Raw genomic sequence first — 57,671 nt, forward strand, 5'->3', positions numbered from 1 at the left:
CGCGCGCAATGTCGCTTCGGTCACGTCGCTGTCTGCACCTACGCCCCAAACGTCGCGGCCTTTGCAGTCGCAAAGTTTGACGTAAGACACCGCTTGCGCGTCCGAGCCGCTGCCCAGTGCGTGCTGGCTGTAATCCTTAAAACTAAACGTGCGGTGCGGCAGTGCGTTAAGCAGCGCATGAGTCAGCGCGTCAATCTGCCCGTTGCCGTTGCCGACGGCTTGGCAAGTCGCGCCGTGAATCTCGGCGGTAATCTCGGCAATCGTTTGCCCTGCGTCGTCTTTGCGCCACTCGTCTTTGGTCACACGCACGGGACTGTTCACATTCACATACTCACGCAAAAATGCTTCGTGAATCTCGGCGGGCGACAACTCTTTGTGCGCTTTATCGGAAATATTTTTAATAAAATATCCCACCTCGGCACGCAACTCCGCCGGAATCTGGTAACCGTAATAATGCCCCAGCACATATGCAATGCCGCCTTTGCCCGATTGGCTGTTGATGCGGATTACATCGCTTTCGTACTCGCGGCTAACGTCGCGCGGATCTAGCGGCAGGTACGGCACATTCCATTCGGCGTTGTCGTCTTGGCGGAACTGCATACCCTTGGCAATCGCGTCCTGATGCGAACCCGAAAACGCCGCGAAAACCAATTTGCCGGCATACGGGTGACGGTCGTTGACGATTAAATTGGTGGCTTGCTCGTATTTGCGCACAATATTCGGCATATCGCTTAGGTCAAGTTGCGGGTCAACGCCGTGGGTGTAGAGATTCAGCGCCATGGTAATGATGTCAACATTGCCCGTGCGCTCACCGTTGCCAAACAACGTGCCCTCAACGCGGTCTGCGCCCGCCAACACGCCCATTTCGGCGGCGGCAACAGCTGTGCCGCGGTCGTTGTGCGGATGGAGCGACACGATTACATTTTCGCGATAACGCAGGTTTTGGCTCATGTACGCAATCTGCCGTGCGTAAACGTGCGGCATGGCGTTTTCAACAGTTGCAGGTAAGTTAATAATCACAGGGCGTTGCTTGCTTGGCAACCAAACGTCAATCACGGCGTTGCAAATATCCAGCGCAAACTGCGGCTCAGTGCCGGTAAAGCTTTCCGGCGAATACTCAAAGCTAAATTGTGTTTCGGGCATTTTTGCCGCGTATTCGTTAAACAATTTCGCGCCGTCAACGGCGATTTGCACAATTTCGTCCTTGCTTTTCTTAAAAACCTGCTCGCGTTGCGCAATTGACGTTGAATTATACAGATGTACAATCACGCGCTTAACGCCGCGAATTGCCTCAAAGGTTTTTTCGATGATATGCTGCCGTGACTGCGTAAGGACTTGGATTGTCACATCGTCGGGGATTAAATCTTGGTCAATCAGCGTACGCAGAAAGGCGTATTCGGTCTCCGATGCGGCGGGGAATCCGACCTCAATTTGCTTGAATCCGACACCGAGCAGGAATTTGTAGTATTCAATCTTTTCGTCCAAACTCATGGGCGTAATCAGCGACTGGTTGCCGTCGCGCAGGTCGACGCTGCACCAAATGGGCGCGGCATTAAGTCGGTCTTGTTTTGTCCAGTCGAGATATTCGCCGGGCGGCAAGTGGTATTGCGGCTTGTATTTCATGTGGGTATCCTCCTGGTTGTGGGATTTGGTGCGTGGGGGCACAAAAAAAGTCCTCGCCTCTATGCTCAAGAGACGAAGACATAAAAGCTCCGCGGTACCACTCTTGTTGACGTCTAAACAACGTGTAAAACACGCTATTGCAACGCCCACTCAAAATGTTTGCACTCAGGGGTGAGATACGTAACCACGCCATACGGTCTTGCAGCAACCGACCGCTCTCTGAAACGAAATGTCTTCGTCATGGCGCAACGGTTCGCTTATTCCCGTCACAGTGCAGAATTATTTAGTTGCTTGATAGTATAGCACGAGGACTTGATACTGTCAACCCCCCCATACGATACGATATAATAAAAAGCGCATTACTTAAATACCAAAGTCTGCAAAAAATTTCGCTTGCGAGCGCAGCAGGGGCTTGACAGGCATGACTTGAGTGTGTTATACTACAAACAATCTCAAAAGTAGAGAGGGCATCGTTATGGAGCGTAGCAACGCATTTAATTTTGGTTACTATTACTTTTTTACGAAGTAATGGTAATTTGTGTTGCGTGAACCAAGGCGGATAATCGCGAGCAGCCACACAGATTACACATCTGGGTGGCGATTTTTTTATTCCAGAGCTGCCGAGTAGGTGGCCGACGAAATTGGAGCGCCTGGAAATTTTTGCGTAGTTGGCATAGCCAACGGAGTCGGAAGTTGGAGGACCGAAATTTTGTCGATAAACCGCTATACACGAGGCGTGATAAATACAACAAAGGAGCATTTTATGGTAGTCGTACTTAAACCCGAGGCGTCATCGGCAAAAATTGAACATCTCAAACGCTGGTTGGAAGCCAAACAGCTTATTGTGCGCGAATTTCAAGGGCAGGAGCAATGTGTATTGGGACTTATCGGCGATACTGCGCTGGTTGACATGGACATGCTGCGCAGTCTCGACATTGTCGACTCGGTTGCCGAAATGCGTGAGCCGTTCAAGGCGGCAAGTCGTGCGATGCATCCTGGTGACTCTGTTCTTTCGACAATGGGCGGCGTAAAAATCGGTGGCGGACATTTTGCGCTGATTGCCGGGCCGTGCTCGGTTGAATCGCGCGAACAGGTCACCGAAGTTGCCGAACGTGTTAAAAAGTCGGGGGCAAACTTCTTTCGTGGCGGCGCGTTCAAGCCGCGCACATCGCCGTATGACTTTCAAGGACTGGGCGCCGAAGGCTTGGACCTGCTGATGGAAGTCAAGAAAATCACGGGACTGCCTATTGTTACGGAGTTGATGGATATTCGCAGCCTGTCGTTGTTCGGGCAGGTCGATGTCATTCAAGTCGGCGCGCGCAATACGCAAAATTATGATCTGCTGCGCGAATTGGGCACAGTTCCCAATAGCGTCATTTTGCTTAAACGTGGACTGGCCGGCACGATTAAAGAACTACTGATGAGTGCCGAGTATATCATGGCGAGCGGTAACGAGAATGTCATTCTCTGCGAACGCGGCATTCGGACATATGAAACGGGCTACGCGCGCAATACGCTGGATTTATCCGCTGTGCCGATTTTAAAAAAGCTGACGCATTTGCCGATTGTTGTTGACCCCAGCCATGCGACCGGTCGTGCCGACCTCGTGCCATCAATGGCCGCAGCGGCTGTTGCGGCGGGTGCCGACGGCATTATGATTGAAGTGCACAACGACCCACCCAACGCACTGTGTGACGGCGCGCAATCGCTGACGCCCGAGCAGTTTGACGAGGCGGCTAAGACAATTTTTAAGATTAGGGCGGCGATGTAGCGAATTTATATTTTGTGGAGGCTTGTGATGTACGTTGTATTTCTTCTTTTTGTAATTACAATTACGTTTGTTGTATCAATTTCCAGAGTAGTCAAAGATAAAAAATCGCAGGATGCTATTGTCACTGAAAAAATGCGGAATAAGAAATATTTTGCGGGAATTGTAAGGTTATGGAGTATGACAATCGCAGTTTTTATCATGAGCATTGTAGGTGGCATTAACCTTGCCGACCTAGGGTTTACAACAATGAGTTTCAGCTATAATATTTGGTTCACCTCAATTTCTCTTGGTGTATGCGCCGTAATGCTCATATATCACTTGCACTTGTTAATACGTTCGCTTACAAGCAAAACATTCAGAGACGAAATGAAAAATGATATGGCAGATAGTGGTGCAGGTTCACTTATTCCACGAACAAAAAAAGAAAGACAGATGTTTTCTTTGATGTGTTTTAGTGCCGCCATTTGCGAGGAAATTATCTTTCGGGGTTTTCTGACATTTCTTCTACTCGCAATCATTCCAGACATCCCCATATTACTTGTTGTTTTAATTCCGAGTGCGATATTCGGAATGGGACATCTTTATCAGGGCTTGAGTGGTGTTGTAATGACTGGGGCAACTGGTGCGGGTTTCATGGGTTTATTTTTGGTTACTGGTAGCTTGATTCTTCCCTTTATCCTGCATTTTATATTTAATTTTTCATACGCTTTTGTACTTCCTAAAGAGCAAACAGTATAAACATTTACCACTACACACAAGGAGGCAATTCATGACCAAACCACAAACCATCGGTATAGTCGGCTTAGGCTTAATCGGCGGGTCGCTTGCTAAGGCGTATCAGCGCGTGGACGGCGTGCGTGTGCTTGGCGCAGACAGAGATACGTCTATTATGGAGTTTGCCCGTTTGGCGCAGGCGGTTGATGAAGAATTGACAGATGAGAATATAGCGCAATGTGAATTGCTTTTGCTGGCGACGTATCCGCAAGGCGTGATTGACTGGGTGACGGCGAAGGCGGCGAAAATCGCCAAAGACGCGGTCGTGATTGACTGTACGGGCACGAAAAAGCGGATTTGCGACGCGCTTTTCCCTGTGGCAGCGGCGCATGGCTTTGTCTTTGTCGGGGGTCACCCGATGGCGGGCACGCATCAGTCGGGGTTCAAACACAGCCGCGAAGATTTATTTGACGATGCGCCGATGGTTATTGTGCCGCCTACATTTGGGGATATTCAGCTCTTTGAACGCGTCAACCGGCTGCTCAAACCGATCGGGTTTGGGCGCGTATCGATGACAACGGCAGAGGAGCATGATGAGATCATCGCTTTTACCTCGCAGATGCCGCATATTATCTCCAACGCCTATATCAAGAGCCGCACCGCCGCGCGGCACAAGGGATATTCGGCGGGTTCGTATCGCGATTTGTCGCGTGTAGCGTGGCTGAATGCCGATATGTGGAGCGAATTGTTTGTTGAAAATCGCGATGCGCTGCTGGATGAAATGGACGAGTTTATTTACAGCTTGAAGCAGTATCGTGACGCGCTGAAAGCGAGCGACAGCAAGCGTTTGTGGGCGTTGCTGGAAGAGGGTAGACGGCGTAAGAAAGAGGTAGATGGACCATGACGCGGGTAAATGTGCTAGGCTACGATGTTTTGATTGCACAGGGGTTGCTTGCCGATGTCGGTGAACAAGTCAGGGTCTTGCACCTTAAGGCGACTGCTGGCTGTGAGACAGCGCGCGTTGCGGTGATTACCGATAAGACTGTTGCCGCATTGCATTTGTCAACTGTACGACAGTCGTTGGAAGCCGTAGGCTTTGGCGTGATTGACCATGCCTTTGTGGCAGGTGAAGCGTCTAAAAATGGCGCGACATATCTCGCCTTGCTTGAATGGCTGGCAAGTGAAAAAATCACGCGCAGTGACGTCATTGTTGCGCTTGGCGGCGGCGTGGTGGGCGATTTGGCAGGGTTCGTCGCGGCGACGTACTTACGGGGAATTCCCTGTATACAAGTGCCGACGACGTTGCTGGCGATGGTTGATTCTTCGGTTGGCGGCAAGACGGCTATTGACCTTGCGGCGGGCAAAAACTTGGCGGGCGCATTTTATCAACCAAGCGCAGTGTTATGTGACCCGAACGTGCTTGAGAGCTTGCCGTTGCGGATATATAATGAGGGCATGGCGGAGATTGTTAAGCATGGGGTGATTGCGAGCGCGGCGCTGCTGGAGGTAACGCAGAATGCAGAATGCAGAATGCAGGAAATCATCGCGGCAAGTGTGACCATTAAGCGGGATATTGTGCGGCGGGATGAGTTTGACCGCGGCGAACGGCAGTTGTTGAATTTTGGACATACAGTTGGGCATGCTATTGAGCATTTGAGCAATTTTGCCATACCGCACGGATATGCAGTGGCGATTGGCATGGTGGTGGAAATGAAAGCGGCTGTGGCACAGGGGTTTTGTGCAGTGGAATGTGTGGATGTGCTGCAAGCGCTGTTAGAACGTTTCGATTTGCCGGTACGAACGGACTATACCGCCGAAGCGCTGGCAAATGCCGCATTGCATGACAAAAAACGGACAGGCGGAGACATTACCATCGTTGTGCCGCGCAAACTTGGGCATTGTGAATTGCAAAAAATTTCTGTCGAAAAATTAAAAGATTGGATGGCATTAGGGCTATGACAGTAACGATACAACCGGGCAAAATCGCGGGTGATGTGACGATTATACCGTCGAAGTCGCATCTGCATAGGTTGCTGATTGTTGCAGCGTTAGCGGACGAGAAAACCTTTGTGCGTTCGGGCGCAACGGAGGCGGAAGATGTCGTGGCAACCTGTGCTTGCTTGCAGGCGCTGGGTGCGGAGATTGAGCGGGTAGACGGTGGGTTTTCTGTTATGCCCGTCAATCGCAACCAGTTGCCACAACATGCTGTGTTGCCTGTCCATGAAAGTGGTGCGACACTTCGGTTTATGTTGCCTGTAGTGTGTGCGTTGGGCGTGGCAAGCGAGTTTCGCATGGCGGGACGGCTGCCGCAGCGGCCTATGAAACTATTAGAGGACGTGTTGTCAGCGCATGGGATAGAAATAAGCCGACCGGAGCCGAATATTTTGTGCTGCCAAGGGCAACTACAAGCTGGCCACTATATCTTACCGGGCGATGTATCTTCACAATATATTACAGGGCTGTTGCTTGCCTTGCCGTTGCTGGATGGTGACAGTAAGCTGGATATCGTGCCGCCAATTGAGTCGCAAGATTATATTGAAATGACACTGGAAGCTTTACGTCAATTTGATTGCAACCCAAAATTGACGGGTAATTGCTATGATATTCGTGGCAGGCAAGTGTTCAAAAGCCCCGCAGGCGACGGCGGCTCAAATGAAGTACAAGCCGAGGGTGATTGGTCAAATGCTGCGTTCTGGCTGTGCGCGGGGGCGATGCCGGGTGGGGATATTCGCTTGGCAGGGATGCAGGCGCACAGCCGTCAGGGTGATCGCGGTGTGGCCGACTTGTTGGCTTGCATCGGTGCGCGGCTGTCGTGGCGCGATGAAAGGATTACGGCGAAAGAACACGCACGTCGCGCCTTGACGATTGATGCAACGGATATTCCCGACCTGATTCCCGTGTTGTCGGCCGTTGCAGCGGTAAGTGATGGGGTGACGGTGGTTAAAAATGCCGCGCGATTGCGGCTGAAAGAATCTGATCGTTTGGCGTCGACGGCGGCAACGCTAAACGCCTTGGGCGGACAAGTGACGGAGTTGCCCGATGGATTGGAAATTGTTGGCGTGCCGAGTCTTACAGATGGCACGGTTGACGCATGGGGCGACCACCGCATTGCTATGATGGCAGGAATCGCTTCGGCAGCGTGTGAAGGTGCAGTTACGATCACGGGTGCAGAGGCCGTGGCAAAATCATATCCGCAGTTTTGGAGGGAGTTGGCGCGGCTGGGGAAAGAGGTTACATATGAGTAGTACATGGAAAAACAACCTATCACTATCTATTTTTGGACAGTCGCATGGCGTAGCAATCGGTATGACATTAGACGGTGTTCCGGCGGGCGAGGCCATTGATTTGCAAGCTTTGCAGGCGTTTTTAGATCGCCGTGCGCCGGGGAAATCGCCGTGGAGTACGCCGCGCAAAGAGAGCGATACGCCCGAATTTTTATCGGGGCTGCTTAACGGCAAGACGTGTGGTGCGCCAATTGCGGCGATTATCCGCAACGAAAACACGCGGTCGCAGGATTATGACAACGTGCGAAACATACCGCGCCCGGGGCACGCCGACTTTACCGCGCATGTCAAGTATCGTGGATATCAAGATGTGAGCGGTGGTGGGCATTTTTCGGGGCGGCTGACAGCAGCGTTGTGTATTGCCGGTGGCATTTGTTTGCAAATTTTGGCACGGCGGGGTATTATGATTGAAGCCAAGATTGTCGCGATGGGCGATGTCGATGCCGCGAAGCAAGATGGCGACTCGGTCGGTGGAGTCATTGAATGTACTGTCAACGGATTGCCGGTTGGGCTGGGTGAGCCGATGTTTGATGGCATGGAAAACAAGATTGCCGGTTTGATTTTTGGAATCCCTGCCGTGCGCGGCATTGAATTCGGCACAGGCTTTGCAGCGGCAGCGATGTGCGGCAGCCAGCACAACGACCTGTTTATCTTGGGTGATGACGGCGCAATCAAGACGCAGACAAACCACCACGGCGGTATTCTGGGCGGTATTACATCGGGTATGCCGTTGACATTCCGCGTGGCAATTAAGCCTACGCCGTCGATTGCCAAGGCACAGCAGAGTGTGAATGTAATGACAAACGAGCCGACAACACTTGTCGTCAAAGGGCGGCATGACCCGTGCATTGTACCGCGGGCGGTGCCTTGTGTTGAGGCGGCGGCAGCAGTGGCGGTGCTGGATGCGATGTTAATGCAGAATGCCGCGCCGTAAGCGCAGGGAAATTACGGAGGAAAAATGATGGACGAGTTATTCGACTTACAACCTCTCAAAAGCTACATGCCGCCGAGTTTACCGACATTGGATGCGGGGAAATTGCAACTGCACAAATTGCCGTCGCGTTGGCAGAAGAATGCGGCGGTGATTGTTTGTGCGGGTGTGTTGGGACTATCGGTGTTGACAGGGTGTGTGGGCAGCAGAGATGAGCAAATAGATCCACCGTATATTGGCTATGTTGATTACAGCGCACTAGAAGTGGAATGGGATGTTCAGTTTACATATGGCGGCGGGGGACCAATACCTCATTATGTTGTGCAGTTAACCGAACAAGAAGCGTTAAACATCATCCGCGCACATCTCGAAACAGCAGGGCTTAACTTTGATGCCGTGCCGCTTGAAGGCATGGATTTATTTGATGCTGACAGAGATGTTGGCATTACATATGTGAGTGCCGGGGGTGATTTTGCCGATGCGGTCAGAAATTGGTGGGCGGCACATGATGAAGATATAGTAGTTGGTGTATTTTATAACCGTCCCAGCGAATTATTTGAGGAAATATCGTCAGAACGGGTGGATGGGGAAGAAGTATTCGCGCCACCGTCGGAAGCAGAAATTGACCGTGCGCGCCCGTTTGTTTACCAAGCACTTGTACAGCAAATCCGGGATTTTGTCACCCAACTCCGCGCCGACGGCGTGCTATAATCCATAAAATGAGACAACGAGGAGGAAACGACACATGAAAAACCTAGACCAACTCAGAGGAAAAATCGATCAAATCGACGACGAATTGCTCAGTCTGTTCGCGGCGCGTATGGACACGGTGGCGGACATCGCGGCGTACAAGCGTGAGCAGGGGCTGACGGTGTTGGACAAAAAGCGTGAGAATGTCAAGCGCGGCGCGTTGCCTGAAAAAGTTGCGCCCGAATTGGTGCCGTCAGCGCAAATCCTCTATGATACGCTGTTCGACATTTCGCGGGCGCACCAGAGTGCGACGCGGGTCGAGCATTCGCCGTTGTATAAGGAGATTCAGAGCGCCATTGAAAGCACACCAAACCTCTTCCCGCAGAGTGCAACAGTGGCCTGTCAAGGTGTTGAGGGCGCATATTCGCAGATGGCGGCCGAGCGGCTGTTTAAGCGACCGGAGATTCAGTATCTCAAAACTTTTGAGAGTGTTTTTACCGCCATTGAAAATGGCTTTTGCGATTACGGCCTGCTGCCCATTGAGAACAGCACAGCCGGCTCGGTGACTAAAATTTACGACCTGATGAAGCACCGTGATTTCAAAATTGTGCGCAGTGTGCGGCTGAAAGTTGACCACAACTTGGTGGTACGGAAAGGTGTAAAGCGTGAAGACATTCGTGAAATCTTCTCGCATGAGCAAGCCATTTCACAGTGCGCGGCATTTTTGGAGCAGTTTGGGCAAGACGTTAAGATTACACGCTGCGAAAACACCGCTGCGGCCGCCGAAACGGTAGCGAACTCTGGCCGCAGTGATATTGCTGCTATCTGCTCGCACAGTTGTATCGCGCTGTATGACCTCGATTGCCTTGCCCGCGACATTCAAGATCGTAGCAACAACTACACACGATTTATTTGCATCTCCAAGAAGCTGGAAATCTACCCGGGCGCCGACCGTACCAGTATTATGATGGTGTTGTCGCATAAACCGGGCTCGCTGTACAAAGCATTGGCACGGTTCTACGCGCTGGGCATCAATCTCAACAAACTGGAATCGCGGCCCGTACCCGACCGTGATTTTGATTTTATGTTCTATTTCGATTTGGAAACATCGATTTACGCCGATGAGTTCGCCAAATTGCTCGACAGCTTGCAGGAAATTTGCGAAGAGTGCCAATATTTAGGCAGCTATATCGAGGTGCTGTAATGGTCGACCGCCATCATCTGCGCATTGGGCTGCTGGGGCAGTCGTTAAAGCATAGCTATTCGCCGCAAATTCATGCGGCACTGAGCGGTGCGTACAGCTATGAACTTTTTGAAGTCGAGCCGGGAGATTTGGAAAATTTTATGCAGTGCGCCGATTGGCATGGTATTAATGTCACCATTCCGTACAAACAAGCTGTTGTGTCGTATTGCGACGAGCTATCTAAGGCGGCCAAGTCCATCGGCAGCGTCAACACCATTGTGCGCCGCGCTGACGGCAGTTTGTATGGCGACAACACCGATGCTGCCGGTTTTGCTCTTATGCTGCAAAAAAGCGGCATGACAGTCAGCGGAAGCAAGGCTCTTGTGCTGGGAAGCGGCGGCAGTAGCTTGGCGGTCAGCCATATGCTGCGGCTTTGCGGTGCGCGTGAAGTGGTGACCATTTCACGTCGCGGTGAGAACAACTACGAAAATATTGGCCGCCATGCCAATGCCGACGTGCTTATCAATACCACGCCGCTTGGCATGTATCCTAATGTGGGCACGGCGGCCGTTGATATGCGAAAATTTCCAAATGTAAGCGGGGTGCTGGACATAGTATATAATCCTGCGCGGACAGCATTGATGCTTGATGCTGAGGTGGCGAAAATCCAACATATTTGCGGCGGGCTGCCTATGCTTATTGGGCAGGCGGCGCGGGCAGCCGAGATTTTTACGGAGCAGAGTATTGCAAATGAAACCGTCGATGCTGTGCTGCGTGACATGGAAATCAAGGCGCAGAATATCATTATCATTGGTATGCCAGGCAGTGGAAAGAGCACCATTGCGCGTACCCTGGCCCAGCAGTTAGGGCGGCCGTTGATTGACACCGATACCGAAGTGACCGAGGCCATCGGCATGACGCCGGGCGAGATGATTCAGCGCGAGGGCGAGGATGCTTTCCGCGCGCGTGAGACTGAAGTGCTGGCGCGGTTTGGGAAGCAGACAGGTCTGGTTATTGCCACCGGCGGTGGCGTGGTGACGCGGGAGGAGAATTATCGACATTTGCGTCAAAACGGTGTCATTGTTTTCCTCGAACGTCCTGTCAGTTGGCTGGCGCGTAAAGACCGTCCGCTGTCGCAGGGAGACATCTATCAACTGCACCGTCAGCGTTTGCCGATGTATCGGCGATTTGCCAACGCGACAGTTAAAAATGACGGCAAGCGCGAGGTCGTAGCCGAGGCTGTTTTGCGGGCGTGTTTTCCATGATGCACGGGGCAACGAGGTTATTCCGGCGATGCATTTCCCCTTGGGAAAAATATCAGCGAAGTGCGTCCAAAATCCGGGGGGCTGATAACTGTTTCGGTACGTAAAGATGATGAAATTCGTTGGGGCTTTGTTCGGGTAAATCGGTAAAATGTAGAAATGAAACGCAAAGATTTTTACAGGAGGCAACGTATGAAATTCCTAGTCATCAACGGCCCTAATTTAAATCTACTCGGCAAACGGCAGCCCGACATTTATGGGCAGGCCGATTATGCCGCGCTGGAAACACTAGTGCGCGAAGTATGCGCATGCGAGGGTATTGAAGTTGATATCATACAGTCCAATCACGAGGGTGTTATTGTCGATGCCATTCAAGCAGCGGTAAGTGTATATGACGGCATTGTCATCAACCCTGCAGCGTATACGCATACGAGTATAGCGATCCTTGACGCATTGACAGCGGCGGAGATCCCCGCCATTGAGGTGCATATTTCCGATATTGCAAAGCGGGAAGCGTTTAGGCAAGTGTCATATGCCGGCATGGCTTGTGTGCATACCATTGCGGGGCAGGGCATCGATGGCTACCGTGCGGCGATTATTTGGCTGAAAGGCCACCTTGAATCTGCGTAATAACATGCCGCTGCAGCAGCAAAATGACACCGAATTTTAACACTGTGCCTGGGATAAACGGCACGAGCATCATAGAAAGCACTGCCGACCAGCTTTGAATATTGGGCGTGGCAAGATAGCGAGCGTAGAACATGCCGCCGGCAAAGATGATGATGTAGGCGAGAGCGGCAGTGATGGCGGTGGCGACGAGTCGCCGTTGATGATTCTGAGGCGCGTTGTTTGTCATTTCAGACCTTCGTCCGCTTGCTGCCCCTGTAACTATCACCGCCGGGATAAAGCTAAAAATAAAACCGCCGCGTGCCGTCATTAAAATGCCCCAACCACCTGTCAGCCCCGAGAAGACAGGTACCCCAATCGCGCCGAGAATAATATACGTTGCCACAGTCGCAAGCCCATATTTAAGGCCGAGGCACAAACCGGCTAAAATGACAAACATATCGACAAAGTTGACAGGGCTGGGCGATGGCGGCACGGGGATGCTGATCGCGCCGGCCAGTGTAATCAAGGCGACGAACATAGCGGCGGCGGTGAGATTTGCGATATTTTTTCGAGTGTTCATGAATAGCCTCCTTCAAGATGATCGTTGCGAGTATATCATAAGGAAAGCAAATTGTCAGCCATAAAATAAAAATGGGTGACAATAAAGAGGTTCTTGCGGGTGATGGGCAATTATGGTATGATTAAAATTATAGGATATGTTGAAGGGGCGATGAAGAGCATTGGGATTTGTCCGCGTAGTGTGGTGACTAAGTAACAAACGGAAGGTGATAACATGACTTGCAAACGATGCAAAACCAAATCGTCGCCGGAAAATGCATTCTGTGAAGTGTGTGGCGTGCCGTTGTGTAAAAAGTCTGCTGGAGGACACTTGCTCACTGCGGGTATCGCATTGTGCTTGCTTATCGTCGGCATAGGCGGATTTTTACTGTTTGGCAACCGCGCTGCACCTGCTGAAGCTGAGATCGCACGCGCACGCTTTGTTGTGCAGCCAACCTACAGCGGTGTCGCCGATTTTGTTGAAGGGCTCGCCGCTGTGTATGTTGAAGACGATAGTTGGCACGGCGAGCTGTGGGGTATTATCGACAGGAACGGCAATGAAGTCATCGCACTGCAGTATAGGCATATATTTGGTTTTCAAGACGGCATTGCCTTGGTGGCAGTTGACGACGAGAGGGGTGTCAGTCTGTTGTGGGGCATGATTGACCGGCAAGGCAACTATATCATTCCACCGATGTATCACGATTTAGAGGGATTTAACGATGGTTTGGCCCGGATGGCGTTTTGGAGTGAGGGAGGACGACAGACCGAAGGTTTTGTCGATCGCTACGGCAATGAGCATTTTGTCGGACAATTTGACGCAGTGCAATCTTTTTCAGAAGGGCTTGCTGCCGTGCGCATAGGTAACCGCTGGGGGTTTATTGATACCGACGCCAATCAAGTCATTCCGCCGGTGTACGATATGGTGTTCCCTTTTTTTCATGGCACAGCTGCTGTGTTGCTGGGCGACGGAAGCACAATGGGCTGGGGTCTTATTGACCGCTGCGGCAATATGATTGTGTCGCCTGTTTACGAAGGTGCATCCCGTTATTTTAATGGCTTGATAGGGTTGATTTACGACGGGCGTTTGGGTTTTGCCGATGCAACCGGCCATGTCATTATCGAGTCACGGTTTGATGCGTTTGTGCCGTCGTTGGACGACAAGTCGATAGTTGTGAGGGAGCATGATGGCGATGTCTTTGGGCTGATTGATGATGAGGGAAATATCGTTATTGAGCCGCGATTTGAGGCGATACAATTGATTTCCAAGGAACTGGTTTCAGTGCAACAGGACGGCTTGTGGGGGTTATATGACAGGCAAGGCAACCAAGTTCTCGCGCCGCAGTTCTTGTCCATATATTTTATGCATGAGGGCTTGGCATTTGTAACACAGTTCAGCGGCGATAACGAAAGTGCTGTCGGTGTGATTGACAGCCAAGGCAATATCGTTATCGAACCCATACACCCATGGCGGGGTATGAGTCATTTTTCCGAAAGCGTCGCGGCAGTTGGCGACTGGGAAGACAACTGGCATATTATTATCGTTGACGGCGATACCTTCCCGCTTAATCCGCGCATTCACAATGTACGCTGGAAATCCGAGGGGCTGATGGCGGCGTCGATTATCGATGGTGGCGAAGAGCGCTGGGGATTTTTGCGTGTGACGCCATAAAGGACAAACTTGTCACGATGCGTGGGGGACGCTATAAATAATAGGAATATATATTCAATAAAGGAGAAACACACATGAACACCATCACAAAAAGCATCACGAGACCAAAACTGATTACTGCGGTGGCATGCCTCATCCTCGGGTTGATATTGCCCACGATTTTCCACTTCTACACCGACGGTTTGGGACAGGTAATCTTGCCTATGCACTTCCCCATTTTGCTTGTTGGCATGCTGTGTGGCTGGCGGCTGGGACTGGTTGTCGGCGCGGCGACGCCTATCTTATCATCATTGTTGACCAATATGCCGCCGCTGTGGCCGACGGCTTCGAGCATGGCGTTTGAATTAGCGGCCTATGCTGTTATCGGCGCGCTGCTTATTCGGCGGATGAATGTCTACGGTGCGTTGATCGGCGCGTTAGTCGGTGGGCGCATTGTGGCGGCGTTGGCGCGATTTGCGCTGTTCAGTGCGGCGGGGCAAGCCTTTACGCTGGAAGGTTTCTGGCGTGGCGTCATCCAGCCGAGCTTGCCGGGCATCGCGCTGCAACTGGCGTTTGTGCCGGTGGTTGTCATTTTGGTGCGGCGTTCAGGGCTGTTGGGTGAGGACGAATGATTGTCGAAATTGCGTTAGCGCTGTCCGGCTTGACGCTGCTGCTGGTGATATTGGTTTTGGTCAAGCTTGGCAAGCGCGAAAACGGCGCTGATTTTGAAAAAGAGTTTGCCCGCCTGCAATCGAGTTTGCAGGCCATGTTCACGGCATCCAACGACGGTCAGGCGCGCTTGCTGTCACAGTCGGCGCAGGCGCAAGATGTGCGCTTAGAGGCCTTAGAGCGCACCATGTCGACGCGGCTGCTCGAAAACGCCAACCGCACCGAGATGATTCGTGACGCTGTCGAGCAGAAATTGTCGGCTATTCAGCAAGATAATGCGAAAAAGTTGGAACAAATGCGCATGACGGTAGATGAAAAATTGCAGTCGACGTTGGAAGCGCGCATCGCGCAGTCGTTCAAACGCGTCAGCGAACAGCTTGAAGCCGTCTATAAAGGCTTAGGCGAAATGCAGTCGCTGGCAACTGGCGTCGGCGATTTGAAGAAGCTGTTAAGTGGCAGCAAGACACGCGGCATCTTGGGCGAACAACAATTGGCTGCCATTTTAGAGCAGATTATGGCGCCTGAGCAGTATGCCGAAAATGTTACAACGACAGGCACGGCCGAGCGTGTGGAGTTTGCCGTGCGGTTGCCGGGTGAAGGTGATGCTCCGGTTTGGCTGCCGATTGACGCGAAATTTCCCATTGACCCTTACAACCGCCTGCTCGAAGCCTACGAAACAGGTGGTGATACGAGTGTGCCAGCGGCGGAGCTGCGTGCCATGCTTAAAAAATCGGCTAAGGACATCAAAGACAAGTACATTGCACCGCCAATGACGACCGACTTTGCTGTGCTGTTCTTGCCGAGTGAGGGACTGTATGCTGAGGTTTTGCGCCTCAATATAGCGGCTGAACTGCAAGCGGCGCACAAAATTATCATCGCCGGCCCGACAACAATGGCAGCGTTGCTCAACAGTCTGCAAATGGGGTTCCGCACACTGGCCATTCAAAAGCGTTCAGGCGAAGTATGGACGAAATTGGGCGAAGTTAAAAGTGAGTTTGAGAACTTCAACATTATTTTAACTAAGGCACAGGACAAACTGCGCCAAACAGGCGATGAGCTGGAGAAACTCATCGGCGTGCGCAGCCGCGCCATTGAGCGCAAGCTGCGAGGCATTGAACATTTGCCGGAAGGAGATGTGCCATTGGAGTTGATGTAGTGTTGTCAGTGACTTGCGATTAAAAAGTACCCTGATTTGCTTTCTCAAGAACGGCGAAAAATGCACTGTATAGGAGGTCGCATGAAGATAACGGACAGATCAGATAGGGATATTTCAAAAAAAGAACTCAACAATATTTATGATGACTTCAAAAAAATTGAGATACAAGATGGCGTGCCGCCGAATAATCAAAGAAGATATCAGTTTATTGCAGAAGAAAATGGTGTTATCATCGGCTTTGCTTCTGGGGTTACGAACCATAAATGGTTTTATTTAAGCGATATGTGGGTACATGAGGATTATAGACGGCAGGGATTGGGCGCGAAGCTGTTGAAGCTGTTAGAAGACAGGGTCAAATCAATAGGTATGGAACACATATGGACATGGACAACAGGTTTTGTCAACCCTAAGTTTTACGAAAGCCAAGGCTATAAAGTTTTTACTGTTTTTGAAGATTTCTGTCAAGTAAAAGGCTATCATCAAATAGGTTATCGAAAAGATTTTATTGAATGATAAGACTTTTCGAATAACACATCACAACACAGGGGCGGCTGATTGTCGTCCCTGTTGGCTGTCTGCAATAACACACGATAAAAAATTTACAAAAAATCAAGAGTTTCCCTTGACAAATATCGATATACCCGCTACAATAAACTTTAATGTGCCATAATAGGCACTTAATATAAAGGAGAGCTACAGATGAGTATTTTACAAGTCGTGCTGGGCGCGTTGGGATTGTTTGCCTGTTTTGTAATCGGCGTGATTACCGGGATTGTATATCGTAAAAACGTTGCCGAAAAAGAAATTGCCAGTGCCGAAGAAGAATCGAAACGCATAGTCAACGACGCTATCAAGGATGCCGAGTCAAAAAAACGCGAGACATTACTGGAAGCAAAAGAGGAAATTTTACGCGACAGAAACGAATTGGACCGCGAAATCAAAGAGCGTCGCAAGGATATTGTGGCACAAGAGCGTAATCTGCAAAGTAAAGAGAGCAAGCTGGAAAAAAAGCAAGACACACTGGAAGCCAAAGATGAGCAATACAATGAGAAATTGAAGGCTGTTGAGGAGCTGCGCGACGAGACAGTCAAAATGAAACAAGCGCAAATCGAAGTGCTGGAACGCATTTCCGGCATGACGGCTGATGAGGCGCGAGCGCACTTGCTGCAAAATTTGGAGGCGGAATTGGAGCGCGCGTCAGCCATCAAGGTCAAGGAATTCGAATCACGCACACGCGAGGAGAGCGACCAAAAAGCGCGTGAAATTATCGGTTCAGCCATCCAGCGTTGCGCGGCCGACCATGTGACCGAAGCAACGGTCAGCGTTGTTAATTTGCCGAGCGATGAGATGAAAGGGCGCATTATCGGGCGCGAGGGGCGCAACATTCGCACGTTGGAAACACTGACAGGCGTTGATATGATTATCGACGATACGCCGGAAGCCATTACATTGTCAAGCTTTGACCCGGTACGCCGTGAAGTTGCGCGTGTCGCTTTGGAGAAATTGATTCTTGACGGGCGCATCCACCCGACACGCATTGAGGAAATGGTCGAAAAGGCACAGCGCGACGTTGACAATGTCATCAAGCGCGAGGGCGAACGCGCCATCTTTGAGACCGGCGTACACGGCATTCGCTCGGAATTGGTCAAGCTGCTCGGGCGCATGCACTACCGTACTAGCTACGGACAAAATGTGTTACAGCACTCCATCGAAGTATCACAGTTGGCGGGGCACTTGGCAACCGAAATCGGCGCCGACGCCGTCGTCGCTCGCCGCGCCGGCTTATTGCATGATATTGGCAAAGCTGTTGACCGAGAAATGGAAGGCACACACACAGCACTGGGTGTTGAGTTGGCCAAGAAGCACCGCGAGGGCTACGAGGTCATTCATGCTATCGAGTCACACCACGGTGACGTGGAAACTAAGACCGTTATCGCAGCACTTGTGCAGGCGGCCGATGCCATCAGCGCAGCGCGTCCGGGCGCTCGGCGCGAGAACTTGGAGCACTACATCAAACGCTTGGAAAAACTGGAAGAAATCGCGACCGGATTTGGCGGCGTGGAGCGTGCCTTTGCCGTGCAAGCGGGGCGTGAGATTCGTGTGGTGGTCAAGCCCGAAGAAATCAATGATGATCAAATGACTCTGCTGGCCCATGAAATGACACAGAAAATTGAGGCCGATATGCAATATCCGGGCCAAATTAAAGTGCATGTTATCCGCGAGACGAGGCATACTGCGATTGCCAAATAGAGGTGCCCGGTAGGCGGTATCGTGAGGCGTGACAGATCGAGAACGGCCAAGTAATGGAGAGTTTTATATTTTAGGGGCGCACTGTGTGTGCCCCTACGATTGAAAAAGGGTGTGAAATATGAAGCTTTTAACCATCGGCGACGTTTGTGGCGAAATCGGACTCATTGCGCTGAGTCAAGCGCTGCCGAAACTTATACAAACACATAAGCCCGATTTGATTGTCGTCAATGGCGAGAATGCTGATGTTATCGGACTTACACCATTGCAGGCCGAACGTATTTTTATGATGGGCGCGCACGTCGTTACGCTGGGCAACCATGCGTTTGGTCGCGGGCAGATTGCAAGTGTGCTGGACAAAGATGAACGCATTCTGCGCCCGCTAAACCTCACCAAACATGCGCCGGGCGGCGGATATATTGAACTTCCCTGCCGCAGCGTAACGGTTGGTGTGATGTGTCTGATTGGGCGCTGCTACATGGAACACAATTTTGACAACCCATTTTTGGCCGCCGAGGCGCAGTTGGCGCAGTCGAATGCCGATATAGTTGTCGTGGAATTTCATGCCGAAGCCACCAGCGAAAAAATGGCGATGGCATATCACCTGGATGGCTTGGACAGCCGCGTTGTTGCGCTGTATGGCACGCATACCCATGTGCAGACGTCTGACGAGCGCGTCTTCCCCAACGGGATGGGCGCTATTACCGACATCGGCATGACGGGAGCCTACGACTCAATTTTAGGCGTTAAGCCACACCAATCTCTCAATCGATATTTAGGAAAAATGCCGGAGCGGTATACGTCGCCGCAGAGCGGTGCGACGGTTGTCGAGGGTGCGGTGTTCAGCGTTGACACAGAGAGCAAAAAATGCATCGGCATTGAGCGGGTCAGGGTATTTGGGGAGGCCATATGATAGACGTTACTTCGTTTCTTGAATACTTGACGCAAATCGGCTATACCGGCGACAAGGAAATGCAACGTCGTCACATTTGGCTGTGCCGTGAGATGAGCGTGACAGTCAACGACTTGTGCGAAGGCGGCGTTGTCACCGCGCATGAATTATCGACTGTGGTAGCGCGTACGACTAAGCGCATTGTCGATGGCGGTTTTGGCACGTATCACGGACTTCATCGTTGGATGGACGAACACGCTTGCAAGTTTTTTGCACAGTTACTGGAATATTTTGAGTTGGACCCCGCCGATGGACAAACTCATGCGTTCATCAATGAGTTGCGTCGACACAACGCCCAATATTGGCAGCAAAAGGCAAGCCGGATCGTCGCAAATCTGCGGGAGATGATGACGTTTATCCCCGATGATGCCGTTATCGACCAACGATGGTTGGATGCAGCCGATTTGTCTAACCAAGAATTTGTCAACGCATTTGCCGCATTGCAAGGCGTACTGGTGGGCGCGTATTTGGACATTGAATTTGACGCTTTTGCGTGGGGATTCCCCGGAAAGCAGACCACTGAAAAGAACTTGCAGTGTCGCGTGAGTGATGTGCTGGTGACCTTGGGCTGTGCAGCCAATCGTCATGGCAGCGAATTGGAAGTATTGAATGAATACTTCAAAGGCATGACGAAAAATCGGCGACAAATACCTGCCTTAATGACGCAGCTGCAGTCGCTGGGATTTGAGTTTGAAAATTATTCACCCAGGATGGCGCTAACGGAGCGGTTCAAAGTGCGTTTTCCCGATAATCCCCATGTTATCAACGTACTTAAGGCATACTGTGTGCGATACGAGGCGGCTATGTGCAAATGTTGCCCCAATTGCGGCGAGATGCGCAAGACAGGCGGTTGTCCTATCCAAGTCATGCAGCGTCACGCCTTATTTAGCCATCGATACTTAGAGGCATCTTTACAATATAACGATAATTTTCAAGTTGAGTTTGATGCTTTTGACGACGAGACCGGAAAAATCGCCGTGTGGCTGCATGACAATGCTGAACAATATGGCTATACGCTGTGTCCCGGCCGCACGATTTGTGGTGAGTTGCTTACATTTCGCCCGATTGAGACGCCGAACTGCGGCGGGTGTCGTCGTTGCTTAAAGTTTGGCAAGCTGCCGGACACAGGAAATGACGGCATTGGCGGGCCTGTTCGTTTTATGCACTATTGGTTGAAAAACGGTGTGGGTGTCGTCAATCCAAGCTTAGACGACGTTAAGGCCGCGCTGGCGGATATAGCAACTTATCAGGCAAAAAAATAATTTCATAAAACAAATTAAAAATGAGGAGAACCATCATGCCAAAAATCACGTTCATGGGTGCAGGCAGCACCATCTTCGCGCGCAACGTCTTGGGCGACTCCATGCTCGCACCGTCGTTGCAAAATGCCGACATCGCGTTGTTCGACATCGACCCGGTGCGGCTGAAAGACTCTGAGACAATCCTCAGTGCCATCAACGGTACGTGTAATGAAAACCGTGCCAAAATTACGTCATATACTGACCGCTTAGCAGCTCTTGACGGGGCAGATTTCGTCGTCAACGCTATTCAAGTTGGTGGCTATGAACCATCAACAGTCATTGACTTCGACATTCCCAAGAAGTACGGCTTACGTCAAACAATCGCTGACACACTGGGCATTGGCGGTATTTTCCGTACTCTGCGGACGCTGCCGGTGTTTCAAGACTTTGCCGAGGACATGGAAAAAGCCTGCCCTGACGCGTGGTTCTTGAATTACACCAACCCCATGGCTATGCTGACGGGGTTCATGCAGCGCTACACGCCGATTAAAACTGTCGGTCTCTGCCACAGTGTGCAATGGTGTGCCGAAGGATTGCTGCAATCGCTGGGTATGCCTAACGACAACGTACAGAGTAAGATTGCCGGCATCAATCACCAAGGCTGGCTATTGGAAATGAAGCGCAATGGCGAGGACCTTTACCCCGAAGCGCGTAAACGCGCCGCTGAGAAGAACGCAAGCGGCGAAAAGCATCACGACATGGTGCGCTTCGAAATGATGAAGTGGTTTGGCTATTACGTCACCGAGTCGAGTGAGCATATGTCAGAATATCTGCCGTATTTTATCAAAGAGAAGTATCCTGAACTTATCGAGCGGTTTAATATTCCCCTTGACGAGTATCCGCGTCGCTGTGTCAACCAAATTGCCGGTTGGAACGAATTGCGCGATCGCTTAGTCAACGACAAAAATCTGACACACACACGCTCAGGCGAATATGCCTCGTACATTATGGAGGCCATGGTCGAAAATAAACCGTATAAAATCGGCGGCAATGTGCTCAATACTGGTTTGATTACCAATCTGCCGTCTAATGCCTGTGTCGAAGTGCCGTGTTTGGTCGATGCATCGGGTGTTAATGGGTGCTATGTCGGCGATTTGCCGGAGCAACTGGCGGCCATCAACCGCACCAACATCAATCCGCAGCTCATGACAATCGAAGCGCACGTCAGCAAACGCAAAGATGCCATCTATCAAGCTGCGATGCTGGATCCGCACACTTCGGCTGAGCTGTCGATTGACGACATTGTGGCAATGTGTGATGATTTGATTGAAGCGCACGGCTTGCTCGGCAAGGGCGGATATTTGCCGTCGTATTCGTAAATAACTTTTATAGGGGCGACCGGCCCTCGGTCACCCCTATGCACAATTATGAAAAATTTCACCAAAAATGATAACAATTTTATTTGCCGGCATTGTAATGCAGACGTTATGCCGTTGGGATATACCTCTCGCAATCACTGTCCGCGCTGTTTACATTCACTGCACGTCGACATCAACCCCGGCGACCGTGCCAATACCTGCGGTGGCCTAATGCGTCCCGTCGGACTTGACCCACATGGCAAAAAAGGTGCGGTGCTTGTGCATCAATGCGTAAAATGCGGTGCGCGTCAACGCAACCGCACGGCGGACGATGACGATGGGGCCTTGCTGATAAAAATTAGTGCAATCCCACTATAGGGGACGCACGCCGAGCGTCCTGCAAAAAAAAGCTCTGCCTATAGCAGAGCTTTTTGCCTATAGACAAATTCTAAACAGGGAACTCTTCGCCTTCCCATGTGCCGACCAAGGTTGCGTTGCTGCCGCTGCAACCGGCAAAAATCATGAACAAAGCGGAAAGCATGAGGGCGGCTGTGCTTATGGAAAGTATCTTTTTCATAAAAATCCCCCCAATTGTGCGCGTTTTGAATAAAAAACAATTTATTATACAGCACATTTGTGTAGTTGTCAATCGAGGCAAAATCTGCTATACTGTGTAGAGCAATGAATCGTTTTTATATCCTTAGGAGGGAATCCATGCAGTTGCACGAACAAGCTATCACGCAATCGACCGCGTATAGCGGCATTATCGTTAACGTCCGCCGCGACACCGTGCGGCTGCCCAATGGTAACGCTGCCGAACGCGAAGTTGTTGTCCATCCCGGCGGCGTGGCAATTTTGCCGTTGGATGAGGACGGTAACGTGACGCTTGTTAAGCAATTCCGCTATGCCGGAAACCAGGTGCTGCTCGAAATCCCGGCCGGCAAGCTGGAAATCGGCGAAACGCCGGAAGAGTGCGGGCGGAAAGAGCTGCGCGAAGAAGTGGGTTTTACAGCGGGCCGTTTTGAGTTGCTGTCCGTGATGTACCCGACGATGGGGTATTGTACAGAGAAATTGCATCTCTATTTGGCGCGGGATTTGACCTTTGTCAGCCTGCAACCCGAAGAGGACGAATTTTTAGAAATCGTCAAAATGCCGCTAGCAAAATTGATTGACATGGTCGTCAATGGCGAAATCGTTGATGCCAAAACGGCGTTAGCGGCAATGGTTACAGAGGCTTGGTTGAAAGATGGCAGATAACAATTCAATATTTGATATAGCCGTTGTCGGCGGCGGACATGCCGGCATTGAAGCGGCCCTCGCGGCGGCGCGCATGGGTTTGCGCGCTGTTATTTTTGCCATGCACTTAGATGCTGTCGGCAATTTGCCCTGTAATCCCGCTATCGGCGGCAGTGCCAAAAGCCATCTCGTTCGTGAAATCGACGCACTGGGTGGTGAGATGGCAAAGATTGCCGACCAATGCGTCATCACGGCGCGTATGCTCAACGTTGGCAAAGGTCCTGCCGTACACGCTTTGCGTGCGCAAGTTGATAGACGGCAATACATGGCAATCGTTAAGCACACCTTAGAATCGACGCCTAACGTAACGCTGAAACAAGGCGAAATCGTTGATATTATTGTTGAACATGGACAAGTCGCCGGTGTAGTCACGGCACTTGGGCGGACATACACTGTTCAAAAAGTCATTCTCTGCACGGGAACGTATCTCAAATCACGTATCATCACGGGCGAAAATGCCAGAGAGTCCGGCCCCGACGGCCTGCACAACGCCAACGCTTTAGCCGATTGCCTGCAGCGCTTAGGTTTGCCCCTGCAACGCTTCAAGACAGGTACGCCGCCGCGTGTCAACGCCAATACCGTTGATTTTACCGCAATGGAGCGGCAACCCGATGAGCCAAATTTGCCCGCCTTCTCCTATCAAAATGAAGCGACCCGTTCGCCAAAAGCCTGCTGCTATGTCACGCATACGAATCAACAAACACACGATATTCTGCGACAAAATTTGCATCGCTCACCCATGTATTCGGGTGAAATTGAAGGTGTGGGCGCACGGTATTGCCCGTCAGTGGAGGACAAGATTGTGCGGTTTGCCGACAAGGAGCGGCATCCCGTTTTCGTTGAGCCGATGGGACTGGATACCGATGAGCTATACTTGCAAGGCCTGTCGTCATCTATGCCGGAAGATGTACAAGAGCTTGTATTGCAATCGATTCTCGGCTTGGAAAACGCTGTCATGACGCGTCCGGCGTATGCTATCGAGTACGAGTGCTTCGATCCGACTTGCTTGCTGCCGTCACTGGAATGTCGCCAAGTGCGAGGGCTCTATGCCGCGGGGCAAATCTGCGGCACATCGGGCTACGAAGAAGCAGCGGCGTTAGGGCTGGCAGCAGGCGTCAACGCCGCGCTGGCCGTGCAGGGAAAAGCGCCTGTCACGCTCGATCGCGCCGGTTCATACCTTGGTATCTTGATTGACGACTTGGTGCACAAAGGCACAAACGAACCCTATCGCATGCTGACTTCACGTGCCGAATATCGCCTGCTGTTGCGACAAGACAACGCCGACCAGCGTTTGACGCACATCGGCCACGCTGTTGGCTTGATTTCAGGCGAACGGCTGCAAGCTGTGCAGGCAAAATATGCCGCTGCTGCTGCCGAACAAAAACGCCTCGAAACAACACATGTTGCACCGTCCGAAGCGTTGAATGCTTTACTTGCCGCTATTGACGCACCGCCTAAAACGACAGGCATACGGCTCGCCGACTTGCTCAAACGTCCCGGCATCACGTATCAGATGCTTGCGGCTGTGGACACCGAGCGCCCGCAAGATATATTGCCTGTGATCGCCGAACAAGTTGAAATCGCTGTCAAATACGAGGGATACCTCAAGCGACAGCAGGCGCAAATCGAGGCATTCCGCCAGATGGAGGATGTCAAATTGCCCGAAGATCTCGACTACATGGCGTTGGGCGGCGTGCGCTGGGAGGCGCGGCAGAAGTTAGCTGCTGCCAAGCCTCTAACATTGGGGCAAGCGTCACGCTTGTCAGGTGTCAACCCCGCTGATATTACGGCATTGATGGTATATTTGGCAAGGTAAAAGACCGCCCTCGGCGGTCTTTTTTTGCTAGCGTGGCAGCATTTCTAAGGCCTGTCGATGCAGTTCATTTTGCCGCTCAGTATGGTCGGAAATGATTTGCGGGAGTAGTTCTCCGGCAAGTTCTTCTCGCGCGGCCCAATCCGATGAGATGTCGCTTTGTGCCTGCACAAGAAGATGTGCGCGCGCCCACGGACTGCAATAATATTCGCCGATAATCGCGGCATTAAAGGTGAAAATAATATCGGCGTTGAGCAACTCATGTCGTTCAGGCGGAGGGTCACGCCATTCGGCGCGAAGCTCGACGAGCCGTGCGTTGTGCTGTGTGGCCATCTCGGTAAATGTTGCGTGCGAAATGTTAAAATATTGGATCATCCGCACGAGAACGGGAAACTCGTGACGCAACGGCCTATCACGGGCGAAGTCATATGCCAAAAATCTCTCCACAGCGTCTTCGCCAAGATAGGCGTCAAACAACGTGCCATCTAAGCTGGCAAGAATACCGCCGCCATGGTTGACGCACCCCCAATGATCGCCAAAACAGGAAGCAAAGATGGTGCCGTTGGTCGGAGAACGCAGATTTTCGTGGCTTACGATTAAGCCGTTTTCAACCGTAAAACGTGAAAAAACAAAGTAGGGAATGCCGCCGTCAATCATTGGTGCCCATGACTCAACAACAGTGCGTCTGTCATCTTGTTCGACAATGGCATGAACGGCACTGTCCCAAAACACGGTGTAGTTGGCTTCGCATGATTCGATAAGAAGTGTATAGAGATAGCCGTCACGCTCAATCAATAGCGGTATGTCGTCCCACGTGAAGAATAACGCATCAAGAAAATTCGGCTCGTAGTAGCGCAGCAATTCACCGCGCACATCGGCGATGCTTCTAAACCCGCTGTTGGGGTTGATGCGAGCGTATGATATGATAAATGGTGTGCGCCACTCAGAATCAGCCGGCGGGGCGTGCCCAACGTCAACGGTAATCCACTCGCCGTCAGCGCCTCTGTATATTTGGCGGCTCAATCGCCTCGGCCAAAGCAAGTCCTGGCGCAATATTTGCGCCGCCGAAATCAACGCTCCGATTTCCAATTCTTCCACTGTGCGCTTGCGGTCTAAATCAGCAAGCGTTTGTGTCGCCAACGGTTGGGAGTCGACGGGATTATCTTCCGCCGCGGGCGGCTCAGAATCAACGGCCTCAGGCTTATCAGCCATTTCCCACGGGAAAACAACCTGTATCGGTGCGCCGCTTGACGGCGACCACTGCCATACACTGCCGTCATCGCGGAGCGCGAGAAGATGTGCGTTGCTGGCTGAAATAGCAGTGATGTTTGTAAGCTCATAAAGCGTCGGATTCTCATACGCCGGGCGGAACGCAAACGCGAGGTCGCTAAGTGTAGAATTAGAGGATAGACCGGCGAGCATAGGCCACGCCCACACCGTGCCGTCGGCGTTGAGGATAAAATAGGACGACAACGCCGCGGCGTCACCAATACCGGGAAGCTCTATAAACCTACCGTCAACGCGCACCCAAACTGTGCCGTCGCTGCGGAGAATTACGACGGAGCCATCACCGGCAATTGTCATGTCAGCGGCGTTGTCGATGCCGTGAATTCGTTCGGGACGCCCCAAATAAGATGAGGCAACCAGCGAAGGAGCAGGCATTATATGTTCCCAAATCGTGCCATCGTCACGAAGCCAAATGTTAAATGTATGCACAGGCGTCGTATTGGTTGAAATAGCGCCAAAGCCATAGGCCACAATGCCAGATAAGTTAAAGATGTCGTTATATTCCCATCGATAAAATTCGCGTCCGGCGCGGTTGACGTCCCGCACAAAGAAACGCAATCTGCCGTTGCTGTCGACGATAGATGGTGTTATAAAATCGTTGCCGACGATTGACGCATCGGGCAAATCAGGTAATTGGATAGGCTCCGGCTGACGTGCGCCCCAAATAAAGATCGCGCCATCCTGACGAATGGCCATATTATACTCCGTGCCTGTGCCGACATCGACGATATTATTCAAGCCCTGTATTTGCACAGGTGTAGTACCGTCGTTGCGCCACTCCCAAACATTACCATTGTGGTCAATTGCCAAATTGTGTGTCGAACCTGCGGAAACAGCAGCGATATAATGCCCCGGCGGCGCAGGAGTAGCTGTCTCCCACGGGAAGATAACGCGGATGGGCGGGCTTGAAGTCGTAGACCAACCCCAAACCGTACCATCCTTGCGTAATGCCAAGCAGTCGGAAATGGCGACGATGTTGTCAAGATTTGGTATTTGGAGAATGATGGGTGTGTCATCAAGGCCGTTTTGGTGCCTGTCCATTGACCACACTGTGCCGTCGTCGCGCAGTGCTGTGGTGGATAGCAATTCCGGTACAATGGCGATAATGTTATCTAGACCAAATTGTACCGGCGTACGTTGGCTTCTAAAAAGTGAAAGACTCACGCCTTGGGAGGAGTGAAAGCCCCACTCCCACGTCGTACCGTCGGATAAAATCGCGGCATGGCGGCTGCTCGAAGCAATGGAAACAACGCTGTATAGCTCCGGCACTTGCACCGGTTCATCAAAAACATCGAATTGCGTGGTGCTAACGCCATCGGCCTGCACGCCCCATGTCCAGACCTTGCCGTCGGCATCAAGCGCCATGCTGTGGTCGCCGCTTGCGGCAACCGCTGTGACGTTGTTTAAGTGCAGTACCTGCACGGGGGGCTGCCAGTTCTCTTTTGTTATATGCCGCCTTGTGCCGGTCGTGCCGCTGCCCAGCTGTCCGTAGCCGTTTTGTCCCCATGCCCAGACTGTGCCGTCATCGCGCAAAGCTAAAAGATGGTCGCCCCCTGCTGCAATAGCCGCAATGTTACTGAGTTCGGGCACTTGCACGGGCAGTGGGTTGAGCAAATCTTCGTTTTCATTCGCGTTGGTGGGATGAACAGCAATATTTTCCCGATACCAAACCGTGCCGTCGCTTCGCAGTGCATAGATAGCGCGGGGGGAAGGCTGACCAATGGCGATGATGTCATAGAATCCTCGGAGTTGTTGCGGCGGTTGGTCGCTGTCGGGAGAGTTCCACCAACGCCAGACCGTGCCGTCGTTGCGAAGGGCAAGGGCACTGTTGTGTTGTGCTGAAATGGCCGTGATATAATATTGTGGTGAATCCCAAGGCTCAACCGGCTCTTGCGCCGGCGGCGCGTCGATAAAAAACAACGGCAGTGCAAATGGCAAAGCAATGGCAAGCAGCAAACACGCAGCGATGGCGGTAAGCACATATCGCTTGCGGACGAGAAAACCATCTGCCGTTGTGCCGCCGTCCTCTTTGCGAAGGAGGGTAGGAGTTTGTTGCCCCACAACATTTTCGCGAATTTTCTCCTTATCCAGAAGCTCCTCGCGGACAAGCGACTTGATAAAATTTTTCATACTCAGCCCTCCAACAATGCACGCAAGGTTTTCAGCGTACGGTACAGCTTGTTTTTGACGTTCGATTGGCTCACGCTAAGCGTTTTGGCGATTTGCGGAATGGTCAGCTCAACATCGTAGAAGAGTGCGAAAATTTTCTGCGTTACGTCGTCCTGCTGGCGCAAAATGTCACGTGCCTGTGCCGCCATGGCTTGATTGACGGCAAAGTCCTCGGTCAACAGCGCGTCAAGGTTGGCATCAACCTCCGTTTGCTCGTCCAACGGCATGACGTCAGGCTGCTTCTTAGACTTGGCGTAATGCTTGGCGACTTTGCGCCGCGCGAGTTTCATCGCCAGCCCCTTGTCATGGCGCACATATTCAACGCCGTGTCGGCGCAAGATTTGATACAGCTCTATGTACGTCTCCTGCACCAAATCGCCGATGTCGTGAATATTGCGGCACTTGGACGCAATTAATCTCGTCACCGATGTATATGTAGCGTCATAAATTTCGTTAAAACGTGCGGTGACCAAATCGAGCATCAAATTTCACCCTTTCGATGATGTAATGGCACGGTTGATAGAAAAAGTTTCAAAAAAATCCGTGCATAACACGGATTTTTTGCTGTTCAACGCTTATTATTGTATACGTCCTGCCGCCCGCAGCTGCGCCGTAATGCGTTCAATCAACTGTGTTTGTAATGTTTCCATCGGCTCAATCTGCCGCCATAGCCTGTCGAGAAATGTTCGCCCGTGATATGGTTATAAAAATACTCCTGTCCAACCATCAAAGGACAAAATGAAAGCAACAAATCCGCGCCATCTCGTATCCTGTCAATTTTCATAGGAATCGCAATTGTCAGGGTAATGGAAGAGCGGCAAAAATTCCGCCAAAAACGCCTCTAATGCGCCTTCCCAATCAGTCGGCTGCTCACCATAGCCTTGTGTGGGTGGTGCCATTTCTGTGGGCATCGCCGTTTCAGTGGGCTGTGGCACGCATATTCGAAGGTCTTCTGCAGGAGCGTCATTGCTGCGATTGAGCCATACGATAGCAATAATTGTCATGGCAATCAGCCATACGATAATTGTGATAAGAATAAAGTGTTTGAGTGGGCTCTTCATGTGCTGTTCTCCAAAAATTAAAGGTTTGTACACAACTTAGCCATTATATCAAATACTTTACCGTTTGTCTAGCCCTTTATGGTTTTCCGTTCATTTTTGCCCAACGGCGCGGATATTTCGTCGGCGTTGCCGCGATTTTTTCAATGATGATAAACATATGCTTTGTGCCGTCACTCAGTGTGTAAGGGGTGCGTCCCCGGGCATCCCGCATATTGCCGCCCAACGCCTCAACTATTTCAAACGCTTCTGCCGCCTCACTGCCATCCTGCTTCATTGCGATAAATACGCCGCCGACTTTTACAAAAGGCAGACATAGCTCGGCCAACACATCAAGTCGCGCCACACCGCGGCTGACCGAGATGTCGTAACTTTCGCGCCGCGGGGGCTTAGTGGCAGCTTCCTCACCGCGCGCGTGGAGGCAATCGACATTAGCCAGCCCCAGCGTTTCAACAGCATGGCGCAAAAAATCGACTTTCTTGCGCGTCGCGTCCAGCAACGTCAAATGCGCACCAGGACAAGCAATCGCCAACGGCATTCCGGGAAACCCGCCGCCTGCGCCAACGTCAATGATCCGCTTGCCATTAAAATCACACACATCAAGCAACGCCAATGAATCCTCGACATGGCGAACGTATGCCTCAGCGGGATTGGTAATGGCGGTAAGATTAAGATGTCGATTGGTTTCAAGTACCAAATCGAGGTATTGCCGTTGTTTATCTTGCATAAAAAATTCCCTTACAAAAAAACAAACCCGCACTCATCCAACGGCTGCCGCAATAAGCAGTTCACAGCCGCAGCGGCCAGCGGGTAGTCGTCCTCAATGGCCAACGCGCCCGCGCCCGCACAGGGCAGTGCGGACAGTAATAGCAATTGTTCATCAAGCAGTCGATAATACAGTGTAAATAATCCGGGTAATTTTTTGGTCTTGACCGCGATATCTTTTTCCGCAACCGCCTGCCAATCCGGCGGCAGTGCCATGTCCTTGCAGTGCGGAAATGGCGGAAATGCCAGCCATGTTTCGCCGTCGGACAACGCCGTGACTGACCAGACGCAGTCGCGGCAGTTCATAGTTTTGGGCGGGCGAATTCCCGGAACAACAAGGCTGTGCTCCAGTGCCGCCATCACCGCCGTCACGCCGCCAAACACCGGCAAGATGGCGCGCGGGCGCTCAGCGTCGGCAACGCTTTTAACGCTGTCAGGCGTGATAGGCTCGACATAATGCCGCCGAATGTCCGCCGCCGTCAAATATGGCGACAGAAGCGACGCCTCATAGCCGCGGCGATGCAGTTCGGTCACGGCATTGACAATCAACGGCTCGTAGTTGCGATGCCCCAGTAGCAGCACCCGCGGCTTGTCGGAATGTTTCACCTCGTTTCGCGTTCCGCTGATGGGGTAAAAATAATCCGCCGAGGTTGTCACGCCGGTAGCTGCCGTGCTGTGTACGTTGGCGCGGCGATAGCCCGGCTTTTGGTGGCGCGGTGTGTCGCCGATAAGCGCCTCAATATCCTGCACGGAAAACCCCAGTTTTAACGCAACGCTGATAGCTGCTGCGTCCCGTGAGGCAATCAGTTCGCGTTGTGCGTAAAGAAGTTCAAGCAGTACTTGAATGTAGATGGTGTCAATCCCCGTCATACGTCGCACCTGCTCAATGTCATACAGCCCGCGGCGCAGCAGCTCGGCGGCATGCGGCAAGGAGTGCTTGCAATGATGCACCAGCGCGCCGTCACTCAGCCGCCGGACGTTGACATCAAACAGCCCGCCGGTGTGGCGTGCGGCGTTGAGCAACGCCTTGCCAAGTTGGTTGGAAATGCTAAACATACCGTCGTTAAGCACTGCTAAATAGTCAAGATTGGGCGGAAAAACATGCCCTTCATTTTGAATGTCCCACAGCGTCGCGCCGTCTTTCAGCCGTTGCGACAGCGTCGCCAAATCAACCTGCTGAGCTTGGGCGACAAGCAGCGTCTCAGCACACAGTTCCTGCGAATGCGCCAGCAGCAAAAATTCATGGCTGTCAAACACTATGGCGTAGCGAAACACAGTTGCGCCGCACAAGTTTTCGCGCTCGGAGACCTGTATGGCATCGGCACGCAATAACGCCAAGTCATGCGGGCTCATCGTCAAAGCCGGCACGATGGCGCGGTCGTAATCAATTTGCTCAGCAGGACAAAGCCACGCGACAGAACCGTTGCTATCGCGCAATTGGATCAGCGTAATGCCCTTGGTGTGGAGCGGGCGATTTGTTGTCACCTCAGATTCCTCCAATTACGATTTGTCAGTGGCCGCCACCCACGCCGGCGGAATATATCCTGTAAACTGTACACCCCAAATCGGCTTATCCTTGTGTTGCAAACCGGCACAAAGTCCGTCGGATGTGCGATGTGTAACGATGAGGTCGCTGCGGTCGGCAAGCAAACACTCGGGCAGTGACAGGCGGTGGTTGTGTGCGTTGCCGTACATGCGGCCGGCGGAAACATCAAGTGTGGCAAAATCATCGCTGTGAACGCCCAGTCCAATGGCTTCCAACGGCAAATCCAGTGCCGCGCAGAGCAACGAAAAGCCGTTTCCGACAGCCAAAATCGGCTTTTGACACTGCCGAATTTTGTCAATTAGTCCAACGTCATGTCCATCCTCACGCGCACCATGAGAAATAACGATGGCATCGTAATTGTCAGCCGCCCAATTGCCCAACGGTGGCAGTAACTTTACATCAAAGCCTTGTAAGCACAACTGCCGCACCAACGTGCGCGAACTGCCCAGATCAACAACGCCGATATGTCCGCGCGACGGCCCATGCGCCTCGTACGGTGTGGCGTGTTTGACCGCGCCGGGATACGCGCCGCGCATGGTGTGGTCGTTGAGCTTGGCGTGAAGTGCCTGCCAGCCGCTGAATCCCGGCGTGGCGCAAATGGCGGCACGCATAGCACCGTGCTCGTTGAGATGTGTCTGCAACGCCTGCGTGTCAATGCCTTTAATGGCGGTGACATAGTGCCGCCGCAGATAATAATCCAGCGTCTCGGCTGAGCGCCAATGCGACGGCGTATCGCACACATCGTTGACGATCAAGCCGCTCAAAAAGGGCTTGCCCGCCTCGCAGTGCTCGGTATTGACGCCGTAAACCCCAACCAACGGCGTGTTGAGCAGCAGCAATTGGTTGGCATACGCGGGGTCACCAAGCGGCGGCATATACGAGCCGTCATGACAACAAATATGCCCGATGGCAACGCCTGGCGAACCAAACGCCTCGCCTTGGAATCGGGTTTTGTCGGAGAGCAGCAATGTGGCTTTCATGGAAACTCCTATTTATCTGTTTGCAGGGCGCTCGGTGTGCGCCGCCTATATAATTTTTTGCAACTTCTCTCGCATATCTAATGCTTCGGCCCGCGCTGCCTCAGCGTAATGCCCGCCGCGTTTCTGCCACGCCCGCAAAATATCACGTGAATTATTGACGATTGCGTGACCGCCGTTGGCAAAGGCAGGGGCAACACTTGCCGCCGTGCCGCCTTGCGCGCCATAGCCGGGGATTAAGAAAACAGTGTCGGGCATGGCGTCTCGCAATTCGGTCAATTGTGCCGGATGCGTTGCGCCGACAACAATGCCGATATGCCGGTTGTGCAGTGCCGCCAGTTGTTCGGCAATATGCCGGTAAACCGGCTTGCCATCAACAAGTAAGTCTTGCACGTCGCTCGACGATGGGTTCGATGTCTTGACCAACACAAAAATATCGCGATCATACGCCTCGCAAGCGTCAAGAAACGGGTCAAGATTGTCACTGCCCTGATACGGGTTGACAGTCATACAGTCGCAGCCGAACGCCTCATATTCGGTATTGCCGATCCTGGTTTTTCCGATAAATGCCTGCGCGTACTGCGCCGATGTTGAACCAATGTCACCGCGTTTGGCATCGGCGATGATGTAGTAGCCCAACTGCTTAGCGTACTTGACGCTCTCGGCAAAGGCAATCATGCCCGGCACGCCGAACGCCTCATGACACGCCAACTGCGGTTTGACAGCCGGCACAATGTCTTGCAGCGCGTCCAAAATGCCCTTGTTAAATTCCAGAATGGCAGCCCCCGCGGCCTCCGGCGTTTCGCCCTGCGCGGCGATATGCTTGTCCAGCAATTCAGCGGGCAACATATCCAATCGCAGATCGAGCCCCACAACGGTGGGGTTCTGTTTGGCGGCGATGGCGGCAATTAGCTTATTCATAAGTAACTTTTCCTCTCAACTTCATGCCTGTAAACGGCGTATTGACACATCGCCCCGACGGCTGATATGTGTATTCGGCGTCTAAGTCAATTTGCACTGTCTCATCCGTTGACGGTAAACCTAAAATGCGGCGCGGCGCATGACAGAGCTTGTCAACAATCTGTTCAAGTGTCAGCAAGCCGGTGAAATATAATGCCGTCAGTGTCGCCGGCCACAACGTTTCTAAGCCGATGATGCCGTTGGGTGGCTTGTTGCGCATCTTTTCTACCCAATGGTGCGGCGCATGGTCGGTCGCAATGGCATCAATTGTGCCGTCTTGCAAAGCTTCAAGAACAGCCTCAATATCGGCCTGTGTCGCCAGCGGCGGCGCCATGCGGGCGTTGCCGCCAAATGTCGCCACTGCGTCCTTGGTGAAGGTAAAGTGGTGCGGCGCGACCTCGCAAGTGACGGGTAAGCCGTCACGCTTTGCCTGTCGAATAAACGCCAGTGCATTAGCACGGCTGACATGCGCGATATGTATCGGCACGCCTGTTTTGGCCGCCAGTTCACAATCCCGCGAGACTTGCTCTATTTCCGGCTCACAGTGGTCAATCAGCGGCAAGCCGACAGCCTGCGCCTCACGCATCGCCGCTTCCATGATAACATCGCTGACAGGTATGCCGTCATCACTCAACGCAACAACGCCGGCTTGCTTCAATGCCGCAAAGTCGGTCAGCTCCTGTCCGCGTTGCCCGACAGTTACGGCGGCAATGATGTGAACATTGGCGTAGGGGCGGCATTCTGCCGCCCGCGGGCGACTGCAAGTCGCCCCTATGTGGGCAATACGCTCACGCAACCGCGTCACCATCGCTGCGTTGTCAATGGGCGGTGCCGTATTGGGCATCATGACAATGTCGGCAATGCCGTTGGCCGCAGCAATCCGCGTCCCCTCGGCAATGTCAGTCTTATACGTCTGCCCCGGGTCGCGAAGATGAACATGCATATCGCATGCAGCGGGGAGGGTTATGATATTTGACATGGTGAGGTTCTCCTGTCGCGCCTCGTGTACGCGTGCTGTTCGCCAAAACTTCGGCATTACAACTTCCGCGCCGTTGGCTGTGCCAACTATGCGAAAGTTTCTATGCACTCCATTTTTGGCGGCACGCTACTCGGCAGTTCTTTATGGATTAAACTGCTTCATCACAACACCTGTTGTTAATTTCGGGTAAAAGTATGTCGATTTCTGCGGCATACGCTCGCCCGCGAGAGATACATCGGCCATTTGTTCAATGCGGGTGGCGTTGAGCAGGAAAGCACACTGCGCTTCGCCGTTGTCTACCGCGTCAAGCGCCGTTTGCAGTGAGCGGGTGTATTTAATGTGGCTTTGCGCCGCCAGCTCAGCTTTGCCAATGCCTAAAACGGGCTCTAAAATCATGTTGTGCAGCAGCGCCACATCCAAGCCGCGGTACGCCTCGCTATGCTGAGGCAGTGCTTTGGCCATTTCAGCGCGGTCACGCAACGTCAACAACGCATAATGCCGGTTGCCGGCATAGAGCGCGACAGTGTCTTCGCGCTTAGCAAGCTGCTCTTCGACATTGGCAATGTCTTCGCACAATGTGATCTCAAAGTGCGGCGACAGCTGCATCAATACATCGGTTGCCGAGAAGTTGTCCACATTAAAGACAAGGCGGTGTGTCGGCCAAATCACCAGTCCATCGTCAGCCATATCGACCAGCATGGTCATAATACGCGAAGCATTGATATCGGGGTGTTCATTATAATATTCCAATGCTGTGGTATAGCGGTGGTGCCCGTCGGCAATATAGAGCGTCTTGTCATGAAACGCCTCTGTGATTTTTTGCGTATCGGTCGGGTCATCAATACGCCAAAAGCGGTGAACAACGCCGTCTTCGTCAGAGAACTCCAAGTCAGGCGCATTTGTCGTATAACCGGACATTAACCTATCGACTGCCCGCTGCGGGTCTTGATACAGGCAGTAAATCTGACTGAAATTGCAGTGTGTAGCATCCATCAAGGCGTAGCGGTCACCTCGTGCCTTGGGTAAAATTTCCTCGTGCGGCAACACAACGCCGGCCGCAAACGGCTCCAAACCGACATCGCCGATGATGCCGGTAATCTTGCGGCGCGTGCCTCTGTCATCAAACTCCTCTTGATACACCGTAAACGAAGGCGCGTCATCGGTCGCCAAAATCCCGCCGCCCAACCAGTCTTTTAACGTTTCCGCCGCCTCGCCGTAATCAGTCGGCTTCTCCAAGCGGATGACATTATATTTGTTTTTTGCCAGCAATGCCTGCTCTTCTTTGTCATAAATGATGTCATAAGGCGGGCAGACAAGCAGCGTGATGTCACCTGCCTCAGGTGTGTACCGCAGAGCGCGGAATGGAAATACGTTAGCCATAAAATAACCTCCCAATGTATTTATGTCGTATTATACCATATATTCCCCCTGCTGACAATGCATGGAATAGAAAATTTCTGATAAACTATAGCAAGAGACAATCACACACAAGGAGGAAGTTTGTTATGCAGACACGATTTTTATGCGGTGTCAGTGTTGGCGTTGTTGCCGGGGCTGCACTGGCTGCCGCTATTTTGCCCATTGATAAACGAACTTTACGAAAATCGCCGCCCGCCCGTGCCTTGAAATCCATGGGAAAGATCATTGACCACGTCACGTAGGGGCGTTGCTGAACAGTTGCGCGGCGTCGTGAGGCGTGACAAGCGAGCGATGTAAAAACATCGCCGCTCTACATATAAAAATTTTCATAAAAAATCATGTAAAAAACACTTGCCATTCACGCCGTGTTCATGGTATACTTTCTAGTAATTAGGGATGCATATCCCACAGAAAAAGAGGAGGAAATACATAATGGCAAAGTATCGTAAATCATGCAAACGAACGGCATCGTTTCTACTTGCGCTGGCGATGTTGTTCACCCTCGTGCCCGTATTTGGAGCGAACGCGGCACAGGCACAGACGGGTACGCCGTCAACACCTGAGAATGTCAATGACATTCCGGGCATAACGCACACGCAAATTGCCAACAGTGGTGTTGGCAGCGATCTCCGCTTCAATGTATTGGAAATCGCGCCGAATGCGCCTGTACGCGTCTTGGCAGGTTTGCCGCGCTACGGACAGGTTGAAGGATTCCGCACCGTCGGCCAAATGGCAACAAGCTACGGTGAAGCGGGCTATGATGTCGTTGCCGCCATGAACACCGGCTTATTCGGACTGGGTGTCCCTGCGGGGACACAAGTTGCATCGCAGGGTGCGTTCATCCGTGATGGCATTCTTATGCGCAACTGGGGCCCGGGCGGCACATCCGAATATGTCGGCGCAGAGCAATATCTTTTGGGATGGAAAGCCGACGGCACCTTTGTCTACGGATTGAACCCCTTCCATACCATGAACCTTTCGGTCAACGGTGGTGCGCCTCGTACCTTTACGGGGCTGAATACGGGCCGCGGAGACTTCCAAGGAAATCCGCCTCCATGGAGCGACCTGATACTGTGGACAGAACACTTCGCCCCGGAAGCTGTCACGCCGGCTGCGCGCTTAGCAGGCGCACGGGATGTTTATCTTGAAGTACTGTCAGGGCGTATGGCGTTTGGCGAAACGCTGACTATGCGTGTCGTGCAAGCGGCACATGACGGGGTCAATAACGCCGTCATCGCGCCCGACCACGCCCGCCTTGTGGCAAGAAATGCCGCTGACGTCGCTTTCTTAAACGGGTTGAATGTCGGCGATATAGTCACCATTAACCATACAGTCACCAATCGCAGCACAAATACACCGGACCCGCGCATCAATCACATCACATTCCCCGCAATGCCGAACTTCACTTGCACGGTGGATTGGACAGAAGTGGTGGAAGCAGTTCCTGCTGCGCTTTGGGTACATCGTGATGGTATAGACCATAACATTACACAAGGGCAAAGCGGCGGCCTTGTTTGGAACTCATATCGCCCCCGCACCGTCTTTGGCGTAACGGCCGATGGCACACAGCTATGGGCTGTTGCCAGCGGCAACAGCAGCGGTATGAGCATTCCGCAAGCACGCCAGCAGTTGGTCGACCGCGGGGCCGTCAATGTTTGGAACTTCGACGGCGGCGGCAGCTCGACCATGACCATCGGCAATACGTTAGTGACGTTCGCCGCCGGCATGAGCGGTGGTGTGCCGTCGACATTCCAACGCTCTATTGCTAACGGTATGGTGCTGGTGCGCGACAACCAACCACCCATCACCGGCAGTTATGCCGTGACGGTGGACGGCGCTTACGTCGGCACATTTGATGTCGGCGAAACCGTTTCCCTCGAAGTCCTGCGTGCAGGCTTCAGCATCCGCGCTGTCGGCGGTTTGGCCGGCATTACGCCGACCATCGACGGCACAGATTTGGTATTCACCATGCCGGATAGGGCCGTAGACATTACGCTGGTTGTTGTCAGTGTGCCCAGAGCCGGCGGACGTGTCGGCAGCTTCCTGAACCAAGCCGGCCCGACAAACGAAGTTCACATTGGACCGTGGGTTTCGGGCGTCGGCACACCGGTAGCACCGGGCGGCTCGACGTTGACAGGCATGGCAGGCAACCCGCTCGTCATGAATATCACAGCGGCAGACGCAGGAGTACATCCGCAGCTCCGCCGCCAGTTCTGGCACTTGACAACGGCCGGCTCGCTCAATACCGCCGGTGCCGGTGCGTTTGTCAACCAAAATCTGCGTGCCGATGAGCATTACATCAGCTACCGTGTCGTAGCCACAATGCCTTTTAACATCCGTGTCCACGCCCACCAGCCCGGCTATCGTGGTGTAGGTGAAAGTTGGAGAAGTGTTCTTGGTACAGGCACAACAAGCGGTTTTGCACCTGCCGATACACACGAAGGCAAAATCAGCTTGGCCGACATCATCGCATTCAACGCCAACCTGGCCGACAGCAACATCGCTGTGGTAAACGGCTTTGAAATTTGGGGTGACCAAAACTATGCGGGTGGCGGAAACATCAGCGTCGAAAAATTCGACTGGTATTATGCGCCTCCGGCATACGGCATCATCCTTGGCGACCGCATGGGATTTGTCGATCCCGATACATTAGACGGCTTGCTCACGCCGGCGGCCGACTTTACCGTCGGACAAACCATAGTCATTGAACTCGATGTTGGCGGTTTGGCGGGCGTAAGCATCCCCGCGCTCGGTGGCATCAACTACTCGCTCTTTGCCGCGGGCGGCAGGTTCTTTGCCTCTTTCGCCATGCCGGACGACAACTTAGAGTTAGACGTCGTAGGTGGTGAAAGAGACTATGTATACTTGATTAATGAGGACTTCGAAGGGCTGACAGAGCTGCCCGAAGACTGGTGGCTCGCCAATGCAGCCAGCGATCTTGCGGTCAATGTTCAAGACGGCACGCTGACGCTGGACAACGGTGCGGTATCTGGGCATACTTTGATTATGCTGCCCGTCGATGTCTGGGATTTTGACCTTGGCTACACAGCCACCTCAGCCGGCCGTCATGATACACGTCTCCGTGTGCAAGATGATATGCTGAGAGGCGGGCACAACCATTACGGCCTCGCCACCGTCATCCTGCCCGGCAATCCGAACGCCAACGTCATCGTCGGTCTGCCGCGCTTTACCGATGAAAACATCATGCGTGACGACACGCAATTTCAAACAGGCAACTGGCCTGCCGAAAATCGTCCCGGTCCGTTTGCCGCCGCCTCAACGCACGATTGGCTTTATCGCGTCCGCGGCACGCAGCTGACCATCTATAAAGACGGTGCCTATTTCGTCAGCATGGACATCACCGACTATTATCGCGGTGTTATGGGCAACAACCCCGGCGACGCCGGCTTCTTGCAACTCGGCGCAAATTCCGGCAGCATCGCCCTATTCGGGTTCAGTACGACAGTTGTCTACGACAATGTCTTCGTGCGCGTGCCTGCAAATGTTGAGCCCGAAGAAACGCCGAACATTTCGATTAACTTCCCCGGTGAATTTTTGACGGGCTTTGCGACAACTAACTATACCATCAATGGCGTTGCTGTCGATTTTTCCGCCGGTGGCGTAATAACCAACTCGACGGCAATTGATCCCGCATGGTTTGGCACAACGCTGAGCATCGTCCGTGTAGGTGACGGTGAAGACACCTCTGATAGCAAGCCGCAAATGCTCTTTGTTCCCGCCCGCCCCGCCGCGCCGACGGGCCTGACGGCTGTGGCAACAAGCTCAGCGACGATAAATGACGGCCGCATCACCGGCGTCACCACTGCGATGGAATTTAGCACCGACGGCGGCGACACTTGGACTAACGCAACAGGCATCGAAATCACCGGCTTGGCGCCCGGTGCTGTGCGGGTACGTGTTCGCGGTACGGCAACAGGCTTTGCCGGCCTGGCGGCAATGTTGACCATCGAGGTCGGCGCGATCGACACCTGGGCTGAAGCTGAAGACACACCAAACAGCTGGGCCATTCCCGATATGATTCGTGCCCGTCAGCACGGCATCGTCGGTGACGCGTTGCCGCAAGGCGTTCTCTACCGTCAAGGCGCACCGCGCTGGTACATCGCCGAATTGCTGGCCAGCTACATGGTTGTCTATACAGGCTTGCCAACCATTAACGACGTTGTAAGTGACTGGAAAGACAGAACCGGCGCCGATATTACCCCGACCCCCGGCCCGTTCTTCCCCGATATCCCGGAAACCCACCCGCTGTTCGATGAAATCCAAGCCTTGGCGATCATGGGCATCCTGCAAGGCGGCGAATTCGGCGGCGTATTTGGCTTCGGACCCGATTACACCTTGACGCGCGCACAAGCCGCTGTTGGCTTGGCACGTATGATGGAAGTGTTGGGCTATACCACCATAGGTTTCCCGCCGGCGATCGATTTTGCCGATTGGCATATTGGCGGCGGAGGGGGCGGCATCCAGTCTTGGGCGCGTGACGCCGTGGCATTCTTATACTACCACGAAGTCATGCTCAGCACGGCCACTACCGGCACCCCGCCCGGCGACCCGCTCTTCATCTTCAACCCCAACTTCGAGTTCCACACCCAACAACTGCTCACCGGCATGGTGCGCATGTTGCTGGAAACCGATTGGAGAAATCCGCCGACTCCGCCCGAGGGCGTCGTTCTGTTCGACTTGTTTGATTTGCCGACCAGTGGCTGGGTCATCACTGATGCAGGTGGCGGCACAGCTCAAGTCACCAACGTTGGCGGTGCATACACTTTTGTCAACAGCGGTGGTGGTCGGCCAAACGCACTCTTTGAGTTTGATGCCGAAATGGCCGAGACAATGACTTGGCCGCGTGAAATGTGGCCGTACATCACACTGCACTTTGACATTGAAGTGGCAAGTGAAGCAGCCATTTTGACATACGACTGGGACACATACTCTGTCTACAGCATCTTTGTCAACGGCGCGTTTGTTGACTTGTTGCCCGACTTCTCCAACTGGCAAAATTACTTCAGCAATGCGGGCGACCTCTTGTCAGGCCACTATACCGGCACACGGACGCTGCATCAGCTGCTCAACAGCCGTTTTGCAACCCTTCCCACTAATGAACCCGATGTCTTTCACTTTGAGTGGATTGACTTTGTAGAAGACACCTTTGTCTTCGCCGGCATGCAGTTCTGGCCAGTCGGCGGCAACATAACAGTGCGCGAATTTCGCCTCACCATGCCGTTCGATATGTTTGCGCCGGTATCAATGATTAATTTACCCTTGGCATAGTAAACCAACTAAATATTTCCAAAGCCCCGCACCTTATCGTGCGGGGCTTTTCGTGATTTTATCGCCAATTGATAGGGTGTTTTACAGGCATTTGTCAGGTATTTTGCAGGGCGTCGTAAGGAAAACGAGGCATTTTGCGGGCAAGGGCACCCGGGTTCTCTTGATAAAATGGCCAGTCGGTGCAGCCAAGCGAATGATTTCCCCGAGCTGCGCACGACATATCTCAACCACAACATATAGTGTTATGTCAACTTTGTGCATCAGTCAACCACAACATACAGGTTGTCAAAAGCGAAAAACAGAACATAAGTATCGAACAAAAATGCGCCAAAAACTCGTAATCAAGCTATATTTCTGCAGAAAAAGCAATCAATTTACTAAAAAGGGCTTGCAATTTACGGCGCGATAGAGTATACTGTGACCATATAGTGGGATAGTGTGGGGAAGTATCCCATATGTGGAATTCGCCGGATACGAGACGTAACAAGGAGGTGGGCATAATATGACCGGTAAGTATAATCATAGCATTGACAGTAAGAGCCGTATGTCGCTGCCCGCCAAACTGCGTGAAGAGTTGGGCGATAGTGTGTATTTGGTTAAGGGCAACGACAAGTGCTTGACAGTTTATTCACTCGAACATTGGGCAGCATTTGAAGCCAAACTAAAAAGTGAAATAGGTTCTCAGGCGCGGAAGTTACAGCGTGCTATCTGTGCCAGCGCCGTCCGCTGCGATGTCGATGCACAGGGCCGGATCGTTCTCCCCCAGGAGTTGCGTGCCTATGCCGGGCTTGAACAAGAAGCTGTCATCGTTGGTGTCATCGATCGGGCTGAGCTGTGGCAACCTGACAGATGGCAAGCTTTCGATGAAGAGTTTACCGCCGATGACCTGGCAAACGCCATGGATGAATATGGCTTCTAATTTTCATCTGCCCGTCATGCTCAACGAGTGCTTGGACGCGTTAGCAATTAGGCAAGACGGCGTTTATCTTGACGCGACGTTAGGGCGCGGCGGACACAGCGCGGCCATCGCACAGCGTGGCGGCAAAGTCATCGCCATTGACCGAGATGCTGAAGCCATTGCCTATGCGCAGGCACACTATCCCGAGATCACTGTTCTGCGCGGCAATTACGCGCAAATGGATGTCTTGCTCAGTCGGCTTGGCATTACAAAACTGGACGGCATTTTATATGACTTAGGCGTATCGTCGCCGCAGATAGATCAAGCCGAACGCGGTTTCTCTTATATGAAAGATGCGCGTTTAGATATGCGCATGGACATCGCACAATCGCTGACCGCATACGATGTCGTCAATCGATTTTCCGTCGCTGAGCTGATGTGCATCCTGCGCGACTACGGCGAAGAACGATACAGTTTTCAAATCGCCAATGCTATCGCGCGGCAGCGCGGCATTGCCCCCATTGAAACGACGTTGCAGCTCGTCGAAATCATCAAGCAAGCCATGCCGCCCAAAGCCCGCCGTGAGGCGCAACATCCCGCCATGCGTGTGTTTCAAGCGTTGCGCATATCCGTGAATGATGAACTGACATCATTGCAAGACAGCCTGTACAAGGCCATCGCGTTGCTCAACCCAAATGGACGCCTGGCTGTTATAAGTTTCCACTCCCTTGAAGATCGAATCGTTAAGACCACCATGAAGTCACAATCGTTGACCTGTGTCTGCCCTCCCAAAAGCCCTATATGTCAATGTAATCATGCACCGACCTTGCGGCTGATTTCAAAAAGGGCCATTACGGCGCCCCCTGATGAATGCATTGCCAACTCCCGCGCCAAAAGCGCAAAGCTCAGAGTTGCAGAAAAGATATAAAAACAAATTCATGTCTCTTCTTAACTAAATGAAAGGAGCCCTCACTATGCCAACACCACAAATCGCGCCTGATTATTCCCGTTTTGAGCGACGACAAATCGTTGTAGAGCCGGAAGTGCCATTGGAATTGCTCGAAGAAGAGCAAGCATTACAGGCACCGAAAAAGATTATAGAAAAGACCCGCATACCATACAAAGTGTTGGCGGCATTTGCTGTTGTCGCGGCATTGCTAGTCGCTGTCATTTTCAGTTACAATCGCATGTGGACGGTCAATGCTGAAAATCTACGACTTGAACGTGCCTTGCAAGCACTGCAAATGGAGGAACAAGCCTTGCTGCAAGAATTTGCCGGTGGGCTGACAATACATGAAATTACTGCTGAGGCGCGCGGAATCGGCATGTTGCCGCCTGCGCCCGACCAGGTTGTGCATGTCAACCTAGGCGGCCAAGATCGCGCAGTAGTTTATACACAAGAGGGATTCTTGGAACGCATTTGGAATTGGGTCACGGGATTATTCGGCTAGTTCTATCATACAACGCCGGGAAATAAGATTGTAATGCTGGGTAGAGGGTGCTATGAAGCGGCTACCGCGCTGCGCCCATTTGCATTTTTTACAACGACAACAGGAGGAAGATGACGATGGAAAACATTAACACTAAACGTGCACGGCGAAAAATTGATAAACGCATTTGGGTCATTGCCGTGTTGTTTAGTTTTGTCGTTTTCATCTTCCCTGTTGCACAATTGTATCATATTCAGATTGTGCAGCATGACCACTTTACGCAACTGGCACAGAACCAGCAGACGAGCAATACCGTCATTCATCCCAATCGTGGCAGAATTCTTGACCGTAATGGTGTCGTGTTGGCACAAAGCATCAGTGTTGAAACAGTGGTTATCAATCCGTCGCAAATTCGAGCGACCCAAACGCGTACGGTTGATGAGACGCGTGCGCTTGTGGCACAAGGGCTGTCGGAAATTCTCGACAATGTAAGTGAACAGTGGATTTATGCACGTGCTGAGCGCAGCTTTTCCGGAAACGAGTATATTGCGCGGCGCGTTGACCGTGAGGTTGCCGGCAGCGTACGGGAGTTTACCCGTGAAAATCGATTGGGCGACATTATTCACTTGATTCCTGACACCAAGCGCGTATACCCGCTCAACGATGTTGCTTCACACATCGTCGGCTTTACCGGTTTTGAAAACACGGGTCTGCATGGCGTTGAAATGCGTTTTGATTCATTCTTGAGCGGTGTACCGGGTCAAATTGTCAACGTGCAGGACGCATCGGGCAATGTTGTGCCTTTTCAGTTTGAACGTTACATCGACGCGAGCGATGGCAATGATGTTGTGCTGACCATTGATTCTTCAATTCAATATTTCCTTGAAAATGCCTTGCGCGAGGCTGTTGAAGTTAATCATGTTCAACAACGTGCCCAAGGCATTGTTTACAATGTACAAACAGGCGAAATTCTTGCCATGGCAACCATGGGGAATTTCGATCTCAACGAACCGTTTGCCTTGACCGATTCCGCTGCATTGACTCAACTCGAAACGTTGGAAGGCGAAGAACGAGACGCCTTCCTGTATCAGCAACGTAACGAAATGTGGCGATTGAAATCGGTGAACGATATTTATGAGCCCGGCTCGGTGTTTAAGGTCATTACAGCAGCCATTGGGCTGGAAGTGGGTGCTGTGCGTCCTGAGGATATGTTCAATTGCACAGGCAGCTTGAAAGTACAGGGCTGGGATTATCCCATTGGTTGTGTGCGGCGGCACGGGCACGGGTCGCTGAACTTTATAGAAGGCATGCATATGTCGTGCAATCCCGTCTTTATGCAGGTGGGGCAACGCATTGGCGGTGAAGTGTTTTATGAGTACCTCGAAGCCTTTGGGCTACTGTCGCGCACAGGTATTGACCTACCGGGCGAGGCCAACAGCTACGTCATGAGCCGTGAACGTATGCGCACGCCGCTGGATGTTTCGATGACATCGTTTGGGCAGAGCAATCTGTTTACACCGCTGCAGGTTATGACTTCTGTCGGCGCAGTCGCGAATGGTGGAAGGTTGATGCGTCCGTTTGTTGTGCGTGAGGTGCGCGATAGTGAGGGGCAGTTGATTGAAAGTTTTGAGCCGTACATGGTGCGGCAAGTCATCAGTGAGGAGACCTCGCGTATCGTCAATGAAATGTTAGAAGGCGCAGTCACGGACGGCACAGGGCGCAACGGCGCAGTAGCAGGCTTTCGTGTGGCGGGCAAGACCGGTACATCAGAGAAAATCAACCCCGAGACCGGTGCGCGTTGGGACGCATCATACGGTAAATATATTGTGTCATTTTTGTCATATGCGCCAGCTGATAATCCCAAAATCGCGGTGTTGATTACTTTAGATGAGCCCATGCCACCCGGACAGCCCAATAATTTCCGCACCGGTGGCCGCATGGCGGCACCAGCCGCACGGCGTGTATTAGAGCAAGCCTTGCCCCATTTAGGTGTTGAGCGGCAGTATGCTGATGCCGACAGAGAAATGATGAATGTCAACATACCAAATGTGATGAATTTATCGGCAGAAGAGGCGCGGCGTACATTGCAAGGACGACACTTGAGTGCTCGTACCGAGGGTGATGGCAGCATGGTTACAGGGCAGCGGCCTGCGGCGGGCGCGACGGTGCTGAGCGGCACAGAAGTCATTCTTTACATGGGCGTGCCCGTACCCGACGCGATGGTCGATGTGCCTGACGTAATCGGCATGAGTCAATCCGACGCGCGAGCAGCACTGGAAAATGTGGGGCTGTTCATTCGCTTTGCCGGAACAGTAGGTGCCAGTAGTGGTCGTGTAATTGCTGAACAACAGTCGAACCCCGCAGGCGAGCAAGTGCCCAAAGGCAGAGTCATTGAAGTGACGTTTTTTGATGATATAATGTATTGATACAAAGTCGCCGTACATAAGGCGTGACAGGAGAAAATATGCAACTATCCCAGCTCATCTCTCATAATCTTTCAACTGACTGCGACATCACTGTTGTGGTTGATGACTCACGCCGTGCCGTACCCGGCGCGCTCTTTGTTGCTGTCAAAGGTGCTGACAGCGATGGGCATGATTATATCGACGCTGCCATGCGCAACGGCTGTGTTGTCGTAGTGTGCGAACGACCGAATGACTATCCGCATATTTTGGTCGAGGATGCGCGTGCCGCATTGGTACAGATTGCTGCTAACTTTTACGGAAATCCCGCGAAACAACTGACCATGGTAGGCGTGACCGGCACAAACGGCAAAACTTCGGTGACTAAGATTACCGCTGATTTGCTTGGTAAGCTGAGCGGTATGCCGTGCGGCCGCATTGGAACGAGTGGCGTATACATCGGCGAACAATACAGTGAAAGTGAACGTACCACGCCCGGTACATTGGAGTTGCAGGAAATCTTAGCACGCATGGTCAAAGTCGGCTGCCGATATTGCGTCATGGAAGTATCTTCTCACGCTCTCGATCAACGCCGCGTGGGCGGTTTGCAGTTTCAAACGGCAGCATTTACAAATTTAACGCAAGACCATCTCGACTACCACGGTACGATGGAGAATTATTACCAAGCCAAGCGCAAGTTGTTTGACATTTGTGATTTTGCTATAGTTAATATTGATGATGTTTACGGATTGCGTTTGTTCGGCGAAATTGGTTGCTTGAAACAGTCGATTGCTGTTGATAATGCCGACGCCGACTGGCGGGCGCAGGATGTTAAGCTCAAAAGTGATTGCGTGGAATTCGGCTATGATAATTCGGTATTTGTTTGGCACACGCCCGGGAAATTTTCGGTTTATAACGCCCTGACTGCCATTGCCATTTGTGCGCATGTTGGCTATGCGCCGAGTGATGTTGCGGCTGTCATGCAAGTATTGCACCCAACAGCCGGACGCATGGAAGCTCAGCCTTTACAGGGCGCGCAGTTTACGTGTGTTGTAGATTTTGCACATACACCTGATGCCATTGCTAATGCTTTGCGGGCAGCGCGGGGCTTTACGCGGGGAAAATTGATAGCCTTGTTCGGTTGTGGCGGTGACCGCGATGCCAAAAAGCGATCTTTAATGGCGCAAGCAGCGTGTCAAGCTGCCGATTACGTTATCATTACCAGTGATAACCCGCGCTATGAAGAGCCGATGGCAATCATTGATGATATTTTAACCGGCGCGAGCGGTGAATTTACTGTGGAGTGTGACCGACAGACGGCCATTAGACGAGCTTTGCAGAAGGCGCGGGCCGGCGATGTCGTCATGGTATTGGGCAAGGGTGACGAGAATTACTTAGACATCAAAGGCGTAAAATACCCGTATAGCGACGCGGAAGCAATCGCGGCGGCATGGGAGGCGTTACAGCATGGATAAATTGGCGATCGGATTTGCCGTAGCATTTATTGTTAGCGCGCTGTCAGGACTATTCCTTGTGCCAATGCTGCAGCGGTTTAAGATGAAGCAGCAGATTTTAGAAATTGGTCCGAAATGGCATATGAGCAAACAAGGCACACCTATGATGGGCGGACTGATGTTTATTATCGGCACAATAGTTGCCAGTGTATTGTTGGGCATACAAAGCCAACAGCGTGAATGGTTGCTCATTCTTGTTTTTGCATTACTCAATAGTGCCATTGGCTTGATAGATGACCTGGCCAAAGTCAAGCGCAAGCAAAATCGCGGACTGTCGGTACTGCAAAAGCTATTTTTGCAATTGGCATTTTCGGCGGCGTTTATCACGGCATTGTACTGGATGAATTTGATGGAGTCGGGCGTGTATATTCCTTTCACAAATATCACACTTATATTGCCATGGGTCTTGTTTTTGCTGTTGGCGATCCTGTACAATACCTTTATCGTCAATGCCGTCAATTTGACAGACGGCGTCGACGGGCTTTGCACAGGGGTGACCATTCCCATCGCGCTGTTTTTTGTGTTGGTTGCCGTATCACGCGGAACGCCGGATATGGCAATATTCCCCGTGGCGCTGGCAGGCGGTTTATTGGGGTTTTTATTGTATAATTTCAACCCTGCTAAGGTTTTTATGGGCGATACCGGGTCGCTCTTTCTTGGTGGCGCAGTGTGTGGTATGGCGATGGCCTTTGAAATGCCTTTAATTCTAATTGTCGTGGCTGTGGCGTATATTATAGAGGCATTATCGGTCGTGATACAAGTGAGTTATTTCAAAGCATCAGGCGGCAAGCGTGTGTTCAAAATGACGCCCATTCACCATCACTTTGAAATGAGTGGTTGGAGCGAGAAAAAGTTGTTTTTTGTATTTACATTGGGTACGGTGTTGCTTTGCACCATTGCGTATATTTGGGCGATATAAATGTCATTGTAAAAAAGGGGTTGCCCTATGATAACGAAAGGAGTCATCATGCAAGACGTCAGACCGCGACAGCAAGCTACACAACCAGAAGCCCGCGGCGAAGACGTTGCCTACGGGCACATTGATTTGCCTTTTTTGCTGCTGATGCTTGCCATTTCGGCTATTGGCATTATTATGATGTTTTCGGCGAGCTATGCCTCGGCGGTGCGAAGCGGATTACCGCCGAGTTATTTCTTTTTGCGACAAGGTCAGTTTTATCTCGCTGGGCTAGTTATTATGGGCATTTTAAGTCGTGTGAATTATCAAATTTATAAGATGGCGGCACCATTTATTCTTGTTGGTGTGACGGTGTTGCTGGCATTGGTGCTGATTGCCGGCGAGTCGCGCGGCGGTGCGCGACGGTGGTTTAATCTTGGCTTCCAATTCCAACCGTCGGAGCTGGCAAAGCTGGGTATTGTCATTATTTTTGCGACAATGATTGTCATGTTTGGGCGGCGGATGGAAAAATTTAAGTATGGCGTATTGCCGTTTGGCTTTATTTTGTTATTGTTCTGTGGATTGGTGCTGTTACAACCGCATTTGTCGGGTGCGATCATCATTGGCTCGGCGGGTATGGCGATGATGTTTGTCGGTGGGGTTAAGAAACGATTTTTTGCTATTTTGATTGCTGGTGGCACGACGGCAGCCTTTTTGGCGTGGCAGTATATGCCGCATGTTCGGTCGCGCATTAGGGTTTGGCAAGATCCATTTATTGCCCCGCGCGGGGCGGGGTTTCAGCCTATCCAATCGTTGTATGCCATCGGGCCGGGCGGACTGTTTGGGTTAGGTTTAGGACAAAGTCGTCAAAAATTTGGTAGCTTGCCTGAGCGGCATAATGACTACATCTTTTCGATTGTCGCCGAAGAGCTTGGCTTTGTCGGGGCATCGTTGATTATTATCTTGTTCATTTTACTTATTTGGCGTGGTTTTTGGCTGGCATTGCAAATGCGGGACAGGTTTGGAAAACTGCTTGTCTGCGGCATTATGACGTTGTTGTCGTTGCAGACGTTCTTGAACATCGGTGTTGTCACCAATTTGCTGCCTGCAACGGGTGTAAGTATGCCATTTTTCAGTTATGGCGGCACGGCACTGGTGGTACAGTTGGCACAAATGGGTATTGTGCTGAATGTATCGAAATACATTCCGGCAAAGAGGGAAGGGTAGAGTTGTCAAGTAGCGTGCAAGGCGTGACAGACAGAGCTGCCAAACAGCCGCCCGACAAAAATGGAGCCCGTAAGATTTTCGCCGATAGATGGAAATGGGAGGGCGGAATTTTGTCGAGTAGGTGGCGTTGCGAGGCGTGACAGGGAGGATTAATTTTGAGAATAATTTTCGCTTGCGGTGGCACGGGCGGGCATATCAATCCCGCCATTGCGCTGGCCAAAATGATTCGCGAACGGCGGCCGTGCAGCGGTGTGCTATTTGTCGGCGGCGATAAGGGCATGGAAAACAAGCTTGTACCACGTGAAGGTTTTGAAATTCGGAGCATTTCTAGCCGTAGCTTCAGTCGCAAAATGACGCCGGCGGGATTTTGGAAAAATGTCAAGACTACCATTGGTATGGCAGATGTATTGCGGCAAGCGGGTAGAATTATTGACGAGTATCGCCCCGATATTGTTGTCGGCACAGGCGGATACGCGGCATTTCCCATGGTGCGACAAGCTGCTAAGCGTGGTATTAAGACTGCTATCCATGAGTCCAATGCCGTGCCGGGATTGGCAACGCGGGCATTGGCAGGGCGTGTTGACAAGGTTATGGTCGGGTTTAACGACTGCGTCAAACATTATCGTCGCAAAGATCACCTTGTGGTGACAGGCACGCCGGTACGTGAGGAGTTTATCTACACGCAAAAAGCGGCGGCAAAGCGCGCGTTGGAGCTAGATGATCGCCCTGTCGTCGTCGTATATTTTGGCTCACTCGGTGCGCGTGAGATGAATAAAATGATGGTTGATTATATCGATAGCTTGCGAAAAACAGAGGCATTTCAGCTTATTTATGCGACCGGTACATTTGGCATGCGCTGGATGCCCGAGCGTATCGCGGCACACGGCATTGACTTGGCGCAGTCGCCGTTTATCCGTATGGAGGAATACATTTATGATATGCCAAACGCTGTCGCGGCAGCCGACTTACTTATTACACGAAGCGGCGCGTCTACCTTGACTGAAATGGCCGTGACAGCAACACCGGCCATTCTCATCCCGTCGCCAAATGTCACGGGCAATCAGCAAGAAAAAAATGCCCGTATGGTAGAGCCACATGGCGGCGCAGTTGTGATTTTGGAAAAAGATTGCAACGGACAGAGGTTGTATGAAACTTCGATTGATCTGTTGCGATCGCCGAAAAAATTGGAAAAGATGAACGCCGCTATGCGCGGTTTGGCGATTTTGGATGCCAATGAGCGCATTTATCGGACGATTATGGATTTGGTTGATGCCGAATAGTCGCTCGTTAAAATTTTGCTGCCATGACAGAATCGCGGTTCTGTCGTCACTGCGCCAATTTTAACGACAAGACAGCATCACAAGGTTCGAAAGACCAATGTTGCAGATATGTTCTAGCCATCATTCCTACATTAGCAAGCCGTGACGCATATCGAAAATTCCGCATAGAATGGTCTAGTTTTCTATGCGGAGGGCAAAAAAATGAGTTATTTTCAAATCAACGGCGGTCGGCGATTGCGCGGAGAACTTAATGTTCAGGGAGCCAAAAACAGCGTATTGCCTATCCTGGCGGCAACGGTACTGCTCGAAGGGCAGAGTGTGATTAAGAATTGCCCGCGGCTGCGCGATGTTGACATCACTTTGCAGATTTTACGGCACTTGGGCTGCAAAGTTACACGAAACGGCAATGAAATCACCGTTGATGCGTCAACGGTGACCTGTGCCGATGTGCCGCATGAACTGATGGATAGCATGCGCTCGTCAATTGTTTTTATGGGTGCGTTGCTGGCGCGATGTGGTGAAGCGACGGCGGGCATGCCGGGGGGGTGCGACATTGGGTTGCGTCCCATTGATTTACATCTCAATGCTTTGGGTAAGTTGGGGGCTGAGATTTATACCGAAGGCGGGCGCATTGTCACTAAAGCTGAACGGCTCAAAGGCTGTGATATTGCGCTGACTTTTCCGAGCGTCGGGGCGACCGAAAATGCCATGCTGGCGGCAAGCAGAGCAGAGGGATTGACGCGTATTCAGAATGCCGCCTGCGAACCTGAAATTGTCGATTTAGCGCGTTTTCTCATGTCTTGCGGTGTGCGTGTTGGTGGTGCCGGTACGCCGACAATCAGCATTCGCGGTGGATTGACGGCGCGCGAAGTAACGCATACAGTGATCGCTGATCGCATTGTGGCGGCGACATATATGGCGGCTGTGGCAGCTGCAGGCGGTGAGGTGTGGCTCAACAAAGTTGATACGCGTCAATGCGGCGCGGTCATCGCCGCATTGACGCAGGCGGGTTGCCGCATTGAGATCCATGCCAGCCGGCTGTATGTTGAGCAAACGGGCAGGCTGCAAGCCGTGCCATTGCTGAAAACCATGCCGTATCCAGGCTTTCCGACCGACGCGCAAGCGCCGCTAATGGCAGCGTTGACAAAAGCACAAGGCACATCGGTGGTTGTTGAGACTATTTTTGAAAATCGTTACCGACATGTCGGTGAGTTGGCGCGGATGGGGGCGGACATCAAGATTGAAGGACGCGCGGCTGTGGTGATGGGCGTAGAGGCCTTGCAAGGGGCGCGTGTCGAAAGTCCTGACCTGCGCAGTGGCGCGGCATTGGTGGTGGCGGGACTGGGCGCGAACGGTACGACGCAAGTCAACAATATCAAATACATTGACCGCGGGTATGACAGATTAGAAGACGCATTGGTGGCGATTGGCGCGGATATTGTGAGGGTGCAGGGATAAAGGAGAGTTTATAAATATGCCGAACGAAAGAAATGCTGTCCGCAGCAGGCGACAGCGGAGACAAAGCTTATTATTACGTTTGTTTATCGTGCTTATTATCGCCGGTGTGTTGTTGCTGGCGTCAATGCTGTTTTTTCGCGTCGAGTATGTCGTTATTGAGGGCGCGACGCACCACAGTATCGAAGAAATCCAAGCTGTAGCGGATGTAGGTACGGGACGAATGCTTTTTGCGACGCCGCGCAGGCGCGTACGGCAACGACTGCTCAATGCTTTTCCCTACTTGCGCGATGTCAATGTTCGGCTGCGGTTGCCCGGCACAATTGTGTTGCAATTGGATGAGCGGCAAGCCATGGCGTATATTGACCAGGATGGGCAGCGGTGGATGATTGACTATTATGGGCGATTGTTGGAGGTCACTGCGCCGAATACTGAAGTGGTCGGCTTTGCCCTGCGTGGCATAGGGCTGTACGAACCACAAGTCAACACGTACTTCAGTTCGCCTGATCATGTGCAACAGCAAACGTATGAATTATTGTTGCCGGCGTTTCGCAAGCATGGCTTTTTAGATTCGCTTGATGAGCTCGACTTGACGGCGTTGGCCGACATTACTTTTTCATTGCACGGACGGTTTACTGTGCGATTGGGCGTGATTAGTGATTTGGACTACAAACTGCGCCTGTTGACAGAAATGTTGCAACAGCTTGAACAAGAGCGCCCAAACGCTCGCGGTACAATTACTTTGGTTGATGCGGCAGAGCAACGGCGGGCGTTGTTTAGCGAAGATATTGACTGGGTGGAATAGGGGCTGCCGCGGACAAAAATTAAACAATTTTCCGAATCATTCAAATGCGAACTCACAAAGGTGCAGTGCTGTACGTGGTCGACGAGTTGGGCCGTCCTATGCATAACAATTGCAAGCAACGAAATCGAAAGGTATAGGATTGAAATCTTGTCGAACAGTTGGCATATACAAGGCGTGATAATAAGCTGCTAAATCGCCGTGTAAAGAAATTTCAAACAATTGCAAGAAAAAGCTTGACCAAACGCATTTTTTTAGGTAGAATAGAGAAGCGAAACTTTCTAGGGTTTACATAACAAAAGATAAGCATAAAGAATAGAGGTGCATTTCATGCGTATCGAACTTGAAGATGTCGGCGGCCAACGGGTTGTCAATATTAAGGTAATCGGCATTGGTGGCGGCGGCAATAACGTTATTAACCGCATGATTAAAAACAATGCGGCAGATGTGGATTACATTGCTGTCAACACCGACAAGCAACAGCTTCGCACATTGGACGCAACGACAAAAATCCAAATTGGTGAAAAATTGACGCGCGGACAAGGCGCGGGCGCGGACCCGGAAGTAGGGCGCAAGTCGGCCGAGGAGACACGTGCCGAATTGGCTACGGCGTTGGAAAACACAGACATGCTGTTCTTGACGGCGGGCCTTGGCGGCGGCACGGGTACTGGTGCTGCGCCTGTGATTGCCGACATTGCGCACGAGATGGGGATTTTAACGGTTGCTATCGTAACCAAGCCGTTTAAGTTTGAGGGTGCGTTGCGTATGGAGCAGGCTGAGCGCGGTATTGAGGAATTGTATACGCGTGTCGATTCGTTGGTGGTGATTCCAAATGAGAATTTGAAATTGGTGTCAGAACAGCGCATTACGCTGGCAAACGCCTTTGCCATTGCCGACAACGTATTGCAACAAGCTGTGCAGAGTATTGCCGATTTGATTAAAATGCCGGGACTGATTAACCTTGACTTTGCCGATGTGACGGCGGTCATGAAAAACGCCGGATATGCGCACATGGGTGTCGGTTTCGGTGAGGGTAAAACCAAGGCTGAAGACTCGGCGCGTATGGCCATTCAAAGCCCGTTGCTCGAAAGCTCAATTAACGGCGCAATGGGCGTATTGGTCAACGTGACCAGTTCGGTTGATTTGTGTATGGAAGATGTTGATGTTGCGCTCAGTATGGTGAGTGATGCGGCGCATCCGCGGGCCAATATTATCTTGGGCGCCATCTATGATGAGGGTATGGAAGATGCCATGCGCTTGACTGTGATTGCCACCGGCTTTGAAAAATCGCCTAAGAGCACGGCAAGTGCGCCGGTTGAGACAGAAAAGTCGGCAGGCACGTTTAGTGCAACAACTAAGCGTGAGCCTGTGGCGCAGCCTATGCCAAACTTTGGAACACCAACGCCAACAGCGTCGGTCGCTGAGCCGGAAACGCCGCGTGCAGACGATTTTAAGCCGCCGTTCTTGGCCGGTATGCAAAGCAAGTCGACAAGTTCGACCTTCACAGCTGCACCTGAAACACCTGTGAAGGTAGCGTCATCAAGCGGTGAAAATAACGCGGAAGATGCCGATAAGTTTATTAAGGATATTATGAATGTCTTTGGCAATCGCGGCAAGCAGGACAACGATTGATATGGCGAAGGCGCTCGTTATCGGCTGTGATCACACGGCGCGACCGTTGAAAGCAGTTATTGCACAGCTTTGCCGTGATAAGGGGTGGCAAGTTGAGGATATTGGCACGCATAGCGATGAATCATGCGATTATCCGCTGATTGCCGCCGAGGCGGCTCAGCTTGTTGCTGACGGGAAAGTTGAGCGCGGCATTTTGATTTGCGGCACTGGTGTAGGCATGAATATTGCGGCGAATAAAATTAAAGGCATTCGTTGCGCTTGTTGTTCTGAGCCGTATACGGCAATGCTGATGCGACAGCATAACGATGCAAATATGTTGGCCATCGGTGCACGTGTTGTCGGCGATGAGTTGGCGAAGATGATTGTAACGGCGTGGCTGGACGCGGAGTTTGAGGGCGGCCGGCACATGCGCCGTGTCGGACAAATTGATGCGTTGATGTAGGGTGCGATGACCTTGAGTGCCGATGTTTAACGAGTCGCGGAATATTGATTGAATCATGATAGAAATCACAGCCATTAATGTAACAAAAGAATTTGGGGCACGCACGGTATTTCGTGACGTGTCCTTTACCGTTGACGGCGGGCATAAAGTTGGGCTGGTCGGCAAAAACGGCTGTGGCAAGACGACGCTATTGCATGTTTTAACTGGTGCGCTGCAGTCTGATGGCGGCAGCATATCTATCGCACCGGGCCGGCGAGTCGGATTATTGTCTCAGATTCCCAATTATCCGCCGCATATGACAGGTGAAGAAGTAATTAAGACAGCGTTCGAGCGGCTCAATTCCATCAAAGCCGAGCTATCCGTACTTGAGGTTGCTATGCAGAGTTGCCAAGACAAAGCTCTATTGGCGAAATACGGAAAGCTATTCGAGCAGTTTGAGCATGGCGGCGGCTTTACTGCCGATGTCGACTTTGCCAAGGTTAAGAATGGGTTGGGCATTTCGCAAGATGTGTTATCGCAAGAGTTTGAAAAGCTGTCAGGCGGTGAACGCACGCGCATCAACTTGGCACGATTGTTGCTGCAACAGACTGAAATTTTGTTGCTTGATGAACCAACGAACCACTTGGATCTTGAGGCTGTTGAGTGGCTAGAGGAATTTTTGGCGACGTATAAAGGAACGGTGTTGGTCGTCAGCCATGACCGCGTGTTTCTCGACAAGGTGATCACACGAGTTTTAGAACTCGAAAACGGTGTCATGACGGCATATACCGGAAATTATAGTCAGTATGTCGCTGAAAAAGATCAGCGGCGGCAACATCAGTTAAATACATATACGCAAGAGCAACGCAAAATTAGGCAGTTGCTCGATACAGCGCGGGTCATGCACGAGCGCGGTACCGAAAAGCAGCATAAAACGGCGTTTGCTATTGAAAAGCGCGCGGCGCGTATGGCGACTGTTGACAAGCCGCCGTCTGAGAAGAAGCTTAAAGCCGCTGTGAGCAGTCGTGAATTCAAGGGTGATGAATTATTGACGCTGCATGGTATCGGCAAGTCTTACGGCGAAAAAGTGCTTTTCGATGATATAAAACTACAAGTCAAAGGGCAAGAGCGCATTGCCATTATGGGCGGTAATGGCACGGGAAAGACAACGTTGCTAAATATCTTACAGGAACAAGAGCCGCACGAGGGACAGATTCGCTACAATCCATCGGTTCGGCTCGGTTATTTGCCGCAAATTGTGCAATTTTCTGTGCCGACGCGCAGTTTAGTGGATACGCTGTTGTATGAGTTAGACTGCTCGGTGCAAACAGCGCGGGATAGGCTCGGCGCATTTGGGTTTTTAAACGATGATGTTTTTAAGCCGGTGAACGCATTGTCCGGCGGAGAAAAGAGCCGCTTGAAATTATGCTTGTTGCTGTTTCGCGATGTCAACCTGCTGTTGATGGACGAACCGACTAACCACTTGGACATTGCAGCACGGCAATGGATGGAAGACGTGTTGACACAATATGACCAAGCATTATTATTTGTCAGCCATGACCGTGCTTTTATCGGAAAATTTGCGCAGCGCATTTGGTTATTGGAAGGGCAGAAAATCCACGATTACGCAATGGAGTATGAGCAATATAAAATTGTGCGCACGCAGGAAAGTAAATCCCGGCCGCTTACGAGTGACATCTTCTTTCAAAAGGGGGCTGAAACTGTAAGGGATTCGCATCGAAGGTCCAATAAAAATGTGCAAACATCTGCCAATAAAGACAAAGCTCGTAAGGATAAAACTAAGCAACGGCTGCTCGAACAACAACTCAATGCTATTGATGAAAAACTCGCCGATATTGCGCGTGAAATAGAAGAGAATGCCAGCAACGCGAGCGAATTGCAATGGTTGGTGCAAGAACAAGGTATTTTAGAACAAGAGAAAGAGGAACTCTATGCACAGTGGTTTGCTATTGAAGAATAGGGGGGATTATCGCCCGTGGGGGCTGATTGCTGCGCCCATTTTCGCATTATTTGGGTTGTTGTTTGTGGGCGGCGGATCGTTTGGATTTCTGTATTTTTTATTGACGTGGGTGCTTGCGCCGTATTTTATGCTGTATGGATTGTCAGCGTGGCTATGTCGTCATGACGGGTTGATAGGTAAAGCGGCCTTTGCCATGCGCCGTGTGTTGCAAGGCGGTGTGGTGTGCGGGCTGATGTTGTGCATTGTGGCGCAGGGTTTTATTCTTGCAAATATGAGC

Annotated in this window: 48 protein-coding genes (2 of these 48 cut by a window edge); 37 read left to right on the forward strand and 11 right to left on the reverse strand. The window is 51.8% G+C overall.

All coding sequences use genetic code 11. From position 1 onward, the window contains the following. On the reverse strand, nucleotides 1-1,623 hold the 5' portion of the coding sequence (locus FWE06_00280) for a 2-isopropylmalate synthase (GenBank protein ID MCL2545616.1). Its footprint begins 42 nt before the window's first position; 1,623 of the gene's 1,665 nt are visible here — the first part of the coding sequence; the start codon lies at nucleotides 1,621-1,623; its stop codon lies beyond the left edge, outside the window. Nucleotides 1,624-2,386: 763 nt separating this feature from the next. Here FWE06_00280 and aroF point away from each other — a divergent pair. The 10 genes from aroF (at nucleotide 2,387) to FWE06_00330 (ending at nucleotide 12,088) form a co-directional block, all read left to right on the forward strand. Then, a complete protein-coding gene (aroF, locus tag FWE06_00285; GenBank protein MCL2545617.1) occupies nucleotides 2,387-3,394 on the forward strand; it encodes a 3-deoxy-7-phosphoheptulonate synthase in 1,008 nt (335 codons plus the stop codon). 27 nt (nucleotides 3,395-3,421) lie between these two features. Next, nucleotides 3,422-4,132: a CPBP family intramembrane metalloprotease gene (locus FWE06_00290; GenBank protein MCL2545618.1), complete on the forward strand. Its 711-nt coding sequence runs from the start codon at nucleotides 3,422-3,424 to the stop codon at nucleotides 4,130-4,132. 31 nt (nucleotides 4,133-4,163) lie between these two features. After that, nucleotides 4,164-5,012, forward strand: a complete 849-nt coding sequence (locus tag FWE06_00295; GenBank protein MCL2545619.1) for a prephenate dehydrogenase/arogenate dehydrogenase family protein — start codon at nucleotides 4,164-4,166, stop codon at nucleotides 5,010-5,012. Then, a complete protein-coding gene (aroB, locus tag FWE06_00300) occupies nucleotides 5,009-6,067 on the forward strand; it encodes a 3-dehydroquinate synthase (protein MCL2545620.1) in 1,059 nt (352 codons plus the stop codon). The genes FWE06_00295 and aroB overlap by 4 nt, the downstream gene beginning before the upstream one ends. Then, the gene (aroA, locus tag FWE06_00305) at nucleotides 6,064-7,353 is read left to right on the forward strand and encodes a 3-phosphoshikimate 1-carboxyvinyltransferase (GenBank protein MCL2545621.1); all 1,290 of its coding nucleotides are present in this window, start codon (nucleotides 6,064-6,066) and stop codon (nucleotides 7,351-7,353) included. The genes aroB and aroA overlap by 4 nt, the downstream gene beginning before the upstream one ends. Next, nucleotides 7,346-8,326: a chorismate synthase gene (locus FWE06_00310; GenBank protein ID MCL2545622.1), complete on the forward strand. Its 981-nt coding sequence runs from the start codon at nucleotides 7,346-7,348 to the stop codon at nucleotides 8,324-8,326. The genes aroA and FWE06_00310 overlap by 8 nt, the downstream gene beginning before the upstream one ends. Nucleotides 8,327-8,350: 24 nt before the next feature. Next, nucleotides 8,351-9,034 (forward strand): hypothetical protein, encoded by a 684-nt coding sequence (locus tag FWE06_00315; GenBank protein MCL2545623.1) that lies wholly within the window; start codon nucleotides 8,351-8,353, stop codon nucleotides 9,032-9,034. Nucleotides 9,035-9,068: 34 nt separating this feature from the next. Beyond that, complete coding sequence (pheA, locus tag FWE06_00320) at nucleotides 9,069-10,217, forward strand: prephenate dehydratase (protein MCL2545624.1); 1,149 nt, start codon at nucleotides 9,069-9,071, stop codon at nucleotides 10,215-10,217. Continuing rightward, nucleotides 10,217-11,461, forward strand: coding sequence for an AAA family ATPase (locus tag FWE06_00325; GenBank protein MCL2545625.1), 1,245 nt, complete (start codon nucleotides 10,217-10,219; stop codon nucleotides 11,459-11,461). Before pheA ends, FWE06_00325 begins: the two co-directional genes overlap by 1 nt. Before the next feature lie 189 nt (nucleotides 11,462-11,650). Beyond that, nucleotides 11,651-12,088: a 3-dehydroquinate dehydratase gene (locus FWE06_00330; protein ID MCL2545626.1), complete on the forward strand. Its 438-nt coding sequence runs from the start codon at nucleotides 11,651-11,653 to the stop codon at nucleotides 12,086-12,088. On the opposite strand, the gene FWE06_00335 is transcribed toward FWE06_00330, so the two are convergent. Beyond that, nucleotides 12,054-12,647, reverse strand: a complete 594-nt coding sequence (locus FWE06_00335) for a biotin transporter BioY (protein MCL2545627.1) — start codon at nucleotides 12,645-12,647, stop codon at nucleotides 12,054-12,056. The two genes, FWE06_00330 and FWE06_00335, sit on opposite strands and share 35 nt — an antisense overlap. A gap of 213 nt (nucleotides 12,648-12,860) precedes the next feature. Here FWE06_00335 and FWE06_00340 point away from each other — a divergent pair, with 213 nt between their 5' ends. The 11 genes from FWE06_00340 (at nucleotide 12,861) to mnmG (ending at nucleotide 25,011) form a co-directional block, all read left to right on the forward strand. After that, nucleotides 12,861-14,297: a WG repeat-containing protein gene (locus tag FWE06_00340; GenBank protein ID MCL2545628.1), complete on the forward strand. Its 1,437-nt coding sequence runs from the start codon at nucleotides 12,861-12,863 to the stop codon at nucleotides 14,295-14,297. Nucleotides 14,298-14,371: 74 nt separating this feature from the next. Further along, the gene (locus FWE06_00345; GenBank protein ID MCL2545629.1) at nucleotides 14,372-14,908 is read left to right on the forward strand and encodes an ECF transporter S component; all 537 of its coding nucleotides are present in this window, start codon (nucleotides 14,372-14,374) and stop codon (nucleotides 14,906-14,908) included. Continuing rightward, nucleotides 14,905-16,101, forward strand: a complete 1,197-nt coding sequence (gene rmuC, locus FWE06_00350) for a DNA recombination protein RmuC (GenBank protein MCL2545630.1) — start codon at nucleotides 14,905-14,907, stop codon at nucleotides 16,099-16,101. The genes FWE06_00345 and rmuC overlap by 4 nt, the downstream gene beginning before the upstream one ends. 81 nt (nucleotides 16,102-16,182) lie before the next feature. Continuing rightward, nucleotides 16,183-16,614 carry a GNAT family N-acetyltransferase gene (locus FWE06_00355; protein MCL2545631.1) on the forward strand — a complete coding sequence of 144 codons (432 nt, stop codon included), beginning with the start codon at nucleotides 16,183-16,185 and terminating at the stop codon, nucleotides 16,612-16,614. Between the two features lie 186 nt (nucleotides 16,615-16,800). Further along, on the forward strand, nucleotides 16,801-18,351 hold the full coding sequence (gene rny / locus FWE06_00360; GenBank protein ID MCL2545632.1) for a ribonuclease Y: 1,551 nt from the start codon (nucleotides 16,801-16,803) through the stop codon (nucleotides 18,349-18,351). Between the two features lie 118 nt (nucleotides 18,352-18,469). After that, the gene (locus tag FWE06_00365) at nucleotides 18,470-19,261 is read left to right on the forward strand and encodes a YmdB family metallophosphoesterase (GenBank protein MCL2545633.1); all 792 of its coding nucleotides are present in this window, start codon (nucleotides 18,470-18,472) and stop codon (nucleotides 19,259-19,261) included. Continuing rightward, a complete protein-coding gene (locus FWE06_00370; GenBank protein MCL2545634.1) occupies nucleotides 19,258-20,562 on the forward strand; it encodes a hypothetical protein in 1,305 nt (434 codons plus the stop codon). The genes FWE06_00365 and FWE06_00370 overlap by 4 nt, the downstream gene beginning before the upstream one ends. A 35-nt stretch (nucleotides 20,563-20,597) precedes the next feature. Continuing rightward, a complete protein-coding gene (locus FWE06_00375) occupies nucleotides 20,598-21,920 on the forward strand; it encodes an alpha-glucosidase/alpha-galactosidase (GenBank protein ID MCL2545635.1) in 1,323 nt (440 codons plus the stop codon). Between the two features lie 48 nt (nucleotides 21,921-21,968). Next, nucleotides 21,969-22,277 (forward strand): RNHCP domain-containing protein, encoded by a 309-nt coding sequence (locus FWE06_00380; GenBank protein MCL2545636.1) that lies wholly within the window; start codon nucleotides 21,969-21,971, stop codon nucleotides 22,275-22,277. A 336-nt stretch (nucleotides 22,278-22,613) separates the two neighbouring features. Next, a complete protein-coding gene (locus FWE06_00385; GenBank protein MCL2545637.1) occupies nucleotides 22,614-23,156 on the forward strand; it encodes an NUDIX hydrolase in 543 nt (180 codons plus the stop codon). Next, a complete protein-coding gene (gene mnmG / locus FWE06_00390) occupies nucleotides 23,146-25,011 on the forward strand; it encodes a tRNA uridine-5-carboxymethylaminomethyl(34) synthesis enzyme MnmG (GenBank protein ID MCL2545638.1) in 1,866 nt (621 codons plus the stop codon). The genes FWE06_00385 and mnmG overlap by 11 nt, the downstream gene beginning before the upstream one ends. Before the next feature lie 27 nt (nucleotides 25,012-25,038). On the opposite strand, the gene FWE06_00395 is transcribed toward mnmG, so the two are convergent. The 9 genes from FWE06_00395 to FWE06_00435 form a co-directional block, all read right to left on the reverse strand. Continuing rightward, entirely contained in the window at nucleotides 25,039-28,425 is a 3,387-nt protein-coding gene (locus FWE06_00395) for a hypothetical protein (protein ID MCL2545639.1), read from the reverse strand. Nucleotides 28,426-28,427: 2 nt separating this feature from the next. Further along, complete coding sequence (locus tag FWE06_00400; GenBank protein ID MCL2545640.1) at nucleotides 28,428-28,946, reverse strand: sigma-70 family RNA polymerase sigma factor; 519 nt, start codon at nucleotides 28,944-28,946, stop codon at nucleotides 28,428-28,430. 291 nt (nucleotides 28,947-29,237) lie between these two features. Continuing rightward, nucleotides 29,238-29,525: a hypothetical protein gene (locus tag FWE06_00405; protein MCL2545641.1), complete on the reverse strand. Its 288-nt coding sequence runs from the start codon at nucleotides 29,523-29,525 to the stop codon at nucleotides 29,238-29,240. Between the two features lie 76 nt (nucleotides 29,526-29,601). Beyond that, the gene (rsmG, locus tag FWE06_00410) at nucleotides 29,602-30,249 is read right to left on the reverse strand and encodes a 16S rRNA (guanine(527)-N(7))-methyltransferase RsmG (GenBank protein ID MCL2545642.1); all 648 of its coding nucleotides are present in this window, start codon (nucleotides 30,247-30,249) and stop codon (nucleotides 29,602-29,604) included. An 11-nt stretch (nucleotides 30,250-30,260) separates the two neighbouring features. Further along, the gene (locus FWE06_00415; GenBank protein MCL2545643.1) at nucleotides 30,261-31,772 is read right to left on the reverse strand and encodes a hypothetical protein; all 1,512 of its coding nucleotides are present in this window, start codon (nucleotides 31,770-31,772) and stop codon (nucleotides 30,261-30,263) included. A gap of 15 nt (nucleotides 31,773-31,787) precedes the next feature. Continuing rightward, on the reverse strand, nucleotides 31,788-32,813 hold the full coding sequence (locus FWE06_00420) for a hypothetical protein (GenBank protein MCL2545644.1): 1,026 nt from the start codon (nucleotides 32,811-32,813) through the stop codon (nucleotides 31,788-31,790). Nucleotides 32,814-32,858: 45 nt separating this feature from the next. Beyond that, entirely contained in the window at nucleotides 32,859-33,731 is an 873-nt protein-coding gene (gene pyrF, locus FWE06_00425; GenBank protein ID MCL2545645.1) for an orotidine-5'-phosphate decarboxylase, read from the reverse strand. Beyond that, nucleotides 33,724-34,749, reverse strand: a complete 1,026-nt coding sequence (locus FWE06_00430; GenBank protein ID MCL2545646.1) for a dihydroorotase — start codon at nucleotides 34,747-34,749, stop codon at nucleotides 33,724-33,726. Before FWE06_00430 ends, pyrF begins: the two co-directional genes overlap by 8 nt. Before the next feature lie 141 nt (nucleotides 34,750-34,890). After that, nucleotides 34,891-36,129, reverse strand: a complete 1,239-nt coding sequence (locus FWE06_00435) for a DUF1015 domain-containing protein (protein MCL2545647.1) — start codon at nucleotides 36,127-36,129, stop codon at nucleotides 34,891-34,893. Nucleotides 36,130-36,254: 125 nt separating this feature from the next. On the opposite strand from FWE06_00435, the gene FWE06_00440 reads away from it, so the two are divergent. The 16 genes from FWE06_00440 to FWE06_00515 form a co-directional block, all read left to right on the forward strand. Continuing rightward, a complete protein-coding gene (locus FWE06_00440) occupies nucleotides 36,255-36,410 on the forward strand; it encodes a hypothetical protein (protein MCL2545648.1) in 156 nt (51 codons plus the stop codon). A gap of 190 nt (nucleotides 36,411-36,600) precedes the next feature. After that, nucleotides 36,601-41,457 (forward strand): phosphodiester glycosidase family protein, encoded by a 4,857-nt coding sequence (locus tag FWE06_00445; protein ID MCL2545649.1) that lies wholly within the window; start codon nucleotides 36,601-36,603, stop codon nucleotides 41,455-41,457. Nucleotides 41,458-41,959: 502 nt separating this feature from the next. After that, nucleotides 41,960-42,376: a division/cell wall cluster transcriptional repressor MraZ gene (gene mraZ, locus FWE06_00450; GenBank protein ID MCL2545650.1), complete on the forward strand. Its 417-nt coding sequence runs from the start codon at nucleotides 41,960-41,962 to the stop codon at nucleotides 42,374-42,376. Further along, complete coding sequence (gene rsmH / locus FWE06_00455) at nucleotides 42,366-43,283, forward strand: 16S rRNA (cytosine(1402)-N(4))-methyltransferase RsmH (protein ID MCL2545651.1); 918 nt, start codon at nucleotides 42,366-42,368, stop codon at nucleotides 43,281-43,283. Before mraZ ends, rsmH begins: the two co-directional genes overlap by 11 nt. 46 nt (nucleotides 43,284-43,329) lie before the next feature. After that, nucleotides 43,330-43,806, forward strand: coding sequence for a hypothetical protein (locus FWE06_00460; GenBank protein ID MCL2545652.1), 477 nt, complete (start codon nucleotides 43,330-43,332; stop codon nucleotides 43,804-43,806). Between the two features lie 116 nt (nucleotides 43,807-43,922). After that, nucleotides 43,923-46,211, forward strand: coding sequence for a penicillin-binding transpeptidase domain-containing protein (locus FWE06_00465; protein MCL2545653.1), 2,289 nt, complete (start codon nucleotides 43,923-43,925; stop codon nucleotides 46,209-46,211). 38 nt (nucleotides 46,212-46,249) lie between these two features. After that, a complete protein-coding gene (locus FWE06_00470) occupies nucleotides 46,250-47,662 on the forward strand; it encodes a UDP-N-acetylmuramoyl-L-alanyl-D-glutamate--2,6-diaminopimelate ligase (protein MCL2545654.1) in 1,413 nt (470 codons plus the stop codon). Beyond that, nucleotides 47,655-48,620 (forward strand): phospho-N-acetylmuramoyl-pentapeptide-transferase, encoded by a 966-nt coding sequence (mraY, locus tag FWE06_00475; protein ID MCL2545655.1) that lies wholly within the window; start codon nucleotides 47,655-47,657, stop codon nucleotides 48,618-48,620. Before FWE06_00470 ends, mraY begins: the two co-directional genes overlap by 8 nt. Nucleotides 48,621-48,668: 48 nt before the next feature. Then, a complete protein-coding gene (locus tag FWE06_00480; GenBank protein MCL2545656.1) occupies nucleotides 48,669-49,823 on the forward strand; it encodes a putative lipid II flippase FtsW in 1,155 nt (384 codons plus the stop codon). Nucleotides 49,824-49,978: 155 nt separating this feature from the next. Continuing rightward, nucleotides 49,979-51,103 carry a UDP-N-acetylglucosamine--N-acetylmuramyl-(pentapeptide) pyrophosphoryl-undecaprenol N-acetylglucosamine transferase gene (locus FWE06_00485; protein MCL2545657.1) on the forward strand — a complete coding sequence of 375 codons (1,125 nt, stop codon included), beginning with the start codon at nucleotides 49,979-49,981 and terminating at the stop codon, nucleotides 51,101-51,103. 201 nt (nucleotides 51,104-51,304) lie between these two features. After that, nucleotides 51,305-52,561 (forward strand): UDP-N-acetylglucosamine 1-carboxyvinyltransferase, encoded by a 1,257-nt coding sequence (gene murA, locus FWE06_00490; protein ID MCL2545658.1) that lies wholly within the window; start codon nucleotides 51,305-51,307, stop codon nucleotides 52,559-52,561. 16 nt (nucleotides 52,562-52,577) lie between these two features. After that, a complete protein-coding gene (locus tag FWE06_00495; protein ID MCL2545659.1) occupies nucleotides 52,578-53,363 on the forward strand; it encodes an FtsQ-type POTRA domain-containing protein in 786 nt (261 codons plus the stop codon). 327 nt (nucleotides 53,364-53,690) lie between these two features. Next, nucleotides 53,691-54,992 (forward strand): cell division protein FtsZ, encoded by a 1,302-nt coding sequence (gene ftsZ / locus FWE06_00500; protein MCL2545660.1) that lies wholly within the window; start codon nucleotides 53,691-53,693, stop codon nucleotides 54,990-54,992. After that, complete coding sequence (gene rpiB, locus FWE06_00505) at nucleotides 54,955-55,434, forward strand: ribose 5-phosphate isomerase B (GenBank protein MCL2545661.1); 480 nt, start codon at nucleotides 54,955-54,957, stop codon at nucleotides 55,432-55,434. Before ftsZ ends, rpiB begins: the two co-directional genes overlap by 38 nt. Before the next feature lie 55 nt (nucleotides 55,435-55,489). Continuing rightward, a complete protein-coding gene (locus tag FWE06_00510) occupies nucleotides 55,490-57,394 on the forward strand; it encodes an ABC-F family ATP-binding cassette domain-containing protein (GenBank protein MCL2545662.1) in 1,905 nt (634 codons plus the stop codon). Next, nucleotides 57,366-57,671, forward strand: the 5' portion of a protein-coding gene (locus tag FWE06_00515; protein ID MCL2545663.1) for a YdcF family protein. 483 nt of this gene lie beyond the right edge of the window; the window shows 306 of its 789 coding nt (coding positions 1-306); the start codon lies at nucleotides 57,366-57,368; the stop codon falls past the right edge of the window. The genes FWE06_00510 and FWE06_00515 overlap by 29 nt, the downstream gene beginning before the upstream one ends.

This window comes from Oscillospiraceae bacterium (assembly GCA_009780275.1).
GTDB lineage: Bacteria > Bacillota > Clostridia > Oscillospirales > UBA929 > WRAI01.

Coding starts and splice junctions, on each gene's coding strand:
- FWE06_00510 (MCL2545662.1), top strand. CDS start 55,490: ATGATAGAAATCACAGCCATTAATGTAACAAAAGAATTTGGGGCACGC.
- aroB (MCL2545620.1), top strand. CDS start 5,009: ATGACGCGGGTAAATGTGCTAGGCTACGATGTTTTGATTGCACAGGGG.
- ftsZ (MCL2545660.1), top strand. CDS start 53,691: ATGCGTATCGAACTTGAAGATGTCGGCGGCCAACGGGTTGTCAATATT.
- FWE06_00400 (MCL2545640.1), bottom strand. CDS start 28,946: ATGCTCGATTTGGTCACCGCACGTTTTAACGAAATTTATGACGCTACA.
- FWE06_00295 (MCL2545619.1), top strand. CDS start 4,164: ATGACCAAACCACAAACCATCGGTATAGTCGGCTTAGGCTTAATCGGC.
- FWE06_00395 (MCL2545639.1), bottom strand. CDS start 28,425: ATGAAAAATTTTATCAAGTCGCTTGTCCGCGAGGAGCTTCTGGATAAG.
- rny (MCL2545632.1), top strand. CDS start 16,801: ATGAGTATTTTACAAGTCGTGCTGGGCGCGTTGGGATTGTTTGCCTGT.
- rpiB (MCL2545661.1), top strand. CDS start 54,955: ATGTCTTTGGCAATCGCGGCAAGCAGGACAACGATTGATATGGCGAAG.
- pheA (MCL2545624.1), top strand. CDS start 9,069: ATGAAAAACCTAGACCAACTCAGAGGAAAAATCGATCAAATCGACGAC.
- pyrF (MCL2545645.1), bottom strand. CDS start 33,731: ATGAATAAGCTAATTGCCGCCATCGCCGCCAAACAGAACCCCACCGTT.
- FWE06_00315 (MCL2545623.1), top strand. CDS start 8,351: ATGATGGACGAGTTATTCGACTTACAACCTCTCAAAAGCTACATGCCG.
- mraZ (MCL2545650.1), top strand. CDS start 41,960: ATGACCGGTAAGTATAATCATAGCATTGACAGTAAGAGCCGTATGTCG.
- mraY (MCL2545655.1), top strand. CDS start 47,655: ATGGATAAATTGGCGATCGGATTTGCCGTAGCATTTATTGTTAGCGCG.
- FWE06_00430 (MCL2545646.1), bottom strand. CDS start 34,749: ATGTCAAATATCATAACCCTCCCCGCTGCATGCGATATGCATGTTCAT.
- FWE06_00365 (MCL2545633.1), top strand. CDS start 18,470: ATGAAGCTTTTAACCATCGGCGACGTTTGTGGCGAAATCGGACTCATT.
- rmuC (MCL2545630.1), top strand. CDS start 14,905: ATGATTGTCGAAATTGCGTTAGCGCTGTCCGGCTTGACGCTGCTGCTG.
- FWE06_00325 (MCL2545625.1), top strand. CDS start 10,217: ATGGTCGACCGCCATCATCTGCGCATTGGGCTGCTGGGGCAGTCGTTA.
- FWE06_00420 (MCL2545644.1), bottom strand. CDS start 32,813: ATGAAAGCCACATTGCTGCTCTCCGACAAAACCCGATTCCAAGGCGAG.
- FWE06_00435 (MCL2545647.1), bottom strand. CDS start 36,129: ATGGCTAACGTATTTCCATTCCGCGCTCTGCGGTACACACCTGAGGCA.
- rsmH (MCL2545651.1), top strand. CDS start 42,366: ATGGCTTCTAATTTTCATCTGCCCGTCATGCTCAACGAGTGCTTGGAC.
- FWE06_00480 (MCL2545656.1), top strand. CDS start 48,669: ATGCAAGACGTCAGACCGCGACAGCAAGCTACACAACCAGAAGCCCGC.
- FWE06_00405 (MCL2545641.1), bottom strand. CDS start 29,525: ATGAAGAGCCCACTCAAACACTTTATTCTTATCACAATTATCGTATGG.
- FWE06_00375 (MCL2545635.1), top strand. CDS start 20,598: ATGCCAAAAATCACGTTCATGGGTGCAGGCAGCACCATCTTCGCGCGC.
- mnmG (MCL2545638.1), top strand. CDS start 23,146: ATGGCAGATAACAATTCAATATTTGATATAGCCGTTGTCGGCGGCGGA.
- FWE06_00345 (MCL2545629.1), top strand. CDS start 14,372: ATGAACACCATCACAAAAAGCATCACGAGACCAAAACTGATTACTGCG.
- FWE06_00440 (MCL2545648.1), top strand. CDS start 36,255: ATGCAGACACGATTTTTATGCGGTGTCAGTGTTGGCGTTGTTGCCGGG.
- FWE06_00385 (MCL2545637.1), top strand. CDS start 22,614: ATGCAGTTGCACGAACAAGCTATCACGCAATCGACCGCGTATAGCGGC.
- FWE06_00310 (MCL2545622.1), top strand. CDS start 7,346: ATGAGTAGTACATGGAAAAACAACCTATCACTATCTATTTTTGGACAG.
- FWE06_00460 (MCL2545652.1), top strand. CDS start 43,330: ATGCCAACACCACAAATCGCGCCTGATTATTCCCGTTTTGAGCGACGA.
- FWE06_00470 (MCL2545654.1), top strand. CDS start 46,250: ATGCAACTATCCCAGCTCATCTCTCATAATCTTTCAACTGACTGCGAC.
- FWE06_00335 (MCL2545627.1), bottom strand. CDS start 12,647: ATGAACACTCGAAAAAATATCGCAAATCTCACCGCCGCCGCTATGTTC.
- aroF (MCL2545617.1), top strand. CDS start 2,387: ATGGTAGTCGTACTTAAACCCGAGGCGTCATCGGCAAAAATTGAACAT.
- FWE06_00445 (MCL2545649.1), top strand. CDS start 36,601: ATGGCAAAGTATCGTAAATCATGCAAACGAACGGCATCGTTTCTACTT.
- aroA (MCL2545621.1), top strand. CDS start 6,064: ATGACAGTAACGATACAACCGGGCAAAATCGCGGGTGATGTGACGATT.
- FWE06_00330 (MCL2545626.1), top strand. CDS start 11,651: ATGAAATTCCTAGTCATCAACGGCCCTAATTTAAATCTACTCGGCAAA.
- FWE06_00370 (MCL2545634.1), top strand. CDS start 19,258: ATGATAGACGTTACTTCGTTTCTTGAATACTTGACGCAAATCGGCTAT.
- FWE06_00495 (MCL2545659.1), top strand. CDS start 52,578: ATGCCGAACGAAAGAAATGCTGTCCGCAGCAGGCGACAGCGGAGACAA.
- FWE06_00380 (MCL2545636.1), top strand. CDS start 21,969: ATGAAAAATTTCACCAAAAATGATAACAATTTTATTTGCCGGCATTGT.
- FWE06_00355 (MCL2545631.1), top strand. CDS start 16,183: ATGAAGATAACGGACAGATCAGATAGGGATATTTCAAAAAAAGAACTC.
- FWE06_00465 (MCL2545653.1), top strand. CDS start 43,923: ATGGAAAACATTAACACTAAACGTGCACGGCGAAAAATTGATAAACGC.
- murA (MCL2545658.1), top strand. CDS start 51,305: ATGAGTTATTTTCAAATCAACGGCGGTCGGCGATTGCGCGGAGAACTT.
- FWE06_00340 (MCL2545628.1), top strand. CDS start 12,861: ATGACTTGCAAACGATGCAAAACCAAATCGTCGCCGGAAAATGCATTC.
- rsmG (MCL2545642.1), bottom strand. CDS start 30,249: ATGCAAGATAAACAACGGCAATACCTCGATTTGGTACTTGAAACCAAT.
- FWE06_00290 (MCL2545618.1), top strand. CDS start 3,422: ATGTACGTTGTATTTCTTCTTTTTGTAATTACAATTACGTTTGTTGTA.